General features: G+C 64.0%; 55 protein-coding genes and 3 pseudogenes (1 of these 58 running past the window's edge). 34 read left to right on the top strand and 24 right to left on the bottom strand.

Features of this window, described 5'->3' with window-relative positions; translation table 11 throughout:
* The 5 genes from AZG88_RS19985 to AZG88_RS52700 form a co-directional block, all read right to left on the bottom strand.
* Positions 1–296: the 5' portion of a MaoC family dehydratase gene (locus tag AZG88_RS19985; protein ID WP_061698690.1), read on the bottom strand. Its footprint begins 250 nt before the window's first position; only the first 296 of its 546 coding nucleotides appear in the window; it begins with the start codon at positions 294–296; its stop codon lies off the left edge, out of view.
* A complete protein-coding gene (locus AZG88_RS19980; RefSeq protein WP_061698689.1) occupies positions 293–793 on the bottom strand; it encodes a MaoC family dehydratase in 501 nt (166 codons plus the stop codon). Before AZG88_RS19980 ends, AZG88_RS19985 begins: the two co-directional genes overlap by 4 nt.
* Before the next feature lie 64 nt (positions 794–857).
* Entirely contained in the window at positions 858–2192 is a 1335-nt protein-coding gene (locus tag AZG88_RS19975; protein WP_061698688.1) for an MFS transporter, read from the bottom strand.
* Positions 2193–2331: 139 nt separating this feature from the next.
* Positions 2332–2784, bottom strand: a complete 453-nt coding sequence (locus tag AZG88_RS19970) for a MaoC family dehydratase (protein WP_061698687.1) — start codon at positions 2782–2784, stop codon at positions 2332–2334.
* Positions 2785–3012: 228 nt separating this feature from the next.
* Positions 3013–3420 (bottom strand): response regulator, encoded by a 408-nt coding sequence (locus tag AZG88_RS52700; RefSeq protein WP_269455049.1) that lies wholly within the window; start codon positions 3418–3420, stop codon positions 3013–3015.
* A 237-nt stretch (positions 3421–3657) separates the two neighbouring features.
* Here AZG88_RS52700 and AZG88_RS19960 point away from each other — a divergent pair, with 237 nt between their 5' ends.
* From AZG88_RS19960 to AZG88_RS19940, 6 genes are all read left to right on the top strand, one after another.
* Positions 3658–4599 (top strand): HpcH/HpaI aldolase/citrate lyase family protein, encoded by a 942-nt coding sequence (locus AZG88_RS19960; protein ID WP_061698685.1) that lies wholly within the window; start codon positions 3658–3660, stop codon positions 4597–4599.
* Between the two features lie 151 nt (positions 4600–4750).
* Complete coding sequence (locus AZG88_RS19955) at positions 4751–5479, top strand: SDR family NAD(P)-dependent oxidoreductase (RefSeq protein WP_231914102.1); 729 nt, start codon at positions 4751–4753, stop codon at positions 5477–5479.
* 326 nt (positions 5480–5805) lie between these two features.
* The gene (locus AZG88_RS19950) at positions 5806–7677 is read left to right on the top strand and encodes a flavin-containing monooxygenase (protein WP_156517551.1); all 1872 of its coding nucleotides are present in this window, start codon (positions 5806–5808) and stop codon (positions 7675–7677) included.
* Between the two features lie 127 nt (positions 7678–7804).
* A complete protein-coding gene (locus AZG88_RS19945) occupies positions 7805–8809 on the top strand; it encodes a zinc-binding dehydrogenase (RefSeq protein ID WP_061698682.1) in 1005 nt (334 codons plus the stop codon).
* 447 nt (positions 8810–9256) lie between these two features.
* Complete coding sequence (locus tag AZG88_RS55050; protein WP_269455047.1) at positions 9257–9388, top strand: hypothetical protein; 132 nt, start codon at positions 9257–9259, stop codon at positions 9386–9388.
* A gap of 333 nt (positions 9389–9721) precedes the next feature.
* Positions 9722–10372: a TetR/AcrR family transcriptional regulator gene (locus AZG88_RS19940; RefSeq protein WP_061698681.1), complete on the top strand. Its 651-nt coding sequence runs from the start codon at positions 9722–9724 to the stop codon at positions 10370–10372.
* 211 nt (positions 10373–10583) lie between these two features.
* On the opposite strand, the gene AZG88_RS19935 is transcribed toward AZG88_RS19940, so the two are convergent.
* Both AZG88_RS19935 and AZG88_RS19930 read right to left on the bottom strand, forming a co-directional pair.
* Positions 10584–11093: a nuclear transport factor 2 family protein gene (locus AZG88_RS19935; RefSeq protein ID WP_197487877.1), complete on the bottom strand. Its 510-nt coding sequence runs from the start codon at positions 11091–11093 to the stop codon at positions 10584–10586.
* A 196-nt stretch (positions 11094–11289) separates the two neighbouring features.
* Complete coding sequence (locus AZG88_RS19930) at positions 11290–11781, bottom strand: VOC family protein (protein WP_061698679.1); 492 nt, start codon at positions 11779–11781, stop codon at positions 11290–11292.
* Between the two features lie 464 nt (positions 11782–12245).
* Here AZG88_RS19930 and AZG88_RS19925 point away from each other — a divergent pair, with 464 nt between their 5' ends.
* Positions 12246–13211, top strand: coding sequence for an SDR family NAD(P)-dependent oxidoreductase (locus AZG88_RS19925; protein ID WP_061698678.1), 966 nt, complete (start codon positions 12246–12248; stop codon positions 13209–13211).
* A gap of 221 nt (positions 13212–13432) precedes the next feature.
* Here AZG88_RS19925 and AZG88_RS51830 read toward each other — a convergent pair.
* The 7 genes and pseudogenes from AZG88_RS51830 to AZG88_RS19890 form a co-directional block, all read right to left on the bottom strand.
* Positions 13433–13538: pseudogene (locus AZG88_RS51830) on the bottom strand (transposase); the annotation flags it as partial.
* Between the two features lie 587 nt (positions 13539–14125).
* The gene (locus tag AZG88_RS19915; protein ID WP_061698676.1) at positions 14126–14920 is read right to left on the bottom strand and encodes an SDR family NAD(P)-dependent oxidoreductase; all 795 of its coding nucleotides are present in this window, start codon (positions 14918–14920) and stop codon (positions 14126–14128) included.
* Positions 14921–14960: 40 nt separating this feature from the next.
* Positions 14961–16199 carry an acyl-CoA dehydrogenase family protein gene (locus AZG88_RS19910; RefSeq protein WP_061698675.1) on the bottom strand — a complete coding sequence of 413 codons (1239 nt, stop codon included), beginning with the start codon at positions 16197–16199 and terminating at the stop codon, positions 14961–14963.
* Between the two features lie 41 nt (positions 16200–16240).
* Entirely contained in the window at positions 16241–17167 is a 927-nt protein-coding gene (locus AZG88_RS19905) for an alpha/beta hydrolase (protein WP_061698674.1), read from the bottom strand.
* Entirely contained in the window at positions 17164–18360 is a 1197-nt protein-coding gene (locus tag AZG88_RS19900) for a CaiB/BaiF CoA transferase family protein (RefSeq protein WP_061698673.1), read from the bottom strand. The genes AZG88_RS19905 and AZG88_RS19900 overlap by 4 nt, the downstream gene beginning before the upstream one ends.
* A gap of 558 nt (positions 18361–18918) precedes the next feature.
* Positions 18919–19566 carry a response regulator gene (locus AZG88_RS19895; protein ID WP_061698672.1) on the bottom strand — a complete coding sequence of 216 codons (648 nt, stop codon included), beginning with the start codon at positions 19564–19566 and terminating at the stop codon, positions 18919–18921.
* Positions 19567–19597: 31 nt separating this feature from the next.
* Complete coding sequence (locus AZG88_RS19890; RefSeq protein WP_061698671.1) at positions 19598–21109, bottom strand: GAF domain-containing protein; 1512 nt, start codon at positions 21107–21109, stop codon at positions 19598–19600.
* A gap of 646 nt (positions 21110–21755) precedes the next feature.
* On the opposite strand from AZG88_RS19890, the gene AZG88_RS19885 reads away from it, so the two are divergent.
* The 9 genes and pseudogenes from AZG88_RS19885 to AZG88_RS19845 form a co-directional block, all read left to right on the top strand.
* Positions 21756–22514 carry an SDR family NAD(P)-dependent oxidoreductase gene (locus tag AZG88_RS19885; protein WP_061698670.1) on the top strand — a complete coding sequence of 253 codons (759 nt, stop codon included), beginning with the start codon at positions 21756–21758 and terminating at the stop codon, positions 22512–22514.
* A gap of 255 nt (positions 22515–22769) precedes the next feature.
* Positions 22770–24134 (top strand): MFS transporter, encoded by a 1365-nt coding sequence (locus tag AZG88_RS19880; protein WP_063886846.1) that lies wholly within the window; start codon positions 22770–22772, stop codon positions 24132–24134.
* 62 nt (positions 24135–24196) lie between these two features.
* The gene (locus AZG88_RS19875; protein WP_197487876.1) at positions 24197–25444 is read left to right on the top strand and encodes a phosphotransferase family protein; all 1248 of its coding nucleotides are present in this window, start codon (positions 24197–24199) and stop codon (positions 25442–25444) included.
* Positions 25444–25971: a hypothetical protein gene (locus AZG88_RS19870; protein WP_061698668.1), complete on the top strand. Its 528-nt coding sequence runs from the start codon at positions 25444–25446 to the stop codon at positions 25969–25971. The genes AZG88_RS19875 and AZG88_RS19870 overlap by 1 nt, the downstream gene beginning before the upstream one ends.
* 28 nt (positions 25972–25999) lie before the next feature.
* Positions 26000–26995 carry a DUF7064 domain-containing protein gene (locus tag AZG88_RS19865; protein ID WP_061698667.1) on the top strand — a complete coding sequence of 332 codons (996 nt, stop codon included), beginning with the start codon at positions 26000–26002 and terminating at the stop codon, positions 26993–26995.
* On the top strand, positions 26940–27728 hold the full coding sequence (locus AZG88_RS50170; protein WP_082833397.1) for a tyrosine-protein phosphatase: 789 nt from the start codon (positions 26940–26942) through the stop codon (positions 27726–27728). The genes AZG88_RS19865 and AZG88_RS50170 overlap by 56 nt, the downstream gene beginning before the upstream one ends.
* Positions 27729–27932: 204 nt before the next feature.
* Entirely contained in the window at positions 27933–29384 is a 1452-nt protein-coding gene (locus tag AZG88_RS19855) for an aldehyde dehydrogenase family protein (protein WP_061698665.1), read from the top strand.
* Between the two features lie 65 nt (positions 29385–29449).
* Positions 29450–30280, top strand: coding sequence for a mycofactocin-coupled SDR family oxidoreductase (locus AZG88_RS19850; protein WP_061698664.1), 831 nt, complete (start codon positions 29450–29452; stop codon positions 30278–30280).
* A gap of 48 nt (positions 30281–30328) precedes the next feature.
* Positions 30329–30700: pseudogene (locus AZG88_RS19845) on the top strand (transposase); the annotation flags it as partial.
* A 58-nt stretch (positions 30701–30758) separates the two neighbouring features.
* Here the strand turns inward: AZG88_RS19845 and AZG88_RS52695 are convergent.
* Complete coding sequence (locus AZG88_RS52695) at positions 30759–31097, bottom strand: hypothetical protein (RefSeq protein WP_061698663.1); 339 nt, start codon at positions 31095–31097, stop codon at positions 30759–30761.
* Between the two features lie 342 nt (positions 31098–31439).
* On the opposite strand from AZG88_RS52695, the gene AZG88_RS53845 reads away from it, so the two are divergent.
* From AZG88_RS53845 to AZG88_RS19830, 4 genes and pseudogenes are all read left to right on the top strand, one after another.
* Positions 31440–31850 carry a tyrosine-type recombinase/integrase gene (locus AZG88_RS53845; RefSeq protein ID WP_231914100.1) on the top strand — a complete coding sequence of 137 codons (411 nt, stop codon included), beginning with the start codon at positions 31440–31442 and terminating at the stop codon, positions 31848–31850.
* 774 nt (positions 31851–32624) lie between these two features.
* Positions 32625–32780, top strand: a pseudogene (locus AZG88_RS53840) (acyclic terpene utilization AtuA family protein); the annotation flags it as partial.
* Complete coding sequence (locus tag AZG88_RS55045) at positions 32749–32874, top strand: hypothetical protein (RefSeq protein WP_269455046.1); 126 nt, start codon at positions 32749–32751, stop codon at positions 32872–32874. The pseudogene AZG88_RS53840 and the gene AZG88_RS55045, both read left to right, overlap by 32 nt.
* A 172-nt stretch (positions 32875–33046) precedes the next feature.
* Complete coding sequence (locus AZG88_RS19830; protein WP_061698662.1) at positions 33047–34342, top strand: MFS transporter; 1296 nt, start codon at positions 33047–33049, stop codon at positions 34340–34342.
* 1594 nt (positions 34343–35936) lie between these two features.
* Here AZG88_RS19830 and AZG88_RS19825 read toward each other — a convergent pair.
* Both AZG88_RS19825 and AZG88_RS19820 read right to left on the bottom strand, forming a co-directional pair.
* Positions 35937–36524, bottom strand: a complete 588-nt coding sequence (locus tag AZG88_RS19825) for a TetR/AcrR family transcriptional regulator (RefSeq protein WP_061698661.1) — start codon at positions 36522–36524, stop codon at positions 35937–35939.
* Positions 36525–36644: 120 nt separating this feature from the next.
* Positions 36645–37100 (bottom strand): limonene-1,2-epoxide hydrolase family protein, encoded by a 456-nt coding sequence (locus AZG88_RS19820; protein WP_231914099.1) that lies wholly within the window; start codon positions 37098–37100, stop codon positions 36645–36647.
* A gap of 180 nt (positions 37101–37280) precedes the next feature.
* Here AZG88_RS19820 and AZG88_RS19815 point away from each other — a divergent pair, with 180 nt between their 5' ends.
* The 4 genes from AZG88_RS19815 (at position 37281) to AZG88_RS19800 (ending at position 40372) form a co-directional block, all read left to right on the top strand.
* Complete coding sequence (locus AZG88_RS19815) at positions 37281–37622, top strand: hypothetical protein (protein ID WP_061698660.1); 342 nt, start codon at positions 37281–37283, stop codon at positions 37620–37622.
* On the top strand, positions 37619–38380 hold the full coding sequence (locus tag AZG88_RS19810; protein WP_061698659.1) for an SDR family NAD(P)-dependent oxidoreductase: 762 nt from the start codon (positions 37619–37621) through the stop codon (positions 38378–38380). The genes AZG88_RS19815 and AZG88_RS19810 overlap by 4 nt, the downstream gene beginning before the upstream one ends.
* Positions 38377–39120, top strand: coding sequence for an SDR family NAD(P)-dependent oxidoreductase (locus AZG88_RS19805; protein ID WP_061698658.1), 744 nt, complete (start codon positions 38377–38379; stop codon positions 39118–39120). Before AZG88_RS19810 ends, AZG88_RS19805 begins: the two co-directional genes overlap by 4 nt.
* Before the next feature lie 67 nt (positions 39121–39187).
* Complete coding sequence (locus tag AZG88_RS19800) at positions 39188–40372, top strand: thiolase family protein (protein ID WP_061698657.1); 1185 nt, start codon at positions 39188–39190, stop codon at positions 40370–40372.
* A gap of 70 nt (positions 40373–40442) precedes the next feature.
* On the opposite strand, the gene AZG88_RS19795 is transcribed toward AZG88_RS19800, so the two are convergent.
* Genes AZG88_RS19795 through AZG88_RS19780 form a run of 4 tightly spaced genes read right to left on the bottom strand, consistent with a single transcriptional unit; the run spans position 40443 to position 43718 of the window.
* Positions 40443–40925, bottom strand: coding sequence for a Zn-ribbon domain-containing OB-fold protein (locus tag AZG88_RS19795; RefSeq protein WP_061698656.1), 483 nt, complete (start codon positions 40923–40925; stop codon positions 40443–40445).
* A complete protein-coding gene (locus AZG88_RS19790; RefSeq protein WP_061698655.1) occupies positions 40922–42109 on the bottom strand; it encodes a thiolase family protein in 1188 nt (395 codons plus the stop codon). Before AZG88_RS19790 ends, AZG88_RS19795 begins: the two co-directional genes overlap by 4 nt.
* A 1-nt stretch (position 42110) precedes the next feature.
* Positions 42111–43211 (bottom strand): hypothetical protein, encoded by a 1101-nt coding sequence (locus AZG88_RS19785; RefSeq protein WP_231914098.1) that lies wholly within the window; start codon positions 43209–43211, stop codon positions 42111–42113.
* 42 nt (positions 43212–43253) lie between these two features.
* Positions 43254–43718 carry a MaoC family dehydratase gene (locus tag AZG88_RS19780; RefSeq protein ID WP_061698653.1) on the bottom strand — a complete coding sequence of 155 codons (465 nt, stop codon included), beginning with the start codon at positions 43716–43718 and terminating at the stop codon, positions 43254–43256.
* Between the two features lie 163 nt (positions 43719–43881).
* Between AZG88_RS19780 and AZG88_RS19775 the strand changes: the two genes are divergently transcribed.
* The 4 genes from AZG88_RS19775 to fabG are packed head-to-tail and all read left to right on the top strand — an operon-like array spanning position 43882 to position 47752.
* On the top strand, positions 43882–45105 hold the full coding sequence (locus tag AZG88_RS19775) for an acyl-CoA dehydrogenase family protein (RefSeq protein ID WP_061698652.1): 1224 nt from the start codon (positions 43882–43884) through the stop codon (positions 45103–45105).
* A complete protein-coding gene (locus AZG88_RS19770) occupies positions 45102–46232 on the top strand; it encodes an acyl-CoA dehydrogenase family protein (protein ID WP_061698651.1) in 1131 nt (376 codons plus the stop codon). Before AZG88_RS19775 ends, AZG88_RS19770 begins: the two co-directional genes overlap by 4 nt.
* On the top strand, positions 46232–46987 hold the full coding sequence (locus AZG88_RS19765) for an SDR family NAD(P)-dependent oxidoreductase (protein WP_061698650.1): 756 nt from the start codon (positions 46232–46234) through the stop codon (positions 46985–46987). Before AZG88_RS19770 ends, AZG88_RS19765 begins: the two co-directional genes overlap by 1 nt.
* A gap of 24 nt (positions 46988–47011) precedes the next feature.
* The gene (gene fabG, locus AZG88_RS19760; protein ID WP_007299604.1) at positions 47012–47752 is read left to right on the top strand and encodes a 3-oxoacyl-ACP reductase FabG; all 741 of its coding nucleotides are present in this window, start codon (positions 47012–47014) and stop codon (positions 47750–47752) included.
* 90 nt (positions 47753–47842) lie between these two features.
* Here the strand turns inward: fabG and AZG88_RS19755 are convergent, their stop codons facing one another.
* Positions 47843–49093, bottom strand: a complete 1251-nt coding sequence (locus AZG88_RS19755; RefSeq protein ID WP_061698649.1) for a bifunctional 3,4-dihydroxy-2-butanone-4-phosphate synthase/GTP cyclohydrolase II — start codon at positions 49091–49093, stop codon at positions 47843–47845.
* A gap of 19 nt (positions 49094–49112) precedes the next feature.
* Complete coding sequence (locus AZG88_RS19750) at positions 49113–49613, bottom strand: flavin reductase family protein (protein WP_007299606.1); 501 nt, start codon at positions 49611–49613, stop codon at positions 49113–49115.
* 289 nt (positions 49614–49902) lie between these two features.
* On the opposite strand from AZG88_RS19750, the gene AZG88_RS19745 reads away from it, so the two are divergent.
* The 4 genes from AZG88_RS19745 (at position 49903) to AZG88_RS19730 (ending at position 53844) form a co-directional block, all read left to right on the top strand.
* Positions 49903–51678, top strand: a complete 1776-nt coding sequence (locus AZG88_RS19745; protein WP_061698648.1) for a sigma-54-dependent Fis family transcriptional regulator — start codon at positions 49903–49905, stop codon at positions 51676–51678.
* Positions 51679–51746: 68 nt separating this feature from the next.
* A complete protein-coding gene (locus tag AZG88_RS19740; protein WP_061698647.1) occupies positions 51747–52943 on the top strand; it encodes an acyl-CoA dehydrogenase family protein in 1197 nt (398 codons plus the stop codon).
* A gap of 20 nt (positions 52944–52963) precedes the next feature.
* Positions 52964–53422, top strand: a complete 459-nt coding sequence (locus tag AZG88_RS19735) for a hypothetical protein (RefSeq protein WP_061698646.1) — start codon at positions 52964–52966, stop codon at positions 53420–53422.
* Positions 53422–53844 carry a MaoC family dehydratase gene (locus tag AZG88_RS19730; RefSeq protein WP_061698645.1) on the top strand — a complete coding sequence of 141 codons (423 nt, stop codon included), beginning with the start codon at positions 53422–53424 and terminating at the stop codon, positions 53842–53844. The genes AZG88_RS19735 and AZG88_RS19730 overlap by 1 nt, the downstream gene beginning before the upstream one ends.
* 85 nt (positions 53845–53929) lie before the next feature.
* On the opposite strand, the gene AZG88_RS19725 is transcribed toward AZG88_RS19730, so the two are convergent.
* Complete coding sequence (locus tag AZG88_RS19725; protein ID WP_231914097.1) at positions 53930–55471, bottom strand: class I adenylate-forming enzyme family protein; 1542 nt, start codon at positions 55469–55471, stop codon at positions 53930–53932.
* Between the two features lie 211 nt (positions 55472–55682).
* On the opposite strand from AZG88_RS19725, the gene AZG88_RS19720 reads away from it, so the two are divergent.
* Both AZG88_RS19720 and AZG88_RS19715 read left to right on the top strand, forming a co-directional pair.
* Positions 55683–56516, top strand: a complete 834-nt coding sequence (locus AZG88_RS19720; RefSeq protein ID WP_061698644.1) for a mycofactocin-coupled SDR family oxidoreductase — start codon at positions 55683–55685, stop codon at positions 56514–56516.
* Positions 56513–57586 carry a CaiB/BaiF CoA transferase family protein gene (locus AZG88_RS19715; protein WP_156517549.1) on the top strand — a complete coding sequence of 358 codons (1074 nt, stop codon included), beginning with the start codon at positions 56513–56515 and terminating at the stop codon, positions 57584–57586. Before AZG88_RS19720 ends, AZG88_RS19715 begins: the two co-directional genes overlap by 4 nt.
* Positions 57587–57671: the final 85 nt, after the last annotated feature.

Raw genomic sequence — 57671 nt, 5'->3', positions numbered from 1 at the left:
CCGAGGGTCAGTGATCCGGTGATCAGTCCGAACACCAACCGACTCTTGCCCCACTGTGAGTCGGACATCGCGTCCTCGTTCCAGTGTTCCTGGGCGGTGTTCATCACGAGCTTGGTGATGAGCTGATTCTCGACTTCGTCGATCGTGGCGCCGCGGAAGTGCTTCCAGCGTTGGCCGACTTCGAAGGACTCGAACCAGGAGGAGTCTTCGGTCGCGTAGGACTGGGGCGCTGTTGATGAGCTGTCAGGGCCGGCACCCGATGCCGCGGACGTGAGGTCGAGGGGGGAGGTGGTCATCGCTGTTCTGCTCCTGCCAGGAGGTTCTTTCGAGTGAAGTGCAGGACCGCCTGGCCGTGCTGATCGTAGGCTGTGGTCTTCCATGTAACGATTCCGTAGCCGGGTCGGCTCGCAGATGGTCGCGTGTCTGTCACAACCGAGACGGCTCGGACGGTGTCCCCGGCGTACATCGGGCGCTCGAACACGCAGTCCTCGATGCCGAGGAACGGGCCGCCGGATTCGCTGAGATCTTCGACGGACAGGCCGACGACAGTGCACAGAACGAGGAACGGGTTGAGTACCGTGTCCTTATGGCCGAGCGCCTTGGCGTACTCGCTGTTGAGGTACAGCGGCGACCAATGTGCGAGCGCTGTACTGAACAGCGTGTTGTCGGCGCTGGTGAGGGTGCGACCCCAGTGATGGTTGAAGACAGCGTTCTTGTCGAATTTCTCGAAGTACGCGCCTCTGGTGCGCACCGGAAATTGCGACAGGTCGGGTGATGTTGTGTCGTTGCTCATGGTGAACTCCTGATGCCTGGCGGTACGTCTGCGTTCCGAATGTGCTTGTGCTGGTGACGAAGTGTCAGACGGACGGGTTGTTGGTGACATTCCTCAGGTCGACCTCGTCAGTTCGCGGCAGTCGCGTGACGGCAACGCCGGCCACAACGCAGAACACGGCGAGCAAGGCTACAACCGAGCCGAGTCCGAGGCCGTTCGCAATCAGGATCGAGGCTGCAAGCGGACCGAGGCCACCGCCGACGAGTGAGGCGATCTGATAGCACATCGACACGCCGGTGTAGCGGACCTCGGTCGGGAACAGTTCGGAGTAGAGAGCTCCGATGGGCGCGAGACAGAGCGAGTGAAAGGTGAAGACCAGCATGTACACGAGGATGACTCCAGCCCCGCTACCGCTGGTGAACACAGTCCATAACACGGCGAGGTTCGCCGTCGCGAGGGTGACTCCGATTCCGAGGATCCGCCGCCGGCCGAACTTGTCGGCGAGGACGCCGCCGATCGGAATGCTGATCAAGGCGGCGACCATGCCCAGGATCGATGCGTTCAGCAGGAAGTCACGTTCGAGCCCGAGTTCGCTCACGCCGTAGGACATGAAGAAGGTGCCCATGCACGAGTGGATCATGAACGGGCCGGTGAACACCGCGGCCGCGAGCAGCACACTCCGGCCGTGACGTGCGAAGAGCGCCTTGATGGGCAGAACGTCGTGCGCGGGCTTGTTCGCGCGAGCCTCGATCATCACCGGACTCTCGGTGATTCGGAGCCGCATGTAGATGGCGAGAACGAACAGCACCACGGTGGCCAGGAACGGAAGCCGCCAACCCCAGGTGAGGAAGGAGTCCCCGGATAGCCTGTCGACGACAGCGAACGCGATGAAACCGAGAAGGAGCCCGGCCGCCGAGCCCATGGCGGTCGCGCTTCCCATGAAAGAGCGATGCTTGGTTGACGAATGCTCGGTGGTCATCACCACCGCCCCACCCCACTCGCCGCCGACCGAGACGCCCTGGACGATCCGCAGTGCAACCAGCAGCAGGGGAGCCGCCATCCCGATCTGCTCGTAGGTCGGCAACGCACCAATCAAAACGGTGGCCAGGCCCATCAGCAGCACAGTCGTGATCAGGGTGGTCTTTCTGCCGATTCTGTCGCCGAAGTGGCCGAACACAGCGGCGCCGAGAGGGCGAGCGAAGTATCCGGCCGCGAGAGTGGCGAACGACAGGACCACACCGACCGAAGCCTGCGCGGGACTGAAGAAGAGCGGGGCGAACACCAGCGCCGAGGCTGTCGCATAGATGCTGAAGTCATAGAACTCGATAGCCGCTCCGATGAAGCTGGAGAACCACACACGCTTGGGCTGCGCGATGGGCTGGTTGGATTGGCTGGTGACGTTGAGACTGGTCTCGGACATTGCGTCCCTTCAAGGTGGTCATCTGCGATTCGAAGCTCGCTACACCAGGTGTGGTCGGGGTGTCGGTTCGAAAGGATTGGTGCGGCGGGTCATGGTGCGGTCGGTGTGTGGTGGGGTCCGGGCGTCGGTCCGAATGGTTCTACAGCACCAGCCGAATGACCGACTCGGCCACGCAGGCAGGTCTGGTGGACCCGACGGCGAAGATGGATAGCTCGACGATCGCGTCCACTGCTTCCACGCGCTCGACCACGTCGATCAGTCGTCCTTCGCCGTGCAGGACAGATCCGGAGGGAACGGTGCTGGGAAATCTGACGCGGTTGAGGCCATAGTTGATCGAGGCGCTCACGCCGTCGACCTGGAGGAGTTCCAGAAGGAAGGGGCCGGCGAGAGAGAGGGTAAGAAAGCCGTGGGCGATTGTCGTGCCGAAGGGTCCCTCTGCTGCTCGTTCGGGGTCGACGTGGATCCACTGTTCGTCTTCGGTGACGGCCGCGAAGTCGTTGATGCGGGTCTGGGACACCGTCACCGGTCGGGTCCGGCCAAGGTCGATGCCCTTGGACTCCTTCAGATGATCGACTGACGAGAAGATCGTCATCTGTGTCTCCGTTCTGTCTGGGACGCGCCGCCGATCGCGATGGGGCGCGAATGCATGGATGGTGTGTGGGGGGCGACGGGAGTGACGGTGAAATGACTCCCGCCGCCCGCCTTTTCGTCGCAGTTCGACTGTCGCTGTGGCACCGACGTTGTAGTACCGGGCGAGTCGAACCCATGCCCCTCGCGTCGGTAGACGAGGTGCATACGCTGTCACGGCGTGCGACGAAGCTCAGGAGATCAGCGACACCCCCGCGGCCTGTACGGCCTGGATCAGCTGCTCGGACGAGCCCGACTTCCTAACGAAGGAGTGAGCACCGGCGCGGATCGCGTGAGCGGCGTCATCTTGACGGACCCCCAGGGCGATGACTTGCGTGGGTGACTGGGTTCGGAGTTGGCGAATGAGACCGCAGCTGGACTCCAGGTCCGCAACCAGCAGGTCAACCAGTGCCAGGTCGAATGACTGCGTATCCGCCGCGGAGAGGGCCGCGGCGACGCTTCCCGCCTCGACGATATCGGCACTGAGGCAGGTGGCCTCCATCAGCTGTCTCATGGCGGATCTGACCCTCCTGTCCGCGTCGACGATGAGGACTGCCAGACCTGATCCGCGTCGGTGATCGGTCTGTGTCACTGGTGTCATCGGAACCCCTGTCTCGTCCTCCTTTGTCATACAAGCAGATGTGACTGCAGTCACGGAGAGTCCTGGGACCTGATTACCGCGCGTCAAATGTCTCGAATCCTGTGCCCGGATTCGTGCTGACCTAGTCGGCATCGGTTGCCGTCGGTACGGTGACACCCGCGAGCTCTAGTTCTCGCGTTCTCTGCCGCCGACGATCGTCGGCCGCGCTCGTATCCCAACTGAAGGTGAGTCCTTGCCATGACGCGTTCTCTTCGCCCTCGTCGATCCGTCCTTGCGGTGCCGGGCAGCAGTCCGAAGATGCTGACGAAGGCGCAAGGCCTGGCTGTCGACGAGGCATTTCTCGATCTCGAGGATGCTGTGGCGCCGACGGCCAAAGTGGAGGCGCGGTCAAACATTCTGGCGGCAATCCACGATGGGGATTGGTCGGGCAAGACGTTGGCAGTGCGGGTTAACGATGCCGAAACGCCGTGGGCGTTCGACGATGTTGTCGAGATCGTGCGCGGTGCCGGCGACCGTATCGACTGCATCATGCTGCCTAAGGTCGAGAAGCTCGCGCACATCCATTGGCTGGATGTGCTTCTCACTCAGCTTGAACGGCACCTCGGCCTGCCGGAGGGAAAGATCGGTGTGGAGGTTCAGATCGAGGGACCCGCCGGCTTGAGCATCGTCGACGACATCGCTGCGGCATCGGAGCGAGTGGAGACGCTCATCTTCGGCCCGGGCGACTTCATGGCGGCGATGCAGATCCCCACCCTGGTAATCGGAGACAATAGCTATGCCGGTCACAACCCGATCGACCCGGTGTTCATGTCTCTCGCTGTTGCCGCCCGTAAACATGGTCTGCAGGTGATCGACGGCCCGTATGCGGTTATCAACGACACCGACGGATTCCGGCGTGCCGCCGACCATGCCGCCGCATTCGGGTTCGACGGCAAATGGGTCCTGCACCCTGCCCAGGTCGAGTTGGCCAACGAGGTATTCACACCGGCTCAGCAGGCGTACGACAAGGCCGAGAAGATCATCGAAGCGTACGACTTCCACCGCTCGTCCGACGGTGGTGCTCGCGGCGCCGCGATGCTGGACGGAGAGATGATCGACGAGGCGAGCCGCAAACTCGCTCTCGTCACCGCTGAAAAGGGGCGCCGGGCAGGTTTGGTCCGGACCATGGAAACGGTGTAGTCCGTTACATCCAAGCCTCAGCTCGCACCCCGGCCCGGCATGTGCCGGGCCGGGAGCGACTGCGTGGATCGCAGGAGCCGGCGCAGGAGCGACTCGGCCGGGAAGAAGGAGAGCAGTGATGCCCAGGGTGCTCGATGGGACAGTTGCGTTGGTGACCGGCGCGTCGAGTGGGATTGGATGCGCGACCGCCACCCGCCTGGCGGCCGACGGCGCCGCCGTCGTGATCACCGGACGGCGCCGCGTGCGGCTCGACTCCTTGGCCGCAGAGTTACGAGGACAGGGCGCAGCGGTGACCACCCGCGTCGTCGACATTTCGACGGTAGAGGGCGCGGCGGAAGCAGTCGCGGCGGCAGTTGCCGAGTACGGCCGGCTCGACATCCTGGTCAACGCCGCCGGTGTGATGCTCAACGGGCCGACCGCCGATGCCACGATCAGCGAGTGGGACCGCATGGTCGACGTCAATCTGAAGGCGCTCATGTACGTCACCAAGGACGCTGTGCCACACCTACTTACGTCAGCGGAATCGAGCACCCGACGGGTTGCCGATGTAGTCAATATCAGCTCGATCGCGGGCCGAGTCGCCGCCGCGCACGTCGCGATCTACAACGCCACCAAATTCGGCGTGACGGCCGCAACCGAGGCCTGGCGCCAAGAGTACGCCCGTGACCACCTCCGGTTCTCCGTGATCGAACCGGGCGGGGTCGACACCGAACTCTTCGGCCATCAGAGCGAAAACACCCGCCGACACTATGAAGAGATGTTCGCGAATGTCGAGAAGCTGCACGCCGAAGACATCGCTAATGCCGTGAGCTACATCGTCGGCAGCCCACGGCGGGTAGCGGTGAACGAGGTGGTCATTCGGCCAACCACTCAGCGCTGACCCCCGGGAACAATGCCACGCACAACATCGGTGACGGTCGGCGGAGGTTGCCTGAGTCGCGAGGTCGTGGCGAATTCGAAGACCGAGCATCGCAACGAGTCACCCGTTGGCGCCACTGCGACCCGAAAGCTCGATACAGACGCGACAGTTGTCTCTTTGCTCAACGTGCGTGACGAGGTTCACTAATGGAGAGGCTGATCGCGAAGGGCTGCATCCTTCGCCCTCGACCGCAACGGAAAACAGATTGCGGTAACGAGGAACTCAGCGACCATCGCGTGACAGGACTGCTTCCGGCCGGCGCGAGCGGACAGTCTTCGAGAATGGGGATGACATTGTTAAACCAGGACCTGACCACGGGCATCGACTACGACCTCGAGGCCCTGCGGAACAAGTACGACCAGGAGCGCGATCGCCGTGTCAGTCGCCGCAGCACTGGCAAAGGTCAGTACGTCGGCACGGGCGGCAAGTTCGAGGCGTACAGCAAGGACCCGTGGGCGGAACGTGCCGATCGCCCACCGGTGCAGGAACACACGAGCGTCATCGTCGCCGGTGGCGGCTTCGGCGGCCTTCTGGTCGGTGCCCGCCTGAACGAAGCAGGGTTCGATGACGTTCGGGTCATCGAGATCGGCGGAGACTTCGGAGGAACCTGGTACTGGAATCGCTACCCCGGTGCCATGTGCGACATCGAGGCGCACATCTACCTCCCACTCCTCGAGGAACTCGACTACGCACCGAAGCACCGGTACTCGTACGAGCCGGAGATGTTCGAACACAGCCAGCGAATCGGCAAGGCGTACGGCCTCTACGACAAGGCTCTGTTCCAAACTGCCATCACGAACGCCGAATGGCGGGAGGACGAGCAGCGTTGGCGCATCGAGACCGACCGGGACGACGTGCTCACTGCCGATTACTTCATCCTCGCCTGCGGCCGCCAGAGCCTTCCGAAGCTTCCGAATCTGCCGGGCATCGACATCTTCACACCGCACACCTTCCACTCCAGCCGCTGGGACTACGACTACACCGGGGGTGACTTCTCGGGGAACATGACCAACCTGACGGACAAACGGGTCGGCATCATCGGTACGGGTGCCACTGCGGTACAGATCGTTCCGGAGGTCGCCCAGTGGGCGAAGGAACTCGTCGTCTTCCAGCGGACGCCGTCGTCCGTCGGCGTCCGCGGAAACCGCGAGACACCCCGTGACTACGTCGACATGTCCAAGCCGGGATGGCAGCGCGAGCGCCGCAACAACTTCCAAGCGCACATTCTCGGTCTCCGCCCGGACACGGACCTTGTTGGCGACGGTTGGACCGAGGTGCTCGACACCCTGATCCCGGAGACACCCGAGGACATCGAACGACGTCTCGGCCGCATCCCGTCGAGGGACGAGCGGCTGTTGCTGGCCGAGCTCAACGACAACGCCGTGATGAACACGCTCCGCGCTCGGATCGAGGAGATGATCGACGATCCGGACACGGCAGAGGCTCTCAAGCCGTGGTACCGCTGGTGGTGCAAGCGGCCCTGCTTCCACGACGACTACCTGGCCGCCTTCAACCGCGACAACGTCACGCTCGTCGACACTCAGGGGCAAGGCGTCGAGGGGTTCACCGAGAACGCCGTCGTCGTCGGCGGCGAAGAACACCAGGTAGACTGCCTGATCTTCGCCACAGGCTTCGAATCCGGAATCGAGTACACCCATCTCACCGGATTCGAAATCACGGGACGAGCGGGAACTCCACTGTCGCAGCACTGGTCCGAAGGCGTGCGAACGCTGCACGGCATGTCGACCGACGGGTTTCCCAACATGTTCATCGTCGGCGGAAACGTGCAGACAGTGAACGCAGTGAATGCAGTCCAGTTGCTCGACGAGCAGGCACAGCACATTGCCTACATCCTGGACACGGCCCAGAAGCGCAACCTTGTCGCCGTCGAACCCACCACAACCAGCGTCGACGAGTACGTCAACCTCATCCACTCGTCGGAGAAGAACAAGGAAAACCTCGAGTTCTACATCAAGTGCACCCCCGGCTACTACAACGCGGAGGGAACCGCGAAACGCAGCGAGGACACCTTCTTCGGTGGCAGGTACGGAGACGGCGCCCTCGCCTTCTACGACATGCTCGATCACTGGCGCAAGGCACAGACACTGGACGGCTTCGCCCTGACGCCCAGCCCCGATGGCAATTCCGCAGAGCAGTGAGGCTGCATAGCCACACTCCGGTCGAATTTCCTCGGCCAAGTGCCGCTGCAGACTGTCAGACCGGCGCCGACACCCGACAGCTACGATTTCCGCCCAGACAAGAGCATTATCCCGAAGGAGCACGTCGATGCCGCACATGACTGCCGCACGCCTCCATACCGAATGTAACGAGCTGCGACTCGAGTCCGTGGACGTCCCGGTCCCGTCGGCCGACGAGGTTCGGGTGAAGGTAAAGTTCGCCGGGGTATGTCTCACCGACATCCACTTCATTCGCGGGGAGACAGCGGCAGGGATGCCCCCACAGGTCACGTTGGGTCACGAGGTATCCGGGGTCATCGACGCCGTCGGATCGAACGTGGGCGGCTGGAGGATCGGCGACCGAGTCGTCGTCCACCCCGTCGAGGATCGGGGCACGACCACCCGCGTCCTAGGTGCGCACTACGACGGAGGCTGGGCGGAGTATCTCGTCGCTCCGAAGGGCGCTCTTGTCGCGATCGATGACAACGTCCCTTACGAAATCGCCGCCATCATCCCGGACGCTGTCGCGACCCCGTGGGCGGCGATCACCGACACCGCGGACGTCAGGCCTGTCGAAGCTGTCGCAGTCTGGGGCCTAGGAGGATTGGGCTACCACGCCGTCAAACTGCTACGTCTGATCGGTGCTGCGCCGATCGTGGCGATCGACCCGATCGATTCCGCACGGGAACGAGCCCGCACCGCCGGCGCAGACCTGGCCCTGGACCCAGAATCCGACGACGTAGCCGCGGAGATCGACCGAATCACCAACGGAAACGGTCTCGACGTCGCGTTCGACTTCTACGGTAGCGGTGCGATTCACCAGGCGGCATTCGACGTTCTCGGACGGAATGGGCGACTCGTGCTCATCGGGGTGGCGGACGGGCCACTCCACGTGAACACCAGCCCTCTCCTGATTCGAGGCGCGAAGCAAATCCTCGGACACTACGGAGCCGAGCGACGGCACATCGAGGAGCTGATCCGGCTGGTCCGTACCGGACGACTGGACCTGTCCGATTCGGTCAGCGCCGTCTACCCACTCGACAGGGCGCATGACGCACTCGACGCATTAGCCACGAAGACCGGCCACCCGATCCGGATCCTGCTCCAACCCTGACCGCAGCCGGTCTCCGTCTGCTGACAGGTGGCGGGGGTTGCGAATGGATCGCAAGTGCGTTGCAGAACAGGTTGGGATGGATCCCCACGGCCACTGTCGGCGCACGTGCCGCACCATTTGAGAGAATGATCCAGAAATGAGGGGGTAGGAAACGTTGCGCGCGTCCTACCCCCTCAACTCATCCGTGGACGCCAAATGAGTTACGCGGCTTCGGCCATACCGATCAGCTGGCGGCCATCTGCGCATCGCTATGCCTTCGCCATAGCGATCTGAGAAGTCCCGCACGGGGTCAGAGTCGAACTGGAAGTCCAGCACACACCATCCGGCGCCCGACCTCAATACGGGACCGCGTTCACGCTGGCGCGTTCGCGTGGGCTGCGCGTGCCTGTCGGCCTCCGTCCCGCCGGAGCCGGTGCACTACTTCTTGTTCACCGCCATCTTTAGATCGTGACGCAGGTACGCCCCGCCCGGGCGGAACCCGCGCCGACGATGCCGGCGGGGATAGGCAGGCAGAAGCTGTCGCAGGCGGCATCCGGGCTCGAGCGGAATCTGAGCGACGGGTGTGCGGCGACGGGTTGAGCGCAGCGTGCCGGAATGCTCGGATTTTGGCGGTCTGGCTCAGAATTTTCCGTTCGCAACCTCCGGCAGGGCGGCCCTCTCACGTTCGGCCGGGGCTGCTCGCCCGGATCAGCAGTTCACAGCCCTGGCAGTCAACTGCTATGGGGACCCGGGGCCACCCTCACTGCTGGCTTCACAACCGACCTATCACATAGGACATCAAGAGAATCCCTCCCCTCCCGTCCCGCACCAAGGAGCTGAAACGAGGCATCTGCCGATGGCTCGATCCATTCGCCGGTGAGTATCTTGGCAACTACTATCTGGAAAATGGGAGACGGAGAGTCAGCAGCGACAGTGACCAGCACCGTGAGCGGATCGAGGCGGCCCCGGAGAACGCAGGAGGACCGCTCGTCCCTCTCGACTCAGAGGCTCCTTCAGGCCACCGCTGATTTGATCACTGAACGTGGCTATGAAGGCACGACCCTGGTTGAAATCGGAAAGCGAGCCGGGTACAGCCATGGCCTCGTCACTCGACGGTTCGGCACCAAGGCCAACCTTCTACAGTCACTCATCACGACGTTGTCACAGCGTTTCGGACACGTACAGATTTCTGACACCCTTGGCGACTCGGTGGGCATCGACGCGGTGGATACGATCCTTGTCTCCATTCGAGCCCATGCTGAGAACTCGCCGCAATCTCTGCGAGGCTTCTACGCCTTGTTGTTTGAGTCGCTCAATCCCTCGGTCGGACTGCAGGAGTTCGTCGCCGGCCTCCACCGGGACTTCCTGTCAGACATGGAGAGCGTCATCGCCAGAGGGGCGGGCGTTGGCCGACTCGCCGCAGGCGTCGACCCCCGTGATCTGGCAGAACTGATGGTGAACCTTCTCCGAGGTCTCGCATACCGATGGATGCTCGACGCCGACGAAGTCGACATGGCCGCGGGTCTCGACAGCATTCACCGTGCCCTGAACAGACTCGCCGCACCACACGAGTCCTCCAGCTGATACGCGCAGCAGTCCGGTATGGGTACGTGAGGCCACCTGGCAGGGCCCACGACACTACTGGCCTCGTCGCCGAAGCCCTCTGTGAACCATCGAGCTGGAAGTAACGATCACCGCGGCGACCGTCGAGAACCCACCCACCTCGAATGCGGATCCCTGACGCACGTCAAAAGCTTGGTCTCCCAATCTACCTGTAGACTGACTGCCTGCTGCATTATGGCTTCCCGGGTTCTGCGCGGGTGTACACCAGGTCATCCGGCCAGCGACTTCCCTGCCCAAACCGGGACATTGCTGCCCATCCCTGAACAGGTTGCGAGCTCACCCAATCCATCCGCACCACGCGCTCGACGAGCTGCCAAATGCCTTCGAGGCGTTCGACGCGGTCGAGATAGCGTCCCGCGAGGTCGGTCTGACGGAGATCCTCGTCGATGCGCTCGACGGTGATGGCACGAAAGTAGGTCTCGCAGAGCGCGACGTCTCCCGCCAGCTCGATCACGGATTGTCCCAGAAGGTGGTTTGTCGCGACATTGTTGAGCGATTGACGACTTGGCCTCGCAGCAAACTCAGCTCCCGATGCGATGAAAGCGCCGTAGTCATTGGTGGACTCCTTTGCGTAGCAGTCGAGGATGCCCTGCACATGCACCCTGTCCAGACTACGAGCGAGCCGCGCTAGAAGTTCTCGGATCTGTTCCCGATCCAATAGTTCGCGCAGTTGCTCATTCATCGCGCCACCCCCGGCTGCGGCGTGCGGCGGGAACTCGCCGGCGCAATAGTCAGTAGACACAACCTGTCGACTTTTCCTGACACGAACACTCCTGCTGATTGCCCAATGATGTCGAGGCTGAAGCTGCGCCTCCTCCTCGTGTCCGGACTGGCAGACGGGAAGGACGGAGGAGATTGCCATTTCGGACGGGAGGCAATTACGAACGCCATGCGGGCGTACTGCCAGATGCCTGCTGGTTGAACTGGATCATGTTTCCGTCGGCGTCGTAGAACAGAAACGACTTGCCGTTGCCGGCCCACGGCCACACATAATCGGTCTGCATTTCGTAGCCTGCTGCCTTTACCCGGTCGAACCACTCCTGCGCATCATCCACGAGGAACGCCACCTCGTGAATGCCAGTGTGCCCGTACCTCAGGTTCTCCCGGGGCGTGGCGATGATCGCAGGAATGATCGGCTCTTGCAGCTCAATCAGCGCATTGCCGACCGACTTCAAGAGTGCAAAGTGTGACTTCGCGCCCTTTACGCCGAAAATGTCATCGAGCGCGCTTGCCTCGATTCGTGCATCATCACTGGTCGCCGGCGTCGGGATAACGCCGCGCGCGACAACCTTAAAGTCGAGCACGTCTACCCACAGCTTCAGTGCGGTATCCAGGTTGCTGACAAAGAGCGCGACATGATGAAACTTCATGTAACCCTTAACTTTCGTAGATTCCACGAACCCGTGGGGACTGGACTCAGCCTAACTCGGCAGTTTGTGGTTGACAAGATACTCTTCTGCTACATAGCTTGGTGCGTGTTCTCATCATTCACTGGTGAAATGCTGTACCCGCGCCATTTGACGAGGGCATTAACTAACTCCTCCAGTCGTTTTCGACGGTGGTGTCGGGTCGAACGCAGCGGAACTTCGCGGGTTGCCGAGGAGTTAAGTTGGGGCTATAGCTCGCCTGCCCTGTTTTGAAGGTGGCCGATAGGAACGTGCGGCCCCTCGCGTATGAAGAGCCGTGCTTCCGGTAGCACCCATACTTCCACTACGAGCATGACCGATGCCGAGCACAGTATTTCGTTCGAACACGCTCATGGGCTCCGACGTCACAACGCGCAAGGGACAGCCCTTCGGTTCTGGATAACGCCACACACATCGCAGGGAGATTCATGGATAACAAACGCATCCTCAGCGGCAGAGTTGCACTAGTCACGGGCGGGACCCGCGGGATCGGCAAGGGAATATCAGTGGAACTCGCCCGTGCTGGTGCCACGGTATACGTAACAGGCAGGACGACGCGCTCCGGCGGGTCATGGCCCGGCTCTCTCGACGAGACAGTGGGCGAGATTGAAGCGGCTGGTGGTCGCGGGATCGGGGTTGCCTGCGACCACGGGGACGATCTTCAGGTACAGGAGCTGTTCGAGCGGATCAACGGCGAGTCGGGATCACTCGATGTTCTAGTGAACAACGCCTACGCTCCCGCAATCGCCTCGGGACGCTCACAGGAGGCGGAAGGTGCGAAATTCTGGGAACTACCGATCGACGCATGGGATCGTCCCATAAATGTAGGGCTACGTTCGCACTACGTGTCAATCGTGATGGCGATTCCCCTTCTATTGCAGTCGAAGGGCCTGATCGTGAACATCTCATCCGCTGGCGCCTATGCCTACTTCAACTCGGTGGCCTACGGCGTGGGGAAGGCGGGTATCGATCGCATGACGAGAGACATGGCGCTGGAGCTTGACGACCGCGGCATTTCAATCGTGTCGATCTGGCCGGGCCTGGTCGGTACGGAGCGGGTGTCGACGAACTTTTCACCCTCCTTCGCTTCAGCGCTGATCCACAACACACGCGTCGTCGCGAGCAGACGCGCTGGCGCTGCGCCACCCGATGCAATCTCTGGCGAGGCGGCCACGGAGGCTGACCTGCATGCGATCACCGAAACCCCTCTGTATGTCGGCAAAGCAGCCGTTGCGTTGGCGGCGGATCCTGATGTGATGACGAAGACGGGACGAGTTTTCAGCGTCGTCGGGCTCGCCCACGAGTACGAGTTCACCGATGTTGACGGACGTCGCCCGGACGCTTTCGGATTTCTCGTGAATCCGGATGCGTGGCCGCCGTTGGCGAAACCCTGAAGGTCGTCCGCGGTGCGTCGAGTGGGCTGGTTCGACCGACCACATTAGACGATGGAATCCCGTGGTTCGTGTACTTCGGATAAGTGTGTATTGATCAACGAGGTGTGCTGAATGCCAGCTGATTTCGAGCACCCTTCCCGCCTTCTGGGTGAGTATCTGGCGGCGTGTTCCGGGGCCGCGATCATCGCGCCAGGTTCGTCCATGCTGACGTCGGCGACGGTCGCCAACCGAAGGAGCGTCGCTTGGTTCGGGAAGAGCTTCACGACATCGGTCCGCCGCTTGATCTCCTTGTTGAGCCACTCTCGGACTATTCGACCAGATCTTCTGCTAGTGCGCCCGCGAAACGCGGTAATGCGGGCACGTTGTGCTTCGCCGCCTCCAACATCGCCGCCATCTTTGCAAGAGAGGAGGTGGGGTGTCGACAACCTGATCCCCCTGCGCGGCAACCTCGACTGGCTCGGTGAGCGGCGAAACCGTCTTCACCCCCCATCACCGGGTGTACTGATCGATCCACCGTCGTCACCGCCCTGTAGGGGTCAAGAATTCCTCACCAGGCTGGACAAGCAGATTCCCGACGGCTCGACGTGCACCCAGTCTGCGACGACTACGCCACCCCCGAACCATCCCAATTGCGAAATGACCTGCTGCTCAGCCTCATTTCCACATGCACTTCGCCCTCACGTACTCGTGCTGGCAGTGTCAGGTCGAGCGATGGTTCGCGATCCCGACCGAGGAGAAGCTCCGCCGGGGTCGGTTCCCGGGAGATACGGCGCGGCTCTCGACATCGGCTTTGGACGTGATCGAGATCGAGAGCCGCGGAGGCCGAGCCTCGGGGTGCATCCGGCCGTGAGTGGACTGCCACCAGCGACGGGGGCCGCGGACTAACCGGCTCCGCTGATCGCGGGGCGACGTGGTCACGCGAGGCGGGTCATCCCGTCGACCGCGAGGATGTGCCCTGTGATGTAGGAGGCCTGTGGTGAGACAAGGAATGCCACTGTGCCGGCGACGTCTTCGGGTTCACCGAGCCTGTTCAGTGCACTGTCGGTGGCCTTGTCGGCATAACCGGTTGCCGTCGAGTTTGCCCGGACTCTGCCCGTCATGATGTAGCCCGGGGACACCGCGTTGACGCGGATGTTCAGGCGACCGAGGTCTTCGGCGAGGTATCGAGTGTAGTGCGCGAGAGCGGCCTTCGACAGAGCGTAACCGGCGTAGGAGCCGCCGGGCAGGACGCCCTGCGCTGACAGCGACGTGGTGTTCACGATCGAGGGGCTCGGCGAATGGCTCAGGGCCGGCACTGCTGCCTGGCACAGGTAGATCGCTGACATGAGGTTCACGTCCAGTGCCCTCCGGATGTCCGTGGGACTGGTGACGCTCGCCTGGCTACCTTCGAATGGTGTGATGGCGCCGCCTGCAACATTGACCAGCACGTCGAGTCCGCCCCATGCGGACACGACCTCGTCGATCACCGTCGAGGCACTCGCCTCCAGGGTCAGGTCTGCTTCGATTCCTATCGTTCGGGACCCTAGGGCAGCGATAGCCTCGGTGGTCGGGTCGTCTGCTTCACCGGGTATGTCGCGTCCGGAGTGTAGATCGACGTCGACGACCGCGACGTCGGCGCCCTGCTCGGCGAGGGTGATCGCGGTAGCGCGGCCGATGCCCCTGCCGGCGCCGGTAACGACGGCGCGCAGACCCGAAAGTGGTGTGCTCATTCTGTCTCCTTTGGCAACGGTGGTGTCTCTGACCGCTCGGTCAGCCTCGCTTTTCACGCGGCAGGATGCGGTCACTGATGATCTTCTGCTGTATCTGACTGGTGCCTTCGAAGATGGTGGTCAGGCGGGCGTCGCGCCAGTAGCGCTCGATAGCCAGGTCGCGGGTGTACCCGTTTCCTCCGTGCAGTTGGAGAGCCTGGCCGGTGACCTCGACGGCCATCTCTGTCGCCAGCAGTTTCGTCATTGCGGCTTCCTGCTCGCAGGCGACCCCACAGTCCATGAGGTGTGCGACGTGCTGGTAGAAAGCTCGGGCCTGGCTGACTTTCGCTGCCATTTCCGCGATGGTGAAGCGCAGCGCCTGGAACTGGCCGAGCGGAGATCCGAACTGTACCCGTGACTGAAGATAGTCGACGGAATCCTCCAGTGCCGCGCGCGCGAGACCGACTGCACGAGCGGCAGTTTGGACGCGTGCGATGTTGAGGCCGTCTTCCACGGCCTTGAATCCCATGCCCTGCGCGCCGGCGAACCCGAAGGGTTCGACCATGGAGTTCTCGCTCGCCACGACGCCGGTGAAGGTCAGATCCCAGCTGATGATTCCGTGGTAGCCGATCTTGTCGATGGGTTCACCGGTGACCCCGACTGGAAAGCTATTACGTTCCTTGTCGAGGACGAAGGTTCGGATCGGTCCGGGCTGTCCCGACGACTCCACGACTCGGCACATGACCAGGATGAAGTCGCCTTCGAAGGCATTGCCGCACCACCGCTTACGGCCATCGATGATGTAGCGGTTACCCTCGCGGCGGGCGGTCGTCTGGACCGATCCGAGGTCCGATCCGGACTCCGGTTCCGAGAATGCTGCGGCCCCGATCCAGCGGCCGGCCGCGCTGCGCCGGGTGAGCTCTGTCCGGCGGCCAGGATCTTTGAACCGAGTCCCCAGCCCTTGGCCGCGGGCGATGATCGATGCGACGCTCATCCAGGACCGGGACAGTTCCTCGGAGATCATGGCGTACTCGAAGACTCCCAACCCGAGGCCCCCGTACTCGGTCGGGATGGTGATCCCGAAGTATCCGCGGTCCGCGAGCTGGTCTATCAGCTCGGGAGGAATCGCTTGCTCGGTGCGATCGACACGATTGGCGGTCGGCAGAACCTGAGAGTAGCTGAAATCCCGTGCCGTTGCGAGGATGTCCTCGCGTTCTCGTGTAGTCCACGGCGGCCGCAACTTCGGCGGTTGCGCCGGAAGCGTGATGTCGTGAATCGTGCGGTTTCGGTTGTCGAGCAAGGAATGACACTCCGTATCGGCGAGGGAACAGTAGTGTTCGGTCAGGCCGTCGGGCGTGGACCGAGATGTTCGGCGATGAAGGACGTCACGTAGTCCAGGGCCCGTCGTGACTCGGGGATGCGGGAGGCGAAGAACGAGAAGATGTGGATCATCTCGGGCCAGACATCGAGATCGACCAATGAGCCGGCGTCTCGTAGTTTTCGTGCCAGCCGCAGGGAATCGTCCAGGAGGCACTCGGAGGTCCCGACCTGAATCAGTATCGGCGGCAGCGAGTGCAGGTCTGCGTAGAGGGGAGACGCGAGCGGGTCGGCAAGATTTCCGTCTTCGCCGAGGTATCGCACCCCGTAGGCGTGGCTGCCCTCCGGGGTGACGATGGGATCGGCGTGCGCCTTCTCGTGCACCGAGGCACCCGTGTGGGCGAGATCGGTCAACGGTGAGATGCACACGGCTGCAGCCGGAAGCTCGGCGCCCGCATCTCGGAGCGCGACGAGCGTTGAAACGGTGAGACCACCACCAGCGGAGTCTCCCGCGAAGGCGATCTGTGCGGGAGCGAATCCCTTGGAGAGGAGCCAACGGTAGGCGGCGACCGAATCATCGACGGCGGCCGGGAATCGGTGCTCGGGGGCCAGTCGATAGTCCACCGACAACACTGCTGCCCCGGTGCCGTGAGATATCCGGGCGCACATGTCACGGTAGGCGGGAATGGAGCCGATACTGTACCCACCGCCGTGGAGGTACATCACGACGCGGGAACGGTCGCATCCTTGCGTGTATGTCCATTCGACCGGTACGTTCCCGGCGCGGTCGGCAACAAATTCGGTGGGCGGCGGGTCGTAGAAGGAAGCGGCGAAGCGTTCGAAGTTCGCCCTGAGCTCAGGGACGGTCGTGGTGTCCGCCGCAAATGGTGCACTGCGCAGGCTGTCGACGAGTTCGGTGAACTCGGTGCTGTGCTTTCCGTTGGTTGTCATCGGCGGGTCTCCTGGAGTTCGCGCTGTTCGACCTCGTGCCGGATCGCCTCGGCGTGCTCGTCCAGGAGCGGGGCGCGTGTCGCGACCGTCGAGGGTGTTCGGCTGAACTTAATTGGTTGTCCGGCGATGATCGCCTTCTGGGAGGAGCCGGGGTTATCGATCTCGACCAGCATGTCGCGGGCCCAAGCATGCGGATCGTCGAAGATGTCACGGATGTCGTTGACTGGCCCGTAGGGAACCTTCCCGCCGAGCTTCTCGCTCATCTCCGCGCGCGTAAGATCACCTGCCCAGGCGTCGAGGATTGTCCGGATCTCGCCGCGATGCTCGACTCGGCAGGTCTCGTTGCGGAACCGGGGATCGTCGATCAGTTCGGGGCGCTGCATGATCCGACAGAGCGCCTCCCACCTCAGTTGGGTTGTCGCGGCGATGGCTATCCAGCCATCCTTGGTCTCGAGCACATCAAACGGGGTAAGGATCGGGTGGGTGTTACCGATGGGCTTGGGGACTGCACCGGTGTACGAGTGCTGATAGACGATTCGCTCGCACAGCGAAAGCATCGCGTCGAACATCGCCACGTCGATCTGCTGGCCCCGGCCGGTTCGTGCCGTCTCGTGCAACGCGGCCAGGATCCCGACGGCGAGCATCGTTCCGGGGAAGATGTCGCCGACACCGGGACCGATCTTGACGGGCTTGCCGTCCTCGGTTCCGGTGATGCTCAACGCGCCCGCCATCGCCTGGACGGTGATGTCCATCGCGGGCCAGTCGATGTACGGACTTTTGCCCGCCCATGCGGCACCGAATCCGCTGAGGGAGGCGTACACCAGTCGTGGGTTCGCCTCCCTCAGAGAGTCGTACGCGATGTTCAGGCGATCGACTACGCCGGGGCCGAAGTTCTCGACGAGCACATCGGCCGTTCGAACCAGCTCGATCAGTTCGGCATGTCCGCTGGGGGACTTGAGGTCGAGCACGATGCTGCGCTTGCCGCGGTTGACGCTTTGGAAGTAGCCGCCGAGCGGTCGCTGCTGCCCGGCATCCTGGAGCGGGTAGGGCCCTACCCGGCGTGTGACCTCACCGCCGGGTGGTTCGACCTTGATCACGTCGGCGCCGAGGTCGGCGAGGATCATCGTGCAGTAGGGCCCGGCAAGAGCCGCGGTGAGGTCGACGACGCGTACGCCGTTAAGTGGACCGGTCATGGTGCTCCTTCAAATCCTCTCTGTGGCAGCAGTAGTCACAGTGGGCGTACTTCGCGCAGGGCGTGTTCGACGTAGTGCCGACTGTGTCCGAGCTGCGTTCGGTCGATTCGCCTCACTGCTCGCGCAGGACGGACCGGCCAGCGTTGTGCACGCGATTCGCATCACCACAGTCAACCGCGATGGTGCGGATCACTGAAGCGTCCTGGGACTCCTGTTGTGGGAGACAAATGACGTACCGGCGTCGAGGGGCGCAGGCTGATCGGGCGTGCACCGCCCAGACACAGCGTCCGAAACCCCACATCGGTGCACTGCCGGGCCCGGTACGGCGTATACGGACGCGAGGATCCGCTTGGGCACGGATCAAGTGCGAGAGCACCTGGCCCCGTTACTGGGAGTCGACGGCCCGTCGCATCAGATGGGTGGGGTGGTTGCTGTGGGCATCGCGGTGGCTGGCGATTTCGCGGATCATCCGGGTCCAGCCGAGAAATCGTGCTTCGAGAGGACCTGGTCGCCATATGCTGGTGACCAGGCGATGGCAATTCAGACAGTTGCCGGGCACTATGAGATGGTGACGATTCCTTGCTTGATCGCCCACAGTGCGGCCTGGATTCGGGAGGACAATCCCAACTTCGAGATGATGTGACTGACGTGTGTGCGCGCGGTGCGCTCGCTGATGAACAAGGCGTCGGCGATCTCCTGGTTCGAGTTCCCTTGGGCGACCAGCGCGAGTACTTCGCGTTCGCGCGCCGACAGTGCGGTGGCGGGGCTCGTGCGCATTGATCGGGCGAGCACCCGGGCGACCGCGGGATCGAGGTGGACCTGGTCTCGCTGTGCGGACCGGATTGCGGCCGAGATCTCTTCAGGATCGGAGTTCTTCAGGAGATAGCCTGTGGCGCCGGCCTGCAGCGCAGCGTGTACCCGCTCGGTCTCGGAGAAGCTCGACAGCGCCACGATCTTGAGGTCGGGGAGCTCCGTGTGCAGAGTCGAAATTGCGCCGACACCGTCGAGTTCGGGCATGACGAGGTCCATCAGGACGACGTCGGGCAGGGTCTGCGTCGTCCCGCGTGCGCGGAGTTCGTGGACGGCTTGCTTCCCGTTCTCTGCTTCACCGACGACCGTGACATCCTTTTGGGTCTGCAGGAATGCGCGTAGGCCGTGGCGTACCAGCGCATGATCGTCGACGATGAATACCGTGATCTCGGACAATGGATCTACCTCGGTTTCCTGACGTGGGACTTCAGCTGTGTTGCGTCAGACACGGGATCGATACTGACACGATGGTTCCGCGGCGTTCGCCGCAGCCCTCACCTGGCGTAACGGTAATACGGCCGTTGTGGGCCGTCACTCGTTCGGTCATCGAGAGCAGACCGTAGGTGCCTTGACTGTCTCGGCGATCGGGGATCCCGACTCCGTCGTCGACGACGGTGATGGTCAGTGTCGATGCGTCGTCATCGTCTCGGCGGATGCGTACGGACGCAGACTGGGCTCGGGAGTGTTTGACCACGTTGTGCATTGCTTCGCTGATCACCATGAAAAGGTCCTCCTCTACCGTCGCGTCGAGCTCGTAGAACTCGTTGTCACATTCCACGGAGATGGTGATGTCTTCGCGAGCCGCTACGGCGGCGAGATGTTTGCGGACCGCCGAAACGAATCCCTCCTCGTCGAGTGGGGCCGGTCGACGGTGCATGATCAACGCGCGCATCTCCGCCTGGGCACCGGTCACCAGTGTGTGGATCTGACTCAGTTGCTCCGGAAGGTTGACTTGCTCGCCTGATTTGACGCTCAACTCGAGAGCCTTGGTTCGCAGGGAGAGCGAGAAGAGTGCCTGGGTGACGGAGTCGTGCATGTCGCGGGCGAGCTTGCGGCGCTCCTCGCGTGCCGCCTGGAGTTCGAGTCGGGACAACATCCGGGCGTTGGCGACGGCGATCGCTGCTTGGTCGGCCATTGCCGCGATGAAGCGGATGTCGCGCTTGTCGGGCTCGCGATCTTCGGTGAGAAAGCCGCCGAGTGCCCCGATCACCTTCTCGCGCGCGATGAGCGGCGCTACGATGTACGTGTCCCAATCCATGGTCCGCAGGATTGCGTGCACCGGCTTCCACCGGGGGTCCGCGAGCGCCTCCTTGACGAAGCCGCGCGCGATGATAACCCGCGCCTCCTCGATCCCCCGGGTGGTTGCGAGAGGTGCCCCGAGCAGCCTGCACTGCTCGATCCGCTCACCGTAGTCTTCGGGAAGTCCCGAGGTGCCGGCGTGCCTCAACGACCCACTCTTCTCGTCGACCAGGATCACCGCGCACGTCGCCATCCCCACCGTCTCCCGAACCTCCTCAGCAAGCTTGTCGAGAACGACATCGAGCCTGTTCTCGTACGCAATCGTCGCTGCCGTTCGGGTGAAGGCCTCGAGTGCTCGCGTGTCGCGCACCGCCGAACTGGTCGGCCCGAAACGGACGATATTGCCGCACCCGTGTTCGAGGTCGACTGCGGCGAGCTCGAACTCGATCTCCGTAGCAGCTATCCACACCGAGCCCTCGAAGTTCCTCGCCGGTGCCGATCCGTCGCGGAGACGGGAGGCCTCGACATCGAAGGCTGACCTGCGACCAATGAGGTCTGACACCGCTGCGCCGAGGAGGTGGCATCCGGCCGGGTTCACGGCGAGAAACCGCCCCTGGGGATCAAGGATTGCCAGCCCGTCGTCACTGCGATCGATCAGCGCCCGCAGGGCAGCCGAGGTGATGGACTCGTCGAATGTCATGTCAGCACAGTTCTTCAGTGGGAGAGGGGATCTACGGGACCGACCGGGGACGTGTGGTCCAAGCCGAACGGGTAGCCCGGCCGGTGGGCGCGTGGGTCGACTCTAAGCCACCGAAGGCGCCAGCTGTGACAGCTGAAGTGGTGACGCCAGGATCCTCGAGCCGTACGCGTCCGAGGGGTTGCCCGTTCGGGTGCACCGCACGCCGTGCTCGGCTCTGATGGCGCTGACTACCAACCGGTCGGTTATGGCGGGATGCAGCGTGTCGGGAGCGCAGTGCCAACAGAGATGGCAAGGAAGCATGAGAGCTGCACTCCGGTAGCGGCGTCGGGCGACTCTCACAGCAGTGTGGTGAGCGTGACCCCGCCGAGCCCGTCACGAGTACTGCGAACTGGCCAGATGTGCAGCGCAAAAGTGGACAGATAGACGTCGTCGCCGCGTCGCGGATACGACAAATGTCCTGCCGATGCCGAGTCCCCAGACTCTCAGTGACTGCCATCACAGTGTGATTGTATAGAGCGCATCGGGCAGGAAGCGCCACCATACGAGGCCCTCGGGTCCGTTCCTCGCGTCCCTGCCCGGGTGGCCGTCTCGGCATCCGAAGCGGTACGGACCAGCGGCCATCTCAGGTCAACAAAAGGGGACATCCATGGCACAGCGTGATCGCGTTGCCGTCGTGACGGGCGGCGCGGGCGGCATCGGCCGAGCCGTATGCACGCGCCTCGCCGACGACGGATACGTCGTCGTTGCCGTCGACCGTGTACCCGCCGCGGAATTCGAGGCTGGTTTTACGGATGCGCAGCACGGTTCTTTCACCTACCACGCCGATCTTGCAAACCGAGCGGCACTGCGTGAGTTCGTCGACTGGATGCACAGCACCTACGACGGATGCGACGCCCTGATCAACTGCGCGGGTATCAATGTGTACCTCCCGAATGGTGAGCAACCACCGGTCGACGAGCTCGAGGACGACGACTGGGACCGCACGCTCGCGATCAACCTGACAGCGCCATTCCTGCTGACACGAGGATTTCTTCCACGTATGAAGGCGCGAGGGTGGGGCCGGATCGTCAACATTGCTTCCCGGGCAGCGCACATGTACTACCCAGGCGCCAACTCGGCATACGGCGCCAGCAAGGCGGGCCTGCTCGGATTGACCCGGTTCACTGCCGGCGAGGCGGCAAACAGCGGTGTCACCTCGAACACCGTCGCGCCCGGAAGGATCTCGACACCGCTCGCGAACAAGGCCACCCCCGAAGTGGTGCAGTCCGCTGTCAACTCGATTCCGCTCGGGCGTGTGGGGGAAGTGGGGGAGATTGCGGCGGCTGTGGGATTCCTGGCTTCCGAACAGAGCTCGTACATCAACGGCGCAGTGATCGATGTGAACGGGGGAGCGTACATGCCGTGATCAGGTGTGAATTCATCCACGCCACAGCGCTGCTCGCGAGGCTTGACCCACCACCAGTGCTTGCCGGGGCGGAGCACAGCCGAGTCACGCACTCACCGTGCATATACGGCGGAGGACGGGCCCCTCTGATGCAACGAATGCCAACAGCGTCAAGTCGTGTCTGACTCATCGACAACCACAATCGAGCAGGTCGCTCGAACTCCCCACATCAACCCGTCATCGCGGCGGGTCGACCCTGGCAACCATGGAGACCAGATGTACACAACCGACCAATCCGATGGACCCATTGTAGGGGCTCATGTCTATCGAAAAGTGGCGCGGAGAATCGTGCCCTTCCTCTTCGCCGCGTTCTGCTTCGCATACATCGACCGGATGAATGTCGGATTCGCCAAGGCGGCTCTCGCCGACGAGCTCGAGTTCAGCGCCACCGCATACGGTCTGGGTGCTGGCCTGTTTTTCATCGGCTACTTCCTCTTCGAGGTGCCGAGCAACCTCATGATGCACCGGATCGGCATCAGGAAGACCCTCTTCCGGATCATGGTCCTGTGGGGGTTGACGTCCTCGGCGATGATGTTCGTCAACTCGGAGGCCTCGTTCTACATTCTCCGGTTCCTACTTGGCACCTTCGAGGCCGGGTTCGTTCCGGCGATGCTCCTGTACCTCACCTACTGGTATCCAGGACATCGACTCGCGCGCATGATTGCGATGGTCTTCACCGCTTCCGCCGTGGCCGGAGTGATCGGGGCGCCGCTGTCCGGTTTCATCCTCTCTGTCACGGACGGCTGGATGGGCATGAGCGGATGGCGATGGATGTTCCTCCTCGAAGGAATTCCCACAGTCATCCTTGGGATGATGGTGTTCAAGGTTCTCGCTGACAAGCCCGCGACGGCGAAGTGGCTGACCCCGGCTGAGAAGGACTATCTGGAGGACGCGGTCGAAGTAGCCCAGCAGAGTGCGGGCCGGCACGGGTCTTTCCTCTCGGCTGTCGCGTCGGCGAAGGTGTGGACCCTGTGCTTCGTCTACTTCTGCCTGACCGCTGGCGTGTACCTCGTCAATTTCTGGCTCCCCACGCTCATCTCGGAGCAGAGCGATCTCCCCTCGTGGCAGCTCGGGCTCGTTGTCGCCATACCTTACCTTTGCGCCGCGGGCGCGATGGTCGCGATCGCCGGGCACTCCGACCGAACCGGAGAACGCCGTTGGCACATCACAGGCGCCGCGCTTGTCGCTGTGGTAGCACTCATAGCCGCAACTCAGGTCTCTGGCCTCATCGCCACGGTCACGCTGTTGTCTATCGCAACGGGCGCAATCTTTTCCGCTGCCCCGATCTTTTTCTCTATCCCGTCTAGTATGCTGACCGGCGCGGCCGCTGCAGGTGGTATCGCACTGGTGAACTCGGTCGGAAACCTCAGTGGCTTCGTCAGCCCCATCGTGACCGGTCGCATTAGCGACATGACAGGTTCGCTCGATGGCAGCCTGTGGGCGCTCGCCGCCCTCCTACTGGTCGGTTGCGCGGTTCTCTTGATCACCACCCGAGATTCGCAAGCTCCGACCTCCCCCGGCGGATCGGCCCCGACGCATCCTGAGGCAGCCCGAGTCGATCCGGACGCGGCACCTGTATGAGCAATCGAGGTTCGCGAGAACGCCTCTGTTGCTGAGCTTTCGAGAAAAAGGAGATTAAGACAGTGAGTGTGATTTTGAAAGATCACGGAAGCCGACATCTGGAAGCCATCTTCGGTATCGACGATGCCTTCCGGGATCAGCCCGCCGACGACTTCGCCGGGCGAATGGAAACCGCGTACCCGACCGAGCGCGAGTTCGAAGAGTTGCTGCGACGCAAACTCCGCCGGCGAGCTCTTCCGCGTGCTCAGGCAGTGTCGTTGGAGAATCTCTCGGAGTGCCTCCAGAACTTCCTCGAGGCCCACGTCGAGGGTGACTTCACGGTGTCGCGGCAGCGGTGGCTCTCCGGCGGAGCGTCGAAGATCCAGATGGCGTTCACCCTCGAATGGGAAGATGAGGGAACGCGCACGACCACAGAGATGGTCATCAGGATGGAACCGCAGGAATCGCTGAACGCGACCAGTCGCAAGCGGGAACTCGAACTGATCAATGCTTTCGCGGGAACTGTGCCGGTGCCGCGGGCGTTCTGGGTCGATGATGAGGGCCGCTGGTTCCCGGAACCTGCGCTCGTGTACGAGTTCTCAGCTGGTGTCACGGTTCCCAGCAACGTTGAGGGCCGAGCAACCGGAGTCGGCAGTAAGTTCACCCCCGAGCTCAGGGCATCCCTCGGGCGTCAGTTCGTCGAGCACCTTGCCGCGATTCACACCTTCGATGCGTCCTCCGCCGATCTGCCCTCATTTGATCACCCAGAGACAGGGACGACGCAAAGCGCGCTAGCGCAACTCAACCGCGCACGCCGGGTGTGGGAGGAAGACCGAGGCGAGGAGTTTCCGATCCTCGAGGTCGCGGCGAACTGGCTCGAGCGAAACGCACCAATCCTGGACCGCGTGAGCGTTATCCACGGGGACTACCGAACGGGAAACTTCCTGTTCGACGAGCCCACCGGCCGGATCAACGTCTGGCTGGACTGGGAGCGCGGACACCTCGGGGACCGTCATCGCGATCTTGCGTGGATCACGCTGCTCCAGTTCGGCAACTACGACGCCGACGGAACCTTTCTGGTGTCCGGTCTCATCCCTCTGGACGAGTTCTACCGGCAGTACACCGAAGTCTCCGGTTTGAACGTCGATCAGAAGAGGCTCCGCTATTACCGGGTGCTCAACAGCTACCAGCTGGTCGTCTCGACGCTGGGTTCGGCGTACCGAGTGGTCCGGCTCGGACGCTCGCACCAGGATGTACTACTCGCCTGGCTCGAAGGCGCCGCCTATCTGATTGCAGACGAGATGCGTACCGCACTCTTGGAGGAGAACTGATGGTGAACACCACGAAGAATGCCCTCACCGCTGCAGTGCGGGCGCTCGATGAAGTAGTCATTCCTGCAATCGATCCGGGGCACCCCCTCGCTCTCGAGCAGGCACGTATTGTCTCGAAGCTCATCGCTCAGCTCGAGAGCCGACTCGACTACTACTACGACCGTATCCGATTCCAGTTGCACCACAACGTGTCCCTGGGACGCGAACTCGTTTCCGACGCACCGACAGTGTCGTCCGAGATCGCGGACGCCCTCGCATCGGCGCTCGCCGAGGGCGAGCGGCTCCTGCGCGAGGCAGGAGCGAAGGTACCCGATCTCGAGACAGCCACCGAACGCCTGGCAGGGGTCATCTCGGCGCTGGTCCGCGCGACGATTACGGCGGACTCCGCGACGAGAGACCGGATCGAGCGGACCGTCCTGATCGCATCCGAGCCGATCCTCGACGCCCGCCGCGCCTGGGTCCTGCCGCAGGGCTGGGAGCCGGACCCGTCGAAGGTTCCGTCGATCGAAACGGCCTTCGCGATCTGACCGTCCACGCAAACAGAAGGAATGAACCGTGATCACCGCTGATGAACTGAAATACCAGAACCCTCCCGGCGCAGGATACGAATGGGCCGAAACCTACTTCTTCCCGGTGCCGGTGCCGGAGGAGCACCTCCTCGCGCACGTATATGTTGTGGTCCGCCCCGAGCTCGGCGTGATGACCAACGAGGTCTACGTGTACGGATCGCTCACCGACACCAGGTCCGAGTTGCTGCACTACAACGTACGGAACCACCTCCCGGCGCCCGTCGAATGGGCAAAGCTCGACTCACCGATGGGGCTGAAGATCACCGCTCACACGCCGCCGCGCGACTACCGCATCGACTACGTCGGAACCGACGGGACAGAAATCCATGTCGACTGGAACGGTGTCATGGAGCCATTCGACATTCACGATCCGGCCCACAGCCCGCGAGCCGGCCGTACCGAGGAAGAGCGCCTGGCCAACTCGAGTTCCGGGTCGGCCTACAAGGGTCACTTCGACATGACCGGGCGGATCACCGGCACGCTGACCATCCGAGGCCGAGAGTTCCGCGTCGACTGCATCGAGCGAATGGACCGAAGCTGGGGTCCGCGTCCCGAAGGCATCCAGGCCATGAACTCAATCAATGCCAACTTCGGTGACGACCTCGCCTTCCACTTTCGCGCGCCACGCGACCTGACAGCACCGGGAAGGGCGCGAACTGAGGTCGCCCACGGGTATGTCTTCGACAACGGTGAGGTGTATGGCGTCGTCGAGGGCCACTACACCGCGAACCGGTTCGGCGGGATGCTCGCAACGCTCGAAGCCGAGCTGACCGACACCCGTGGACGGCATTTCCACCTCCACGCCTCTCCCGATGTCGGTGCGCCCTGGTACGCGTACCCCGGCAGCATCTGCTGGAACTCGATGATGAAGTGGACGCTCGGCGAAGCGGTGGGCTACGGCGTCGTCATGGACAACACCTCCATCGATACCCTGGTGGCCGCGCACGGGCGGTGGCCCGCCGACGGCCCTCGGCTCTTCTGACCCCAAACGAGAGCGGAAGGACACCATTATCAACACCCAACGAATCATCACACTCGACGGCGCCAACAACATCCGCGACCTCGGAGACTGCAACGCACCAACTGGTCAGCACACTCGATCACAACAGCTATACCGCAGTGAGTTCTTCGACGTCGATGGTGCTACCACCGAGCCGAACCCACTCCGGCTACGGACGGTCGTCGACCTCAGACGCACTGAAGAGGTGGAGTTCGAGCGAGTGGAATGGGAAAGCAGCTACGGCGTCGTCTACCACAACATCCCGCTGAGCCTGCCGACCGGAAACTCGTGGACCGCCGACTACAACCAGTATCTGATCGCTGACCCCGACGCGGTCGTAAAGGTCATCGCCATCCTCACAGATCCTGCCAACTACCCGGCGTTGTTCCATTGTGCCGGAGGCAAAGACAGAACCGGTGTGGTGGCAGCCATCCTTCTTACCCTCGCCGGTGTAGACCGCAACGAGATCGTGCAGGACTATCTCCTGACGGAGATAGGACTGCCCGAGGTTATTGCGCGAGTGTCGAGCAAATCCTTCTACGAGAAAGCATTGCAAGCGATTCCGTACGAACGGCATATCCCAAACCAGGAAAAGATCGAGTCCTTCCTCGACTGGCTCGAGTCCAGATGGGGAGGCGCAGAGAACTGGCTGACCGTACACGGCCTGTCGCCAGAGGCGATCACCCGTTACCGAGACGCGATTCTGACGGACTGACGCGCAAAGAAAGCGATGAACTTCGCTTCGGCGCAGCGGGGGATGTGCGTCGATGAGATCAGACTTCGAGCTCCGTATCAGATGCGGGACAGATGAAGCCACCGGAAAGGACGCGACGGGCGTCCACCGAGCAGTTGGTTCGCCACCAAGCGGGCACTCATCTGCCGACAAACGAAGACAAATTTGCATGGAAAGGAGACGAGAATGACTGCAAGCACAGATAACAAGACCTCCCAGTCCGCACGGCGAGTCGGGCACTGGATTGGCGGCATCACGTCGGATTCGGCAACGGACTACCTCAGCCGAACCAGTCCCCGGACCGGCCACCTGGTCAGTGAGATCGCACTCGGCGGGCCGGAAGATGTGAACCGCGCAGTCACAGCGGCCTCGGCAGCCGCTGGCGCTTGGGAGTCGCGGCGTCCAATCGAGCGGGGCCGCCTACTGACGGCGGTTGCGCAGATCATTCGCAACAACGCAGACCATCTCATCGCGCTCGAATCCTCCGAGACAGGCCAGACAGATGTAGAAGTCCGATCCCAGATCGAGGGAGCTGCAGGATTCTTCGAATTCTACGGCGGACTGGTCAACGCGCACAACGGAGAAGTGATCGGCCTCGGAGCGGACTACCACTCCTACGCATCACGCAGTCCGTTCGGTGTGGTCGCCATCGTGACACCATGGAACGCGCCCTTGAACCAGGCAGCCAGAGCAGTAGCACCAGCCTTGGCCACCGGAAACGTCGTGGTGGTCAAGCCCTCGGAGTACACGTCTTCGAGCACAATCGAGCTCGCCAAACTCGCGTCTGAAGCAGGTCTGCCTGACGGTGTTCTCAACGTTGTTTGCGGCTCGGGACAGGACGTTGGTGAGGCGCTCGTGCGGCACCCTGCCGTCAGCAAGATCTCGTTCACCGGGTCACTACGCACTGGACGGGCGATCGGCAGGATTGCCGCGGACCGCGTTGTCCCCTGCACACTCGAACTCGGGGGAAAGTCCGCGAACATCGTCTTCGCCGACGCGGACCTCGACCTCGCGGCAAGCGGATCGATGGTTGGCTTCGTTGGTCTCGCCGGTCAGATGTGCATCGCCGGAAGTCGAATTCTGGTGCAAAGGAGTGTCTACGACGAGTTCCTCGACAAGCTGGTAGGGGTGGTGTCACAGGTCAGGCCCGGTATCGAGCTCAGCCCCATCGTCACACCCGCTCAGTTCACTCACGTCCAGGAGTACTTCCACACCGCTACTAAAGAGGGCGCTGTCGCCAGGGTCGGTGGCCGCCCGGCATCCGGCGAATCCGTAGCGGGAGGGCAGTTCGTCGAACCCACTGTCTACACCGACGTCAATCCCGACATGCGGATCATGCGCGAGGAGATCTTCGGCCCCGTTACCGCAGTCATGCCCTTCGACGACGAGGATCATGCCATTCGCCTCGCCAATGATACCGAGTTCGGTCTCTACGCAGGAATTTGGACGACCGACGTCTCACGCGCCCACAGGGTGCCGAGGCACCTGCAAGCAGGAACCGTGACCGTCAACGAGTACCTCATGGATCACGTCGAAACACCGTTCGGGGGTTTCAAGAAGTCAGGGATCGGGCGTGAAAAGGGGCTCGAGGCGCTGCACCACTACACCCAGGTCAAGACAGTCACGATCAAACTCTGAATCCAGCACACGACTCGACATCATGGATCGCTGCACACAGCAGCGACAAGAGAAAGGACACAGAAATGGGACTGCTCGAAGGCAAGGTTGCACTCATCACGGGCGCGGCGCGAGGACAGGGACGTTCGCACGCGACCCGCCTCGCCGAGGAAGGCGCCGACATTATCGCCATCGATATCTGCCGCGACATGGAGACGATGGTCTACCCGGGACCCACACCCGAGGATCTCCAACACACGGTCAAGCTCGTCGAGGCCGAAGGTAAGCGCATAGTAGCCATCCAGGCCGATGTGCGTGATGCCAACGCCATGAGCGAAGCAGTCAAGACCGGCGTCAGCAAACTTGGACGGATCGATATTGTCTGCGCAAACGCGGGCGTGTTGACCTCTTGCCCGGCGCCGGAGATCACCCCCGAGAAGTGGGCCGTCACAGTGGATGTATGCCTGACCGGTGCATGGAACACCATTTCACCCACGATTCCGTACCTGATAGACCAGGGCGACGGCGGAAGCATAGTCATCACGAGTTCGACCGCCGGCCTGAAGGGCCATCAGGGGCTGGCTCACTACACAGCAGCCAAGCATGGTGTCGTCGGGCTCGCTCGAAGCCTCGCCGGCGAGCTTGGGCAGCACAACATCCGAGTCAACACCGTGCACCCGACAGCGATGCTGACGGACATGGTCAACAACCCGCACCTCTTCCAGTCGTTCCTCCCCGACAAGGAGAAGGTGACGCTCGAAGATGTGCAGCCGTTCTTCGACGCAATGAGTATGCTGCCGAACGCCTTCATCGAGCCCGTCGACATCAGCAACGCCATCGTGTGGCTGACCTCGCCGATGGCACGCTACGTCACCGCGGCAGCCATTCCCGTTGACCTCGGCTGCACGCAAATCTAAGAGCGTGTCTCATGTGGATGAAGTGACATGTGGGACATAACGTGACGCGTGTTAGATGGGTTGTCACTGCGGTTGGTGCCGGATGCGTTGTGGGAGATCGTCGAACCGTTGATTCCGCGATGCGCCGCGCGGCCGCAGGGAGGTGGCAGGGCACCGGTGGATGATCGGGCGGTGTTCACCGCGATCGTGTGTGTACGTGCTGACCAGTGGATGTGCGTGGCGGCATCTGCCGCCCTCGTTCGGGGTCACCGTTCCTACCGCGCACCGAAGGTTTACCGTCTGGGCGGCGGCCGGGGTGTTCGAGAGACTGCACCGCGAGGTGCTCGACCGCCTCGGTAGCGCCGGTGAACTCGACTGGACGGCAGCGATCCTGGACGCTGCGAGCGTGCGGGCGAAAAATGGGGATCGCTGACCGGGCCGAGGGACGATCGTGATCCGGCGGGGGTTGCGTCCATGAAGATGAATGCTCCTATTGCTGTCAAGCCGTGTCGGCCAGGGATAGGGAGCTGGACTGCTGCTCGCGGTCGGTGAGGCACCGCGAGTAGGTGGCGGCGAGGTCGGGGTCGAGGCCCGATCTTGAGACGTCGTACGCGCTGGTAGGGAACCGCGAGTGTGCGGTTGCCACCGTGGTGATCGGGATGGCCAGTGTTCGGCGACGTTGTCGAAGTCGGCCAGTGCCGTTATTCACTGGCAACGGATTCTGGATGATCTTGAAAACCTCGCGCGCGGCGAAGCGTTTGAGGCAGCGGATGATCTCGCGCTCGGACTTGCCTTCCGCTGTGCGTTGCGCAATGTAGTCGATGGTGGCGTGTGTCACCGGCGGATATCCGCACGTGCACTGAACCTGGTTCCTGATCGACCGCGATCTCGGATTGGCGGCGGTGACGCCGGTGATCGTGTTCGAGTGGATCGACTGGCAGGGTGTGCGCCGTGATCCCCGACCCGGCGCAGCGCCGAGGCGCGGCCGGCAGCGTGCGGCGGCGTCGACGATTAACCGGCAGATCGCGGCGGTGCGGGCGTTGTTCGAGTACCTGGTGACAACCGGGGTGCGCGCCGACAATCCGGTGCCCTCGCCCCGGCGCGGACAGGGACTCCGGCCGTCGGCTCGGGGACTGCTCGGGCATCTCGGGCCCGGCCGGCCCCGGGCCGGGGCCGGCCGGTGCGTCAGCCGCGGTTGCTGCCCGAATCCCTCGACGCCGACGCGGCGGACGTGTTCGTCTCGTCGCTGCGCACCCATCGGGATCGGGCGATGGTGTGGGCGATGCTGCTCGGCGGTCTGCGCAGTGCCGAGGTGCGGTCGCTTCGGTTGGCGGACATGGATTTCGGTCGACGCCGGCTGCGGGTGCTCGGCAAGGGTTCGAAGGAGCGTGTGGTGCCGGTCGATGCGGTGTTCTTCACCGAACTATCGGCCTGTCTGCGCCTCGAGCGGCCACCCGGGTTGGTCACACCGGAGTGCTTCGTGGTGCTGCGCGGACCCACCGTGGCTATCGTCGAGTCGGGGACCCGAGTGCTTCGTGGTGCTGCGCGGACCCACCGTGGCTATCGTCGAGTCGGGGGTTGGTGGCGATGATGCGGAATTTCGATGCACGCGGCGAGCTCGGGTCCCGTAACTCATGTCGGTGACCTCGTTCGACAAGGGCCGTGGTGATGTAGCTGTGGCCGGTGGCCCCTGTCGATGCAGCGCGGCGACATGATCTTCTGGCGCCCGAACGCCAGCCAGCACGGTCGGCGGTCCACCGGTTCACGACCTCGTCGGCTCGGATTGTTAGTGGACAAACCTAGGTTGCGGCAGGCCACTACCGGTGTACACCGATCATTCGATGCCGGGAATTGATGGCCGCAGAAAGACTTCGGCCGTCTCCGGCGGCCGCGACTTATGCGCTGTACATCTGGCTTACCTTCTACTGTCGATCATCATTTCTTTGATCTGATCGTCGCAACGTCGCAACGTCGCAACGTCGCAACGTCGCAACGTCGCAACGTCGCAAACTGTGAGCCGCCGCCCACCCAGTCGCGTGCAGTCCGCCGATCCACATGGGTATCCTTCTCGACGAATCTGAACCCCGGCTTCCCGGCAGTCAGAAACAAAAGCAGCGGTGCTCGACAAGCCGTCCGCAGGAGGCGTGCTGATCGTGAGCGCTGCGCCGTACTCTGCCGCTGAGCGCACCGCTAGTCAATGCTAACGCCGCTTCGGCCTCCCACCGTGAGCCGCAGCGTGACCGCCATCCGCGCCGTATCTCAAACCGTACGGACAACGCTGCCAGCAATTGGACAGCGATTGCTGGCGGCTACTTCGGGCTGAGCTCCCGGGGCCTTCGCCCACAAGGGGCGTGGCAACTAGTTTCCTGACCTCGGCCTGCCTGGTCTTCCCATCGCGGAGATCCGCGCGGATGCCAGCGCTGTGATCACCAAACCAGTTGGGTCCGGGGGAACTGTGAACACCGACACGGTGACTGCGCAGCTGCTCTATGAGATTCACTGCGGGCGGGGCCGCTCCCCAACTCGGCGAGGACACGGAGGCCGTTCTCGCGGAAGTGCTCGCACTCAGGGCGGCGGATCTCGCCGAGCTTCGACAGCGTGCCGTAATCGAGTAGTCATGAACGATTCGGCCAACAACTCGCACAACACACAGGTCGTGCACGCGACCTTTTCTCCGATCAGCGCATGCACTCCGCATGGCTGTGTGCGTATACCGTTCGCGATCTCAAGGGCGTAAACGTCCGCGAACTCGCGGAGGGCCCGTTGCCCAGACAAGGAATCATTGCAATGACGCAGACCAACGCATCTCACGCTACTGACGACGTACAGTACGACCCTCCCGAACGAGAGGAGTGGCGTCGCGGCTGGACGGTTGTGCTCGCTGCCGCACTCGCCTATGGCGCAGGTCCGGTTCTCCTCCTCACTACGGCGAGCGTATTCATCAACCCCACCATCGAGGCCACAGGTTGGAGTAGAAATCAGGTACTCATCTCGCCTCTACTCACCGCGATCTTCGCGGCGTTCAGCCCGGTGGCCGGGCGACTTGCGGACCGGTACGGCGCTCGGCGCGTCGTAGCATCCGGATTAGCAGCTTACACAGTCGTATTGGTCGTCTTCGCGTTCACCCCGCTCAATCTCGCGACCTTTTACGCGCTAGCGGTTCTCATGGGAATCTTTGGTGCGGTCGGTTACATCGTCCCCATCAACCGAGCGGTGGCAAGCTGGTTCGAAAAGGGCGCGGGTAAGGCCTTCGGCCTGGTCGGGGCGGGGGGCGCGGCGATGCCTCTCATCGCAGTACCGCTGGTCGCCTTTGTGATCTATACCTTCAGCTGGAAGGCCGGATATCTGCTTCTCGCAGGATGTATCCTCGTCATCGCTCTGCCAGCGGTCCTCATCGGCCTCAAGACGCGGCCAGAAGACCACGTCGAAGGTGCCAGGGTATCGGAGCATGCGAGCACCGCAGAGGACATCGCGCCACGTAAGATACTCATGTCATACCGCTTCTGGATTTTTGCTCTCGCTTCGGTGCTCGCATATGGAACCACACAAGGATTCCTCGCACACATGCAGCCGATCATGCTCGACGGCGGCTTCAGCGTAGTGTTGGCGACAACCGCCACGACGTTGATCACTGTCGGTGTACTCATCGGACGCCTGGGGGCCGGCGTGCTGCTCGACATCGTGTCGCGCTACCCGGTGGCTATCGGTATCTTCCTCATCTCAGCCGTCGGCGCAATCGGCTTGGCCAACTTCGCGCTGCTACTACCTGTCGTGATCATCATTGCAGCCATGGCGGTCTCGGTGAGCCAAGGCGCCGAGGGAGATATCATTGCCTACTTCATGTTGCGGGACCACGGTCGAAAGCACTTCGGTACTCTTTTCTCCGCCGTGTACGCAGTCAATGCGGTCGGTGGACTCAGTGGTCCGTACGTCTTTGGAACACTTCGAGACTCTACGGGTAGCTACACTGTTGCCAGCTATGTCGGTTCTGCGCTCTTTGCGGTGGCTGCGCTGTTGATGGCCCTCTACTGGGCAACTGCACGACGCGCAACTCCATCGGCCGCACTGGAGAATCGAGCGTAGTGGCAACCTACCTGGGCGACAGATATCGAGATCGCGGACGCGTTGTGGGGGAACAAGTTGAACGCGCTACTGCAGGAGTGATCCCGAATGATGGTGTGCTTGTGGACTGGTGGGGATTCTCGGAATAGCGGTTCGGCGTTCCACGTCGGCAACCTATGAGTGGGCAGATCGGCAGAGTCAGCTGTCGATCTGCCCACCGCCATGACTATCGCTGCCTCCAGCGGTATCGGTCGGGCACTGGCAAGTCGGGTCCGTCGATCCACGGGAACGTTGATTGACGGGGACCGCCAGGTCCTCAGAAGCCGCCTAAACCTGTGCCCATCACACGGGGTCAACTCCAGTCGGGGAGGACGTTGCCGTGACGCCCCCCGTGCTACGTGCGAGCCCGAGGCCGACGAGTCGGCATAGTCAAAATCAAAGGAGCGAAGTGCTGTGATCCTGGATGTTACCGATAGCTCTCTGGATGTTCGCGAGACGGACGACTTTCGCCGCCTACACGTTGAGGTACCAGAACTGCCCGCTACCGGCGTCGTGCTGGCAGTTCTTCGCGATTCGAACCTGGTCGCCGCCATCGATGGCACCGAGATACTCCTCCACGCCCATGTGCTCCGTCAGGCGGCAGGATCTGCACACGGAAGCGATTGGCACTCAAGTTTCGATGCGATGCTCCGGTACGCGGCGACCAAGGGCTGGTATGACGAGACGTGTGGAACGATCCGAGTCCACTGCCAGGCACGTCGACCTGGTGATACGGCAAACCGGCCTTGATTTTCCACTCGAAACAGCACGCTCGGGACTCCTCGTGGACGTCGCAGTGGGGATAGGCGCAGCTTCCGGCTTGAGCCTGGCCGCCACCGCCGAACACTTGAACGCACCCTGCGCCGAAGTGGTTGGGGTCGACCTCCCCGGCTCTGCCACACACGCCATCACAAGGCCGTCGCTGCGACGCTCGAAAGTCCACCCTGCCAGGCCTTCGACTGGAGGATCCCCGCCAAGGTCCTTAACCATCATCGACGCTCGATCCACCAAATGGTGTTGCGGCGACCTCGTCGACTTGAGACGAGAGGCGATCCATCGACGCCACTCGGTTCGGCGACACTACCTCCCGGATCATTCGGGAGGCGGGGGCAAGAAGTTGTATCGAACCGTTGTCCCGCGGCACGGGACCATGAAGAACATCGCGGAGTCGACGGCCGTCCGTGATGCCGGCTACATGTACGAACTGGGTAAGGCGCGGATTGGCCTGCAGGATGCCGAATGGAGTGCTTGGGGTGCAACCGAGGTCGTGCTCGAAGGAGCTGGTGGTTGGAACCCGCACCTGCGTTCCGTGCGGGAAGCGATAGCGATCGGCACAGTTGCAGCCACGGACGCGACCCGAGCGACCGAGAGAGCGCCGAGACTTGTCGGTGCAAGGGCGATCCGCCGAGACATGCCCCTCGATCGGGCGTTCAGAAGCGCCACCCCGGTTCCACCGCCAGGGCGACTCCGGCCAGGCCTACGGCATGATCAATCGCGGGGCCCTCGGCTTCGTCGGCTGACCCGAGCAAACACGGAATCCGGTGTCGCTGAGCGGTCGGCGGCACCACATCGTGAATCAGTCGGCGAGGGCGACGGCACCACGGACGAGAAGATCGAGGACTTCGTCCTTCGACAACGTGCCGTGCTCGAGCCATTCGGTCGTGGCGCCGCTGATCATTCCTTGGAAAGCGCGCACCCGGGCGCGAGAGACTTCCGAATCGGGCATCTGCGTGACCGCAAGAATGCGATCCTCCCAGGAGGCGAGGCTACCTCTGAGGAGAGCTGCGATTTCCTCATCAGCGGTTCGATGCGCTCGCATCAGTGCGGTGAATGTCGCGCGGTTCTCCTCGACGAGGTTCAGCCATCGAGTGAACAGCGCCCGGGTGGCATCGGCGACAGGGACGTCGTGTTGTGCCACTCCTCGCGGGAGGTGCGACGGCAGGGCGGAGAAGCGGCGCACGACCTCGAGGTAGAGGTTGCGCTTGTTGCCGAAGTGGTAGTTGAGATTCGTGCGGGTGGTGCCTGCTGCGCGCGCCAACTCCTCGGTCGAGACGGAGTCGTACGCGTGGTCAGCGAAGATGCGCTGCGCAGCCTCGATCATCCGCTCTCGACGATCGTCGGCATCGAGCCGGACCCGTCGTTCGGGAGCATGATTGACCGTCATAGGGATACCGTAGCCGTCTGCTCCTCGGATTGGGGCGTTGGCGGCCGAGACAGGTGGGGGTCCTGTCGACTGGACCCACACCTGTGTTCCCTTACGGGATCGGTGCCGCGGGCACCTGGACTATCCACCCAGGGCGAAGTCGACGGCTTCCTCGAAACTTCGCAGGTCGAAGTAGTCACGCCATTCGGTGATCTTGCCGTTCTGGATGTGCAGGATGCCGTTGACGGGCAACTCGAACGACTTCCCGGTGGGAAGCGCCGTCAGCAGATCGACCCTCTCGGTGAACACGATCCCCTCCCGGGACGCGATGTAGAAGGTGTCGATCTTGTCGATGCGCAACACGGTGAACAGGCCGGCGAGCGTCGTATGGACGGCATCGCGTCCATACGCGGCGGGCAGGGGCATGTTCTGGTACATCGTGTCGTCGGCGAAGTAGTCGATCAGGCGGTCGGCGTCATTGCTGCTGAGGGCCTCCATGAACTCGAGCACCAATGCCTCGTCGGCGCCCACAGGTTTCGCTGCTCCCGACGACGGGTCGGCCCACTGGGGTCGTTGAATCGACTGTGTCACTTTCATTCTCCTGTTGATTGGGTGTATGCCGGAGTGATCGCCAACGTATATGGCGCCGATCACACGCGATGTCCCATATCGAGACAGTCCGCAGCGGTCACACGCTCGTGCGTATCGAAATGCGACGACCGCGACCCGGTGTCGGATGTGAGGCTCGAAGCACCAGCTCACAACCCGGGAGACAAGATGTACGTAGAGGTGACGCCGCCCGGACCGCCCACGGTCCGGGAACCCGATGACTTTCACCGCCTGTCGATCGTGGCGACCAACTCCGGGCAGGCGCCGAGTTCGGTACTCGACGCGCTCCTGTCCGTGAACCTAGCCGTCACTGGGTCGACCCTCGATGCAGTCAAACTCGACGTGGCAGCACTTCGGGAGGCGGCGCGATCAGCTCACCCCACGACCCCCACTCCGCAGTGGGAGCACAGTTTCGACGCGATGCTCGACTACGCACAGCACAAGGGCTGGTTCGAGCCGAACGCCGGCACTGTTGCCGCACATATCGAATGGATGGAAGCCACCCGATGATCATCACTCCCGACACCGTTGCCCTGGTCACCGGAGGAGCGTCCGGCCTGGGCCTGGCCACCACCGCGGAGCTCGTCAGGGCAGGCGCACGTGTCGTCGCGCTCGATCTTCCGTCGGCGGACCTGAGCGGTCTGCACGAGTTCGACGGCGCCGTGAGATTCGTGGGCGCCGATGTACGAGAAAGTGACCAGGTCGGACCCGCTGTCGATATCGCCGCGGGATGGGGTGACCTGCGAATCGTCGTCAACTGCGCGGGGATCGGTGATCCCGCCCGCACCCTGAGCTCGAAAGGGCCGCTCGCTCTCGACCGATTCCGCCGAGTGATCGAGGTCAACCTGATCGGCAGCTTCAACGTCATCCGCCTCGCAGCGCCCGCTATCGCCGGAACCGAAGCCGTCGACGGTGAACGCGGTGTCATCGTCAACACCGCGTCGGTCGCGGCCTACGACGGCCAGATCGGACAGGCGTCCTACTCGGCCTCCAAGGGCGGCATCGTCGGGATGACACTGCCGATCGCCCGGGACCTCGCGGACCGACTCGTGCGGGTGATGACAATCGCCCCCGGAATGTTCGAAACCCCTATTCTCAAAGGACTTTCGGACGACGCACGCGCATCGCTCGAAGCTCAGGTCCCGCACCCGTCCCGGCTGGGGCGGCCCGCCGAGTACGCCGGGCTGGTCCGGCACATCGTGGAGAACCCCATGCTCAACGGCGAAACGATCAGACTTGACGGAGCGATCCGCATGGCGCCCCGATGACCACCGCCGAGAACCGGGTCGCCCTTGTCACCGGTGCAAGCCGAGGAATCGGCGCCCGGATTGCCACCGCCCTCGCTCACCGCGGGTGGGACCTCACCCTCAGCGCCCGCCGTCCGGAGTCGCTTCAGGAGTTCGCTGAGAATCTCGCCGAGAAGACCGGCAGGCGGGTCCTCGCGGTTCCCGCCGACATGTCTGACGAAGATGCTGTCTCCGAACTCGCCGGACGTCACGATGAATCCTTCGATCGGCTCGACGCGCTCGTCCTCAACGCCGGAATGGGTGCGATCGGACCGTTCTCCGACTTTCCGCTACGCAAGCTGGACAAGCTGTTCACCGTCAACGTCAGGTCCGCGTATCAACTCGTCCAGCAACTCCTGCCGACACTTCGAGAGACAGGTACCCGTTCGACGACGGGTGCCCGCGTCATCGCGATGGCATCGATGGCCGGGGTCAGCGCAGAGCCGCTGAACTCCGCCTACGGGGCCACCAAAGCCGCGCTGATCTCCCTGTGCGAAACCCTCACCGTGGAGGAACACGCCCACGGCGTCTCCGGTGTCGCCGTGTGCCCCGGTTACGTCGCCACCGACATGACGGCAAGCCGGGACGATGTCGACGCCGACACGATGATCACAGCCGACGACGTCGCCGACCAGACAGTCGCAGTGACTCAACTGTCACGGACAGTCGTCATTCCGCGGCTGCTATTGACACGCCCGGGGCCCAACCTCTGGCACGCCTGACCCACCCAACGCGGTATCACCCCTGCCGATCAATCAGACCGGCACCCACCAACAAGGAGTTTCTCTCGTGACCATCGACGCAGTGATCGTGGACGCCGTCCGCACCGGATCCGGGCGCGGCAAGCCGGGCGGTGCACTCTCCGGCGTGCACCCCGCAGACCTTCTCTCCCAAACCCTCAGCGCCCTTCTCGCTCGCAACGATTTCGACCCCGCGTTGATCGACGACGTGATCGCGGGCTGCGTGTCGCAGACCGGTGAGCAAGCCCTCAACATCGCCCGCACCGCTGCACTGCGAGCCGGGCTTCCCGAATCCGTGCCGGGCACCTCCGTCGACCGTCAGTGCGGCAGTAGTCAGCAGGCCGCGCACTTCGCCGCACAGGGTGTCATCGCGGGGGCGTACGACATCGTCGTGGCCTGCGGCGTCGAGTCGATGAGCCGGATCCCGATGGGAGCGAGCTCGCAGGGCCAGGACCCCACCGTGGGACCGTTGTCGGACCGGTACCCGGACGGACTGGTCAACCAGGGCGTGTCTGCTGAACTCATCGCCGCGAAGTGGGGTCTCGACCGCGCGACTCTCGACGAGTACGCGGCCCGCTCGCACCGGCTCGCCGACGAGGCGCATACCGCTGGCCGTTTCAAGCGCGAACTGATCCCGATCACCCTCCCCGACGGCTCGATCCACCGCGTAGACGAGACCCTGCGGTCCAGCACCACCGCAGAAGGCCTCGGCGGACTGAAGCCCTCGTTCGCACGCCCGGAATACGACGAGCGGTTCCCGCAGATCAACTGGTCGATCACCCCGGGAAACTCCTCGCCGCTGACCGACGCCGCGTCCGCTGTTCTGATCATGTCGGCGACCAAGGCAGCCGAGCTGGGCCTGACCCCGCGCGCCCGGTTCCATTCCTTCGCGGTTACCGGCAGCGATCCGCTCTACATGCTCACCGGCGTCATCCCGGCCACCCGCAAGGTGCTCGAGCGCCGCGGTCTGCGTATCGATGAGATCGACACCTACGAGGTCAACGAAGCATTCGCTCCAGTGCCGTTGTGCTGGGAGAAGGAGCTCGACACCGATCCCAAGAAGCTCAACCCCAGTGGCGGTGCGATCTCCCTAGGCCACGCGCTCGGTGCGTCAGGGACTCGCCTGCTGACCACGATGGTCGGTAACCTCGAGCACACCGGTGGACGGTACGGGTTGCAGACGATGTGCGAGGGCGGCGGCATGGCGAACGCCACCGTCATCGAGCGCCTCTGACCCGAGGCGAGAAGCGGATACGACTGTGGCCTCCTCCCGATCGGGAGGAGGCCACAGTCGTATCGGCTCGTCAGACGGCGGGCTCGAAATGCGAGATGTCGAGAATCTGTCCGGTGCGCTCCTCGGCCCACACCGCACGCACCCGTGACTCAGCCGGCAGTTGTGCCCGGATGCCCGCCGGGTCGGAGAAGTCCAACCCGACGATGTAGTGCATCAGCAAGGTGTCGGCGCCGTCCAGGCGAATACCACCGATGGCGTACGGAGCCTTCGGGCCACCGCGGAATCCCTGCCACACCACGGTGAACACGACGAGGTCACCTTCACCGCTGAGCTCGACCCATTCGTCGTTTCGCTCGAACGAGTCCTCGCAGTATGCCTGCGGGGGGACGTAGACCTTCGTCGACTTGGCTCCGGTGTTGGCGAGGATCTTCTTCTCCCGCAGACCCTGCATGAACCGGCCCCAAGTCTCACCGAGATGGATGTCGTAGTCCAGATCCCAGTGCACGGGAGTTGTGGTCACGGCCTGGTCGATGGTGCTGGTGGTTTCGCTCATGATGCGTGCTCCTCGGTCGATCGTTCGAATACTGCCAAGTTCTCGAATTGGAAGAAGGTTCCTCCGGTGCCGTGCGCCAACCCGGTGCGGGCACCGTCGACCCGGATTTCTTCCGGCGCATCGCCCATCACTTGCCACGCCACGTAGACGTACGGAGCGAGTTCGCCCGCGACCCCGGCGTTGGTGCATTTCGGCCCGCCGGAAAGGTTGATCGGCAGGCTGCCACCCTGTCGGCTGTCCGGCGACTTGATGAGATCGATTCCTTTTCCGGCAGGACACAACTGAAGTGCCTCGAGCTGCATCGGCTGCATGTGGGCGTACGGGGCGAAGACTTCCACGACATCGAACTCGCGATACGGATCGCGGATGCCGGCCTTCGCATACACCCGCCGAGCCAGCATGGCGAGGTTCTCCATGGCGCCGAAGTCGCCCTTGCCGCCGCCGAGGTACGGGTCACCGGAGGTGCCGATCGCCCGGATCACTGCAGGTGTCGTCTTCAGCGAACGCGCGGATTCCTCGGAGGTCACCAGCATGGCGCACGCCGAGGTCGACACCGGGCACACCATCGGCTGCGTAAGTGGCGACGACAATGGGGTGCCGCCGACGACCTCGTCGACAGTCAGGGTGTATCGCAGGTGGGCGTAGGGGTTGCGGGAGGCCTTCTCGTGATCGGCGACCGCGACAGCAGCGAAATCGGAGACGCTGACGCCGTGCCGCGCCTGATAGGCACTCGCAGCGAAGGCACCCATGTGAAATCCCCCCATGCCGAGAGGCTGCTCGACGACCATCGGAGAGTTGGTGTTGATCGCGGACTGGAGATCATGGACCCCGTAGAATGTGGGGCCGCCGACAACGAGAACACGCTCGTGGGTGCCGGCACTGACCATGCGCGCCGCGACCTGCATCAGGTTTCCGCCGGTCGTGCCACCGGTGTTGACCACCGTCAGCGGGATGTTCGCGCCGAGTCCGAGCAAGCGTGAGCGGTGCTTGCCGCCGAGCACGGTGCCCTCGAACCCGTCGATGTTGCCGACCACGATGGCGTCGATGCTGCCAGGGGTCGCGCCGGAGTGCTCGAGGGTGCGCCAGGCGGCCTGCTGGCACAGTTCGATGAACGAGAACTGTTGTTTGCGTGGAGAAGTGGCCTCGGTGATGCCGACACCGGCGACTACTGCATGTCGAGCCATTTCACACTCCCTGTACTACGAGGACGGTGCTGTCGATTGCGACAGCACCGGTGACGGTGTCGACCGAATGCACCACCGCTGTTGTTTGGGCCTCCGCCTCGGCAAGCCGGTCGAGCGCGTCCGCCAGCCTCACGGCGCCGTTGGCCAAACCGGGGTAGACGCCTGCTGTCGACCCCCAGCGATTGATGCGATCCGCTGCGAGCCCGTCGAGCCCGAGGGCGTCCAACAGCGGGCGGTACATGCTGGCCGTCGGTGCGGTGAACTCCAGCAGATCGATCTCCTCTGCCGGGGTGGTAATGCCTGCATTCCGGTATGCGGTGGTCGCGGCGTGTCTCGTCGAGGCACCGACGTCGGTCAGCCATTCCGTGCCGTGGACGTATCCACCGGTACCCCGTCCGAAACCGGTGATCACGGCATTGCGGCCCTGTAGGCGCGCCGCCCGGGCAGGTGAGGCAAGCACTACCGCAACGGCACCGGTGCCGTGTGCCGGCAGCATCAGTTCGGTCAGCGCACCGTTTGCGGGATCGGCGGAGAGCACGTCGGCGCCGGTGACACGGTCCCGACGAACCGACCGGAAATGCCCCACCGACTTGTTGATCTCCACCGCCGCGATGTCGGCCAACTCGGTGATTTCCACGTCGTGTTCGAGCGCCCAGGCCGTGTGCAGCGCGTACGTCGCCTCGGCCGTGAGGCCGACGGGGCGCGCGAAGTGCGGGTCGAAGGCCAGATTCGAGATCTGCTCGAGGAACGCGCGCCGCTGGGCACCGCGGCTGGTGGACTCGGGATTGTAGACACCGACGGCGACGGCGACCTCGACATCTCCCGAGGAGATCGCTTCTGCGGCCGCGAGAATCGCAGTCCCGGAGTCGGACTCGAGCCGATACGAGTCTTGGAGGTAACCACCGGACGCCGAGTTCGTCAGACCTGAGGAAATGCTTCGGCCGTCGTAGATGTCCATCGAGGCGGTCACCGTGAGTCCGATGTCCTGCTTGCGCAGCGCCGCCTCGCCGAGGGCGCGGGACACGACGTCGTAGACAAGTTCGTCGAGGACGGCGTCGTGTTCGGGGACGAACGGCGTGCAGGCGAGACCGACGACGGCCACTGGCGCCGCTCGACCTCCCGCTGATCCGGTCACTGTCATGGATCAGTCGAGGAATCGATAGACCACGGTGGCCACGCACGCCGGCTTCGCGGAGCCCTCGCACTCGACTGCCGCGGCGATGGCGACCTGGACCCCCGCGGGAACCTTGTCCACTGCGGTGATGGTGGAGGACAGCCTGATCCGCGAGTCGGCGGGCACGAGGGAGGGGAAGCGGACCTTCTCGAGGCCGTAGTTGACCACCGAGGACGCCCCGGGAACCGACAGGGCGTCGGCGACCAACGGGCCTATCAGCGACAGTGTCAGGTAGCCGTGCGCGATGGTGCCGCCGAATGGCCCGGTCTTCGCCCGCTCGGCGTCGACGTGGATCCACTGGTGATCACCGGTGGCGTCGGCGAAGGTGTCGATGCTCTGCTGATCGACGACCACCCAGTCCGTGGTGGGCAACGCGGTTCCCACCGCGTTCACCAGGTCGTCCGGGGTGGCGAAGACCGCCGGCGATGTTGTCATTGTTCGCTCCGATCCGTTGTCTCGCTCGACGACGGTAATGAGAACGAGCGGGTACGGGTGTCGCAGTCTGCGCCACATGGAGGTGTGTCAGAGCGCGACATCCGACCGCTCCGGATCCGTGTGAGAGTCGGGCAGACATCGTTGACAGAAGGATTCGAGCCGTATGACTGACACGACCACCGCCGCCGCGGTCTCCGCCGGCGATCCCGTCACTGAGGACGGGCTGCCCACCTACGTGGCTGACTTCCTGTCCATGCACGATCCGGCTGCCACACCCCGGATCGATTTCCTTCGTGCCCGGTTCGATGCAGGCCTGGCATGGGTGCAGTACCCGATCGGCTGCGGTGGCCTCGGCCTCGACGCAGCCGCACAGTCGATCGTCGACGCAGCGCTGGAGGCCGTCGCGGCTCCGGACAACGCGCCGCACCGTAACGTCATCGGCCTCGGCATGGCAGCGCCGACGATTCTCGCTCACGGCACACCGGAACAGCAGCGCCAATGGCTGCGGCCGCTGTGGACGGGCGAAGAGATCTGGTGCCAGCTGTTCAGTGAACCCGCAGCGGGCTCGGACCTGGCGTCGCTGGGAACCAAAGCGGTACCCGACGGCACGGATTGGGTCGTCAACGGGCAGAAGGTCTGGACATCGCTGGCCCACGAGGCGAGCTGGGCTCTGCTGATCGCCCGCACCGATCCCTCCGTGCCCAAGCACCGCGGCCTGACGTACTTCGTCTGCGACATGCGTTCGCCTGGTGTCGATGTCCGTGCACTGCGCCAGCTGACAGGCGAAGCGGAGTTCAACGAGGTCTTCCTCGACAACGTCCGGGTGCCGGATGACAACCGGCTCGGCGAGATCGGCGCCGGATGGAAGGTCACCCAATCGACGCTGATGAACGAGCGCGTCGCCATCGGCGCCGGGGCCGCACCACGCGAAGGTGGACCGATAGGCTTCCTCGCCGACCTGTGGCGGCGTGAGGACACCCATCGCACCATCGGATCCTTCGACAAGCTGGTGCAGCTGTGGGTCGAAGCCGAGACGATGCGCCTGACCACCGAACGCCTTCGTCAGCAGGCAGTGGCAGGAACCCCGGGCCCCGAAGGGTCCGGATCCAAGCTTGCCTACTCGCTACTCGCGCAACGAGTGTCGAGCCTCGAACTCGACATTCTCGGTGACCGAGGACTCCGGTTCGACGACTGGAGCTTCCGTCGCCCAAACCTCGACGAGGAACGCAACCGCCCCGCCGGATACCGATTCCTGCGCACCAAGGGCAACTCGATCGAGGGTGGCACCTCGGAGATCATGCGCAACATCATCTCCGAACGAATCCTCGGCCTGCCTGCAGAAAGCCGCACCGACACCACCATCCCCTGGAACGAGCTGCCCCGATGACCACCGGCATTGAACGTCCTTCTACCGACCTGCTCTACTCCGAGCAGGAAGAGTTCCTTCGCGAGACCGTCCGGGACGTCTTGAACAAGGCCTGTGACTGGGCCTCAGTTCTTGCCCTCACCGAGTCCGAGAGCGCGATCGACCGCTCGCTGTGGCGCACGCTCGCCGCAGAGGTCGGCGGCGCCGCGCTGGCCCTGCCCGAGGACATCGGCGGCGCCGGCGCGAGTTGGCGTGAGACCGCCGTGGTACTCGAGGAACTGGGCCGCTCGATCGCCCCGGTGCCGTACCTGGGTAGTTCCGTCATCGCCACCGTCTACGCGCAAGAGATCGGGGCCGGCGACCTCCTCGCGAGCCTGGCCGCCGGTGAGACGATGGCGGCTGTCGCGGTTTCTGCCGGCTCACCGTGGTTCCGATCTCTCCCACAGGTTGTCACGGCCTCCGATTCCACCCTGACCGGAACTGTCTCGACGGTGGCAGATGCCGCCGCAGCGGACACCCTGCTCGTACCCGTCGGTGAGGATACGTACCTGGTCGACCCGGCCGCAGCCGGTGTCCGGTGCACCCAGGTGGTATCGCTCGACGAGACCCGGCCGCTGGTCGACATCGAGTTCAGCGCGGCACCAGCCCAGCGCCTCGAAGGCACCCAGTCGGCCGGTGCCGCGACCGCGGCAGCCCTGCGCGCGGGCACCGCGCTGCTCGCATCCGAACAACTCGGTCTCGCCGAACACTGCCTCACCGCCACGGTCGAATACCTCGGTGTTCGACGCCAGTTCGGGCGGGCTCTCGGGTCGTACCAGGCACTCAAGCACCGCCTGGCCGACCTGTGGGTCCAGATCAACCAGGCCCGGGCGGCAGCCCGGTACGCCGCGGACTGCCTCGCCGCGGGCAGCGACGATCTCGCCGTCGCGGCCGCCGTCGCCCACTCGTGGTGCTCCGAGGTCGCCGTGCACGCAGCGGAGGAGTACGTGCAACTGCACGGCGGTATCGGGTTCACCTGGGAGCATCCCGCCCACCTCTACCTCAAGCGCGCCAAGAGTTCGACCCTGATGTTCGGCGGTCCGGACATCCACCGCACCCACCTCTCGGGTCTGGTCAACCTTCCGCTTCCGACGCTGGAGAACATCTGATGACCGATCTGACCGGGCGCGTTGCGGTGGTGACAGGCGGAAACGGGGGCATCGGGCTGGGCTTGGCCGAAGGCCTCGCGGCCGCCGGTGCCGATGTCGCGATCTGGGCGCGCAACGTCGAACGTAGCGCTGCCGCCATCGATGCCCTGCGCGGGCGCGGCGTCCGCGCGCACGCCATTGCCTGTGACATCGGCAGCGAAGGCGACGTGCGGCGTGCCGTCGCCGACACCGTCGAGACGATGGGCCGGATCGACATCCTGATGGCCAACGCGGGGATCGCCGACGACAAGCCGTACCTCGAGACCTCGTTGGACGACTGGCAGCGGGTCATCCGTACCAACCTCGACGGCACATTCCTCACGACCCGGGAAGTGGGCCGCTACCTTGTCGATCGAGGCGAGGGCGGCGCGATGGTCATCGTTTCGTCGACGATCACCCGCTACGGCGGGGCGGGCCAGGCCGCATACGCGGCCAGCAAATCCGGGGTGAGCGCTGTCGGCCGCACCCTCGCGGTGGAGTTCGCCCGGCACAGGATCCGCTGCAACATCCTCATTCCCGGCTGGGTGGCGACCCCGATGAACGAGTACCTGCGGGAGAACGAGCGGTTCGTGGACGCGACCACGAAGAGGACACCCGTCCGACGGTGGGCCACTCCTGATGAATTCCATTCCGTAGCAGCATTTCTCGCTGACCCCACCCTGACATTCCACACCGGAAACGAAGTCGTCGTCGACGGCGGCTACACCATCTTCTGATCATCGGCGCAAGGAGCCCATCGAATGAACCTGACCTGTGACTTCTCAACCAGGACCGTGCTCGTCACCGGAGCAGCCCAGGGTATCGGCAAGGCGATTGCTGAGTTCTTCCGTACTGCCGGGGCACGCGTCGCGGTCGCCGACCGCGACGCCACCGAACTGGAGAAGGCGTGGGGCTCGCCGTCGCAGACCGTGCTCCCGGTGGCCATGGACGTGGCCGATCCGGCATCGGTAGCGTCAGGCGTCGGCATCATCGTCGACACCTGGGGGTCGGTGGACGTGGCGGTCAACAACGCCGGAATCGCCCGCGACTCGGTGGTGTGGAAACTGACCGACGATCAGTGGAAGGCCGTACTCGACGTCCACCTCGGCGGAACCTTCAACGTCACCCGTGCGGTGGTGCCCCACATGCGGAAGTCCGGCTTCGGCCGGATCGTCAACGTCACGTCCTACACGGGCATGCACGGCAACGTCGGGCAGGCGAACTACGCGGCCGCCAAGGGTGGCATCATCGCCTTCACCAAGACCGTCGCCAAGGAGACCGCACGATTCGGCATCACGGCGAACGCGATCTCGCCGAACGCCGCGACGGCGATGGTGGCGGCGATCCCGGCCGAGCGCCTCGCCGAGATGACGGAGACGGTGCCGCTCGGGCGGTTCGCAGACCCCTCCGAGATGGCTGCCGCTGTCGCATTCCTGGCATCGGAGGAAGCGAGCTACATCACCGGGGTGGTGCTGCCCGTCGACGGTGGCGTGTCGATGTAGCCGATCTGGGCCGACAGCACGCATCGGGGTGGCGGGGAGCAGTAATGCTCACCCGCCACCCCGATTCGTGCTGTGAGCGAGAGGTTGCCGTCAGTCGCCGACCGCTGGGGGGATCTCGAGCAGGTGCCCCATCCGGTCCCTCTTGGTGCGCAGGTAGGCCACGTTCTCCGGTGTGGTGTGCACCGGCAGTTGCACCCGTTCGGCGATCTCGAGGCCGTAGCCGTCGAGGCCGGTGTACTTCTCGGGGTTGTTGGTGATCAGACGCATTCGGCGCACACCGAGGTCGACGAGAATCTCCGCGCCGACGCGGTAGTCGCGGCTGTCGACGGGCAGACCCAGAGCCTCGTTGGCCTCGACCGTGTCGGCGCCGTTCTCCTGCAGGGTGTAGGCGCGGAGCTTGTGACCGAGTCCGATCCCGCGGCCCTCGTGCCCGCGGAGATACACCAGCACGCCGACTCCTTCCGCGGCGATGCGTCGCAGCGACTCGCGGAACTGGACGCCGCAGTCGCAGCGCAGCGATCCGGCGAGGTCTCCGGTGAGGCATTCGCTGTGGACCCGGACGAGTACGCCGGCCGGGTTGCTCGTGTATGCGGTCAGGTCACCGACCGTCAGCGCGAGATGCTCGGTTCCGTCGGCGGTGGCCCGGTACGCGTGGGCCCGAAAGTGACCGAACTCGGTGGGCAGTTCGGCACTGCCGGTCGCGATGACGGACGATTCCCGCTCACGCCGGTAGCGAACCAGGTCGGTGATGGTGATCTTGGTGAGCTGGTGTTCGTCGACGAAGTCGTCGAGCGACCGGCCGGCGCGCATGGCGCCGGAGTCCTCGACGATCTCGCCGATCACCCCGACCGTCGGAAGTCCCGCCAGGGTCAGCAGGTCGACAGCCGCTTCGGTGTGCCCGGCGCGTTCGAGGACGCCGCCGGCCCGGGCGACGAGTGGGAACACGTGACCGGGTCGGCGCAGGTCCGCGGTGTGGCAATCGGGGTCGGCGAGGGCGCGGAGGGTTCGGGCGCGGTCGGCTGCCGACACGCCCGTCGTGGTACCGACGTGGTCGACGGTGATCGTGAACGCTGTGCTGTGGCAATCGGTGTTGTTTCCGACCATCTGGGGCAGGTTCAGTCTGTCGGCGCGCGCCGTGGACATCGGAGCGCAGAGGATGCCGGTGCTGTGGCGCACCATGAACGCGACCTGGTCGGCGGTGATGGTTGCCGCGCAGCCGATGAGATCACCTTCGTTCTCACGGCCTGGGTCGTCGACCACGACCACCAGCCGTCCGGCGCGAAGGTCTGCCAGTGCCGTCTCGATCGTCGATGTGGTCACGGTGATCTCCTTCTCGGGCATGGGGTTACAGGGTCTCGGGTCAGTTCCGGCCGGAGCGTGGGGCGGGGGTGAAGGTGCGGTCGAAGTAGACGACCGGGGCCGGGTCGCCGAGTCCGACCGACACGACCTCGCCGACGAGGATCGTGTGGTCGCCTCCTGGGTAGCGGGCGTGTGCCCGGCACTCGAGGACCACCGGGGCATCGGCGAGGTGCGGGAGCCCTGAGGTGTGCGGGGTGAAGTCGTCTCCGGCGAATTTGTCGGCGCCTCGGGTCGCGAACCGCCGGGCGATCGATTCGTGCTCCATCCCGGCGATGTGGACCAGCCAGGTGTCCGCGCGTTCGAAGCTCTCGTGACACTCCGCGCCGGTGGCCAGGCAAACGAGGACCAACTGCGGATCCATCGACACCGAGCAGAACGAGCTCGCGGTGAAACCCCGCTGGTGACCCTGTTCGTCGACCGTGGTGACGATGGTGACGCCGCTGGGAAACCGCGCCATCGCCTCTCGGAAGTTGGGGGCGTCGGCCGTGATGTCGGCGGTCATGGTGGGCCTCGATTCGTAGTGCAGGTGGTGACAGGGGTCACTGTATGGAGCGCAGAGCGGCGGGGTTGTCGCAGATCGGGACAGCGCGGCGACCGATGCCGGCTGCGGCGGTGCACATCGCGACATCCGAATCCGCGCGGATCTGCCGCAGCACTGTTGACGCGATGTCAGTAGCTTGTCATCATGGACGTGTTGCACCTCACAGCCTGGGCAGGTCTGTGGTGGGCGACGCCGGAAATGCATGTGCCGCGGGCTCTCGGGCCCCGGCCATGACGAAAGGACACCCGCCTTGTCACTCGACGACCGCACCCGTACCTTGCTGCACGAGCGTGAGCTCTTCCTCGAAGGTGCGGACCCGACCCAACGGGGCATCGTCCGCAAGGAGATCGCACAGTCCTGGAAACGTTCCCTGATGTACGGCCTCGAACCGGAGCGTTCGCGACCCACCTTCCGTCCGGACTCGCAGTCCTCGGAACAACTGCTGTCCGTGGCGGTTCCGGTGATCGAATCCAAGCGCGGTGCCCTCGTCGATTCGTCGAGCAGCCTGACAGTGACGGATGCGAGCGGTTGGGTTGTCGCGCGGTGGGTCGAGGACAGCCGCTTCTCCCGACGCCTGGACCGGCACGACGTGCTTCCCGGGTACTCCTTCGCCGAGACCACGGTGGGTACCAACAGCGGCGGCATGGTCCTCGAAACCGGGCGTCCCGCGCTCGTCGCCGGTCCCGAACACTTCTTCGAGGAGTCGCTGCAGCTCACCTGCGCCGGCGCACCGATCCACCATCCGGTCACCAAACGACTGATCGGAACGCTGAATCTGACCTGCCGGTACAGCGACACCAACCCGATCATGTTGTCCTGGGTGTGCGAGGTCGCTACCCAGATCACGCAGGCGCTCGCCACCTCGGCCACCCGCCGCGAACAGCTTCTGTTCGAGGCATTCCTCGCTGATAACCGCGACAGCCGACACGCCGTGATCTGTCTCGACGAGCAGACCATCATCAGCAACGCCGCGGCCGCCCGAATCCTCGGACCATCCGATCAGGCGATCCTGTGGGAACACGCTGCCCGGGCTCTGCGATCCGATACCGATACCGATGCGGCTCTCCAGAAGACGGTGTCGCTCGCAGACGGCGCCGCGGTGGGCGTCGACGTGGTGCCGGTGACCGACGGCCCCGCCACCGTCGGTGCTCTGCTTCGACTCAAGGTCGCCAGTCACCCGTCACGTGGCGGTTATGCGCCCGAACCCGCGCCCGTGCTCGGTGAGCTCGTCGGAAACTCGCCTGCGTGGCGTGCGATGTGTCACGCGGTCACCGACGCCGGAAACCGCGCACTGCTATTGACCGGCCAGCCCGGCGTCGGAAAGTTTGCAGTTGCGCGTGCGTTGGCCGACGAGCCCGACACCGCCGTGGTCGATGCCCTGACGCAGTCGCCCACGAGCGTGGACTGGGGCACCCGAGTCGCCGATGCCATCGATCGGACTCCGTCGCTGCTGATTCTCCGGCGCATCGACGCCCTCGATCCCGACGACCTGCGCGAAACCGCAACCGCGGTTGCCCGCGCCCGCGCCCGGCAGATCCGAGTCGTGGCAACCACGAGCGCCCCGGCCACCGCGCTCCCGCAACTGGTGGAATGGTTCGATCGAGTCGTCGAGGTTCCCTCGCTCGCAGACCGTGCGGGCGATCTTCCGCTGCTGCTCGAAGCAGTCAGTAGGCGCTACAGCCCGCCGAACCAGAGGATCCACTGGATGCCCGATGCGGTCCAAGCCCTCGGCCGCATCGACTGGGATCGCAATGTCGCCGGACTTGACGCACTCGTACGTGAACTCGTCGCAGGCCGCAGCCGCCGGTACATCGGAGCGCAGGACCTGCCGATCGAGCACCGCGTACAGGCGTCCCGCCGGCAGCTACAGGGCCTCGAACAGATGGAGGCGAAGGCGATCATGAATGCGCTCCGCGACGCCGGCGGGAACAAGCGCCTCGCCTCGGATCGGCTCGGGATCGCGCGATCCACGCTGTACCGGAAGGTTCGATCACTCGGTATCGACATCGACTCCGCCAATTTCTGACGGGACGGTCCGGGCGGTGGCGCAGGTTGCGACATCCACCACCCGGCTTCGAGACACACAATCGACCCATGGTGTCTCATTCCACAGAAACTCAACCCGCCGCGTCGCTACCGCTCATCGCCGATGAAGAGGAAACCCTCCTACGGGAGACGGTCGCCCGCATCGTCGCCAAGTACGGTCACGACTATTTCCAGAAGTGTTCGGCCACCGGGGAACCGATGCAGGACCTCTGGGACGAGCTCGGTCGCAACGGCTACCTCGGCCTCAACATCGCAGAGGAGTACGGCGGCAGCGGCGCCGGCCTGACCCAGCAGGCGATCGTCAGCGAAGAGCTGGCGGCGGGCGGCTGCCCGGAGCTGGCCATGGTGCTCTCCCAGGGCATCGCGGGCAGCGTGTTCGGACGGCACGGAACCGAGGAACAGAAGCGGCAGTATCTTCCCGGGATCGCGAGTGGCGAGAAGAAATTCGTCTTCGCGCTGACCGAGCCGGACGCCGGATCGAACTCGCACAACGTCTCGACCACCGCGATCCGCGACGGCGACGATTACATCGTCAAGGGCACCAAGTACTACATCTCGGGTGTCGACCACTGTGATCACTTCCTCCTCGTCGCCCGTACCGGGACCGACGAGAAGACCGGCCGCGGCCGGCTGACGTTGTTCGTCGTCGATCCGGATGTCGAGGGGCTGACCCGCGAGCTCATTCCGACGGCCCTGTCCGCGCCCGAACGCCAGTTCACCCTTTTCTTCGACAACGTGCGTATCCCTGCCGAACGGGTGGTCGGCGAAGTCGACAAGGGCTTGGTGCCGCTGTTCGACGGTCTGAACCCCGAGCGGGTACTGAGTGCAGTGATCTGTACCGGTATCGCCCGCTACGCCATCGACAAGGCGTGCCGCTACGTCAAGGAACGGACCGTGTGGGGCACGACCCCGATCGGCAGCTATCAGGCCGTCCAGCACCCCCTGGCGGCCGCCAAGATCGAGCTCGAGGCGGCCCGCGGCATGACGTGGAAGGCGGCCGCGCTCTACGACGCCGGCCTGCCCGCCGGGGAAGCGGCGAACATGGCCAAGTACCTCGCATCCAAGGCCGGGCACCATGCCCTCGACACTGCCATCCAGGTCCACGGTGGCAACGGTTTGGCGCTCGAGTACGGACTCGCCGACCTGTGGTCGATCGTGCGTCTGCAGCAGATCGCGCCGGTGTCCTCGGAGATGGTGCTCAATCACATCGCCCAGCACACCCTCGGTTTGCCCCGCTCCTACTGATTCACGAAAGGCATCACCCGATGACTATTGCAGTCAAGGAGCTGGACCCCGGCCTGGTCGGCCGGCAGCTGCCCGGAGACACCACCACCATCTCGCGGCATCAGTCCGCGATCACCGATCACGCGCTCCACGCGGCCGCTGACCGTGACGCGGGCGAGAGCGCTCACTCGATCTGGTTCCTCATCATCGCGTTGCGTGGCATGGGCATCAGCGTCGACGAGTTGTGCGCACTGGCAGACAAGCGAGACACCGACACCCTGCTGTTCGGGACCTGCGGTATCGACCAGATCCAGCCGCTGGCGGTGGGTCACACCTATCGGACGACCGCCTCGATCGACCGCATCGATCGGCGCACCACCAGGGACGGATCGATCCTCGACAGCCTCACCGTGACGGTGACCCTGTTCGACACCTTCGCACCGACCGACCCCGTCGGCGTGGTGACAAGTGTCTACCTGTTCAAGAGAGGGCAGAACTGATGTCCACCAGCGAGATTACGCCCGGCTACACGATCCCGCCGTTCGTCGTGGACCCGGTCGACGGTGAACACATCCGGCAGATCGCACTGATCCTCGACGACCCCAACCCCATCCACTTCGACCTGGACGCGGTCGCCGCCGCAGGTATGGGTGACCGGGAAATCAATCAGGGCGGCTCGACGATGGCGTACATCATCGACATGATCACCTCATGGGCAGGCACCCGGTCCGCCCTCCGGCGGATCAAGTGCCGATTCCGCGACAACGTCCGCGCCGGTGATGCAGTCACCGCCGGCGGGACGGTGCTCGAAGTGACCGGTGGCGGCGACAACCGCCGCGCGCTGTGCGAGGTCTGGGTCGACCGAGGCGACGGCACACGCGTCATCGACGGAACGGTCGTGGTCGCCATTCCCGAAGAGTGATTCGCCGCAACGGCATTCGCAAACTGAAGGAGGGTGGTGCACACCGTGCACCACCCTCCTTCAGGGCTTGGTGAAACGTCTGGGTTCAGCGGAACATCCGCTTGAGCTCCGGTTTGTTGATCTTGTTGTTCCCGGTTCGCGGCAGCGCGGGGACCATCTCGATCCGTCGAGGTCGTGAGAGACCTCTCAGGTCGGGATGGTGCTGACAGAACTCGGCGATATCGGCCACCGTCACTCCCTCGCGGGACGCGACGACGATCGCTGTCACCTGTTCGACCCACCGCTCGTGTGGTGTTCCGATTACGGCAACTTCAGCGACGTCCGGGGAGGAGGCCAGGTAGTTCTCCACCATCTGCGGATAAACGTTCTCGCCGCCGCTGATGATCATGTCGTCGATCCGCTCGACGTATTCGAGCTGTCCGTCGGGCCGAATCCTCATCAGGTCACCCGTTCGGAACCAGCCATCGGTGAACCGCTCCGCATCGGCGTCGGGCCGCTTCCAGTAGCCCGGCGTCACCGCATCACCACGCACCTGCAGTTCCCCGATCTCGGCGCTGCTCTCGGCGACGCGCTGCTGGGTGGTCGGGTCGACCAACTGCCACTGCACCACCTGTTCGAGTGGCCGGCCCAAACAGACCGGCAGCGGGTTCTCCCCGATTCGTTCGCACGCCGCCAACCCGTTCTGCTCGGTTTGGCCGTAGATGTTGATCACCGAGCCGATCCCGGTTGCCTCCCGGAACCGTCGCAGCGGGCCCTCCGGAAGCCCTGATCCACCGACCGCGCAGATTCGCACACTAGGTAGCTGCACCGGTTCCGCGCCACTCATACGGTTGGCAACATCGATTGCCATGGTCGGGACCAGCGCCACATAGCTTGGTGACCAACTCCGCGCCAAATCGACCCACCCGATCGGATCCCATTTCGACATCAGCGTGACCGACCCGCCAGCGACGAGGACAGGAAGGGAAATCAGCTGCAGACCGCCGACATGGAACAGGGGAGTGCACACGAGTGCGCTGTCATCGGCGTTCAAGTCGAAGATGTCAATCGTGGCGTCGACAGCGGCCCCTGTAGTCCGATGAGTTTGCCGAACACCCTTCGGGATTCCGGTCGAACCGCTGGTGTACATCAGGAGTGCTTCGTCCCCGTCGAGCCGAGGCACAATCTCGTCCCGCTCGGGTAGCGTCGTCACGTCGTGCCACGTCCAGGTCGCGCCGGCGGTGGCGGCGTTCGGCCCTACCGCCAGGATCCGCTCCGCGCCGCCCAACCCGTCGCACACGTCCTGGATCAGCTCGACCTCGCTGTCGGCAACCACGATCAGCGTGGGATCGGAGTCTTCGACAGCGTGCCGCAGGGGTCCCCGCGGGACGGACAGGTTGTACGGCACCGCAATCGCGCCCGCCATCCAGATCCCGAGGAGAAAGCAGAAGGACTCGAGCCGGTTGGAGGCGTAGACCCCGACACGATCGCCAGGCACCACACCGACGGAGTCGAGAAACGCCGAGAACTGCCGGGAGACGGCGACGAACTGCTCGAACGTCAGCTCATCACCACCGAATCGGACTGCGACCGCGTCGGGTCGGCGCGCTGCGACGCGGACGAGGACGTTGGAAAGGTTCACGTGCATCCTTCGTCAGAAGTAAAGGTCCGGAAGCCGACCGGCACGAAAGTCGCCGAAATCAGCCTGTGGTGTAGAAGTACACCCCTGTTCGCGGCCCGAGGATGTCGCAATCGAATACACCCGCTGGGCACTGTCGCGAAACGCGACAACCCCGGCCCCACCTCCGCACAGAGAATGTGTCGTACGACACAACATCTGTACAAGTAGAGGAGTAGTTGTGGGTCGAATTGAAGGCAAGGTCGCCCTGATCACGGGAGCGGCACGAGGCCAGGGGCGAGAGCACGCGATTCGCCTCGCCGAGGAAGGAGCGGACATCATCGCGGTCGATGTTCCGCGGGAGATCGTCGACATCGGGTACGAAGCCGGCACGGCCGACGAACTCGCCGAGACCGCCCGTTTCGTCGAAAAACTCGGTCGCCGCGTCATCACGTTCGAGGTCGACGTCCGCGACGCCGAGGCCCTGACGAACGGGGTGAACGGGGCTGTCGCCGAACTCGGTCGACTCGACATCGTCTCCGCCAACGCGGGCATCGCGAGCAACCCACACCTGGCGCACGAGATTCCCGAAACGACGTGGCAGCAGATGCTCGACATCAACCTCACCGGTGTCTGGCATACGGCCAAGGCAGGCATCCCGCATCTGATCGAAGGCGGCCGGGGCGGCGCGATCGTCCTCACCAGCTCGGCTGCGGGGCTGAAGGGTTACGCCCGCATTGCCCACTACGTCTCCGCCAAGCACGGTGTCGTCGGGCTGATGCGCAGCCTCGCGAACGAACTCGCTCCGCACGGCATCCGAGTGAACTCCATCCACCCCACTCAGGTGGATACCCCGATGATCCAGAACGAGGGCACGTACCGAATCTTCCGCCCGGACCTCAAGGCTCCAACCCGGGAGGACTTCGAGCCCGCGTCGGCGTCGACGAACGCCCTGCCGATTCCGTGGGTGGAGCCGCGGGATGTCAGCAATGCGCTGTTGTTCCTGGTCTCGGACGAGGCACGGTACATCACCGGCGCCACCCTGCCCGTCGACGCGGGATGCCTGATCAAGTGACCGACACGCACCATGGGCCCCTCGCCGGAATCCGAGTCCTCGAACTCGCCGGCGTGGGGCCCGCCCCACATGCAGCACTCATGCTCGCCGACCTCGGCGCCGACGTCGTCCGGGTTCAACGCCCCGACCCCTCCAGTACCCCGGCCCCGGACCCCACGCTGCGCGGACGTCGAATCATCACCGCGAACCTGAAGGACCCGGACGACCTCGACGACGTCCGGGCGCTCGCGCTGAGGGCCGACATCCTGATCGAAGGATTCAGGCCGGGAGTCGCAGAGCGGCTCGGCCTGGGCCCGGACACCTTCGCAAACGTCAATCCCGGCTTGATCTACGGGCGAATGACCGGGTGGGGTCAGGACGGCCCGTGGGCCGCAAAACCCGGCCATGACATCAACTTCATCGCTGCCACGGGCGTACTGAACGCGATCGGACCGGCTGAAGGTCCTCCGTTACCGCCACTGAATCTCATCGGCGATTTCGGTGGCGGCTCGATGTTCCTGATCGCGGGGCTGCTGGCCGCGCTCGTCGAGCGGGCACGGTCCGGACGAGGCCAGGTGGTCGACGCGGCGATGCTCGACGGAACCCTGACCCTGGCCCACTCGGTCTGGGCGATGCGAGCCGCCGGCGACTGGACCGATGAGCGAGGTGCCAACGTGCTCGACGGGGGTGCACCGTATTACGACTGCTACCGGACAGCCGACGGCGGCTACATGGCTGTGGGAGCGATCGAGCCGCAGTTCTATCAGGCGCTCCTCGACGGTCTCGCCATCGAGGAAGCACCCGATCGCGACGATCGGTCCCGATGGCCGGAGCTGCGTGAGCTGTTCGCAACAGCGTTCGCGACCCGGAGCCGCGCCGAGTGGGAGACAGTCTTCGACTCGATCGACGCCTGCGTGACCCCGGTGCTGTCATTCGACGAAGTGTCCGGTCAGCCTCAGGTGGCCCACCGGCAGGCGATCGGTCCTCGCGACGGCGTTCTGCAGCCCGGTGCCGCACCGCGCCTGTCCCGAACACCTAACAGAGCCGGCCAGGCCGCCGTGGTCCTGACCGACATCAGCTCGATCTGGTGAACGAGGAGCTTCGGGGCCACACCACTCAGTGACCCCGAAGCTCCCCTCCGACAGCGACGTGCGCAATCGTGAATCGACCGCGGTC

It is taken from the genome of Rhodococcus sp. LB1 (genome assembly GCF_001583455.1).
Classification (GTDB): domain Bacteria; phylum Actinomycetota; class Actinomycetes; order Mycobacteriales; family Mycobacteriaceae; genus Rhodococcus_F; species Rhodococcus_F opacus.
The sequence above is the reverse complement of the archived record's forward strand: the minus strand, read 5'-3'. Positions and strand labels throughout refer to the sequence as shown.

Coding starts and splice junctions, on each gene's coding strand:
- AZG88_RS19855 (WP_061698665.1), top strand. CDS start 27,933: ATGACTGCAAGCACAGATAACAAGACCTCCCAGTCCGCACGGCGAGTC.
- fabG (WP_007299604.1), top strand. CDS start 47,012: ATGAACCTGACCTGTGACTTCTCAACCAGGACCGTGCTCGTCACCGGA.
- AZG88_RS52700 (WP_269455049.1), bottom strand. CDS start 3,420: ATGACACCAGTGACACAGACCGATCACCGACGCGGATCAGGTCTGGCA.
- AZG88_RS19905 (WP_061698674.1), bottom strand. CDS start 17,167: ATGACAACCAACGGAAAGCACAGCACCGAGTTCACCGAACTCGTCGAC.
- AZG88_RS55045 (WP_269455046.1), top strand. CDS start 32,749: ATGAGATTCACTGCGGGCGGGGCCGCTCCCCAACTCGGCGAGGACACG.
- AZG88_RS19790 (WP_061698655.1), bottom strand. CDS start 42,109: ATGGCTCGACATGCAGTAGTCGCCGGTGTCGGCATCACCGAGGCCACT.
- AZG88_RS19885 (WP_061698670.1), top strand. CDS start 21,756: ATGGCACAGCGTGATCGCGTTGCCGTCGTGACGGGCGGCGCGGGCGGC.
- AZG88_RS19795 (WP_061698656.1), bottom strand. CDS start 40,925: ATGAGCGAAACCACCAGCACCATCGACCAGGCCGTGACCACAACTCCC.
- AZG88_RS19900 (WP_061698673.1), bottom strand. CDS start 18,360: ATGACCGGTCCACTTAACGGCGTACGCGTCGTCGACCTCACCGCGGCT.
- AZG88_RS19780 (WP_061698653.1), bottom strand. CDS start 43,718: ATGACAACATCGCCGGCGGTCTTCGCCACCCCGGACGACCTGGTGAAC.
- AZG88_RS19925 (WP_061698678.1), top strand. CDS start 12,246: ATGGATAACAAACGCATCCTCAGCGGCAGAGTTGCACTAGTCACGGGC.
- AZG88_RS19725 (WP_231914097.1), bottom strand. CDS start 55,471: ATGCACGTGAACCTTTCCAACGTCCTCGTCCGCGTCGCAGCGCGCCGA.
- AZG88_RS19805 (WP_061698658.1), top strand. CDS start 38,377: ATGACCACCGCCGAGAACCGGGTCGCCCTTGTCACCGGTGCAAGCCGA.
- AZG88_RS19825 (WP_061698661.1), bottom strand. CDS start 36,524: ATGACGGTCAATCATGCTCCCGAACGACGGGTCCGGCTCGATGCCGAC.
- AZG88_RS19915 (WP_061698676.1), bottom strand. CDS start 14,920: ATGAGCACACCACTTTCGGGTCTGCGCGCCGTCGTTACCGGCGCCGGC.
- AZG88_RS19770 (WP_061698651.1), top strand. CDS start 45,102: ATGACCACCGGCATTGAACGTCCTTCTACCGACCTGCTCTACTCCGAG.
- AZG88_RS19850 (WP_061698664.1), top strand. CDS start 29,450: ATGGGACTGCTCGAAGGCAAGGTTGCACTCATCACGGGCGCGGCGCGA.
- AZG88_RS19815 (WP_061698660.1), top strand. CDS start 37,281: ATGTACGTAGAGGTGACGCCGCCCGGACCGCCCACGGTCCGGGAACCC.
- AZG88_RS19755 (WP_061698649.1), bottom strand. CDS start 49,093: ATGCCCGAGAAGGAGATCACCGTGACCACATCGACGATCGAGACGGCA.
- AZG88_RS19765 (WP_061698650.1), top strand. CDS start 46,232: ATGACCGATCTGACCGGGCGCGTTGCGGTGGTGACAGGCGGAAACGGG.
- AZG88_RS19890 (WP_061698671.1), bottom strand. CDS start 21,109: ATGACATTCGACGAGTCCATCACCTCGGCTGCCCTGCGGGCGCTGATC.
- AZG88_RS19960 (WP_061698685.1), top strand. CDS start 3,658: ATGACGCGTTCTCTTCGCCCTCGTCGATCCGTCCTTGCGGTGCCGGGC.
- AZG88_RS19980 (WP_061698689.1), bottom strand. CDS start 793: ATGAGCAACGACACAACATCACCCGACCTGTCGCAATTTCCGGTGCGC.
- AZG88_RS19750 (WP_007299606.1), bottom strand. CDS start 49,613: ATGACCGCCGACATCACGGCCGACGCCCCCAACTTCCGAGAGGCGATG.
- AZG88_RS19775 (WP_061698652.1), top strand. CDS start 43,882: ATGACTGACACGACCACCGCCGCCGCGGTCTCCGCCGGCGATCCCGTC.
- AZG88_RS19975 (WP_061698688.1), bottom strand. CDS start 2,192: ATGTCCGAGACCAGTCTCAACGTCACCAGCCAATCCAACCAGCCCATC.
- AZG88_RS19880 (WP_063886846.1), top strand. CDS start 22,770: ATGTACACAACCGACCAATCCGATGGACCCATTGTAGGGGCTCATGTC.
- AZG88_RS19830 (WP_061698662.1), top strand. CDS start 33,047: ATGACGCAGACCAACGCATCTCACGCTACTGACGACGTACAGTACGAC.
- AZG88_RS19730 (WP_061698645.1), top strand. CDS start 53,422: ATGTCCACCAGCGAGATTACGCCCGGCTACACGATCCCGCCGTTCGTC.
- AZG88_RS19740 (WP_061698647.1), top strand. CDS start 51,747: ATGGTGTCTCATTCCACAGAAACTCAACCCGCCGCGTCGCTACCGCTC.
- AZG88_RS19945 (WP_061698682.1), top strand. CDS start 7,805: ATGCCGCACATGACTGCCGCACGCCTCCATACCGAATGTAACGAGCTG.
- AZG88_RS19935 (WP_197487877.1), bottom strand. CDS start 11,093: ATGAATGAGCAACTGCGCGAACTATTGGATCGGGAACAGATCCGAGAA.
- AZG88_RS19735 (WP_061698646.1), top strand. CDS start 52,964: ATGACTATTGCAGTCAAGGAGCTGGACCCCGGCCTGGTCGGCCGGCAG.
- AZG88_RS19930 (WP_061698679.1), bottom strand. CDS start 11,781: ATGAAGTTTCATCATGTCGCGCTCTTTGTCAGCAACCTGGATACCGCA.
- AZG88_RS19810 (WP_061698659.1), top strand. CDS start 37,619: ATGATCATCACTCCCGACACCGTTGCCCTGGTCACCGGAGGAGCGTCC.
- AZG88_RS19970 (WP_061698687.1), bottom strand. CDS start 2,784: ATGACGATCTTCTCGTCAGTCGATCATCTGAAGGAGTCCAAGGGCATC.
- AZG88_RS19820 (WP_231914099.1), bottom strand. CDS start 37,100: ATGAAAGTGACACAGTCGATTCAACGACCCCAGTGGGCCGACCCGTCG.
- AZG88_RS19870 (WP_061698668.1), top strand. CDS start 25,444: ATGGTGAACACCACGAAGAATGCCCTCACCGCTGCAGTGCGGGCGCTC.
- AZG88_RS19950 (WP_156517551.1), top strand. CDS start 5,806: ATGACATTGTTAAACCAGGACCTGACCACGGGCATCGACTACGACCTC.